Origin of the sequence: Maridesulfovibrio ferrireducens (genome assembly GCF_016342405.1) — a bacterium.
Lineage (GTDB): Bacteria > Desulfobacterota > Desulfovibrionia > Desulfovibrionales > Desulfovibrionaceae > Maridesulfovibrio > Maridesulfovibrio ferrireducens_A.
In genome coordinates this window covers 115,344-173,014 of the sequence record NZ_JAEINN010000006.1, presented here as the reverse complement: position 1 = coordinate 173,014, position 57,671 = coordinate 115,344, and the positions used below count along the sequence as shown (strand labels likewise).

At 43.2% G+C, this 57,671-nt stretch carries 59 protein-coding genes (1 of these 59 only partly in view); 23 read left to right on the top strand and 36 right to left on the bottom strand.

The features are described from left to right. Positions 1-130: 130 nt before the first annotated feature. Complete coding sequence (locus JEY82_RS08630; protein WP_092157871.1) at positions 131-763, bottom strand: peroxiredoxin; 633 nt, start codon at positions 761-763, stop codon at positions 131-133. 250 nt (positions 764-1,013) lie between these two features. Between JEY82_RS08630 and JEY82_RS08625 the strand changes: the two genes are divergently transcribed. Further along, positions 1,014-3,899: an insulinase family protein gene (locus tag JEY82_RS08625; protein WP_304084961.1), complete on the top strand. Its 2,886-nt coding sequence runs from the start codon at positions 1,014-1,016 to the stop codon at positions 3,897-3,899. 75 nt (positions 3,900-3,974) lie between these two features. Here JEY82_RS08625 and JEY82_RS08620 read toward each other — a convergent pair whose 3' ends face one another. Genes JEY82_RS08620 through JEY82_RS08610 form a run of 3 tightly spaced genes read right to left on the bottom strand, consistent with a single transcriptional unit; the run spans position 3,975 to position 7,648 of the window. After that, complete coding sequence (locus JEY82_RS08620; protein WP_304084958.1) at positions 3,975-4,607, bottom strand: LysE family translocator; 633 nt, start codon at positions 4,605-4,607, stop codon at positions 3,975-3,977. Then, positions 4,604-6,451 carry an asparagine synthase (glutamine-hydrolyzing) gene (asnB, locus tag JEY82_RS08615; RefSeq protein WP_304084955.1) on the bottom strand — a complete coding sequence of 616 codons (1,848 nt, stop codon included), beginning with the start codon at positions 6,449-6,451 and terminating at the stop codon, positions 4,604-4,606. The genes JEY82_RS08620 and asnB overlap by 4 nt, the downstream gene beginning before the upstream one ends. Positions 6,452-6,502: 51 nt before the next feature. Continuing rightward, positions 6,503-7,648: a glycosyltransferase gene (locus JEY82_RS08610; protein ID WP_304084952.1), complete on the bottom strand. Its 1,146-nt coding sequence runs from the start codon at positions 7,646-7,648 to the stop codon at positions 6,503-6,505. 359 nt (positions 7,649-8,007) lie between these two features. Here JEY82_RS08610 and JEY82_RS08605 point away from each other — a divergent pair, with 359 nt between their 5' ends. The 3 genes from JEY82_RS08605 (at position 8,008) to JEY82_RS08595 (ending at position 10,228) form a co-directional block, all read left to right on the top strand. Then, a complete protein-coding gene (locus JEY82_RS08605; RefSeq protein WP_304084949.1) occupies positions 8,008-8,223 on the top strand; it encodes a flagellar biosynthesis anti-sigma factor FlgM in 216 nt (71 codons plus the stop codon). Positions 8,224-8,375: 152 nt separating this feature from the next. Next, complete coding sequence (locus JEY82_RS08600; protein WP_304084947.1) at positions 8,376-9,242, top strand: ChbG/HpnK family deacetylase; 867 nt, start codon at positions 8,376-8,378, stop codon at positions 9,240-9,242. Then, entirely contained in the window at positions 9,242-10,228 is a 987-nt protein-coding gene (locus JEY82_RS08595; protein ID WP_304084944.1) for a glycosyltransferase family 2 protein, read from the top strand. Before JEY82_RS08600 ends, JEY82_RS08595 begins: the two co-directional genes overlap by 1 nt. A 152-nt stretch (positions 10,229-10,380) precedes the next feature. On the opposite strand, the gene JEY82_RS08590 is transcribed toward JEY82_RS08595, so the two are convergent. From JEY82_RS08590 to JEY82_RS08580, 3 genes are read right to left on the bottom strand one after another with little or no spacing between them, the layout of a single operon-like run. Further along, positions 10,381-11,121, bottom strand: a complete 741-nt coding sequence (locus JEY82_RS08590; RefSeq protein WP_304084941.1) for an OmpA family protein — start codon at positions 11,119-11,121, stop codon at positions 10,381-10,383. Positions 11,122-11,138: 17 nt separating this feature from the next. After that, positions 11,139-11,915, bottom strand: coding sequence for a motility protein A (locus JEY82_RS08585; RefSeq protein ID WP_304084938.1), 777 nt, complete (start codon positions 11,913-11,915; stop codon positions 11,139-11,141). After that, the gene (locus tag JEY82_RS08580; RefSeq protein WP_304084935.1) at positions 11,912-13,078 is read right to left on the bottom strand and encodes a cyclic nucleotide-binding domain-containing protein; all 1,167 of its coding nucleotides are present in this window, start codon (positions 13,076-13,078) and stop codon (positions 11,912-11,914) included. Before JEY82_RS08580 ends, JEY82_RS08585 begins: the two co-directional genes overlap by 4 nt. Positions 13,079-13,263: 185 nt before the next feature. On the opposite strand from JEY82_RS08580, the gene chrA reads away from it, so the two are divergent. From chrA to JEY82_RS08530, 10 genes are all read left to right on the top strand, one after another. Continuing rightward, complete coding sequence (chrA, locus tag JEY82_RS08575) at positions 13,264-14,439, top strand: chromate efflux transporter (RefSeq protein ID WP_369681156.1); 1,176 nt, start codon at positions 13,264-13,266, stop codon at positions 14,437-14,439. 21 nt (positions 14,440-14,460) lie between these two features. Beyond that, entirely contained in the window at positions 14,461-15,846 is a 1,386-nt protein-coding gene (gene cls, locus JEY82_RS08570; RefSeq protein WP_304084933.1) for a cardiolipin synthase, read from the top strand. Between the two features lie 126 nt (positions 15,847-15,972). After that, positions 15,973-16,893 (top strand): zinc dependent phospholipase C family protein, encoded by a 921-nt coding sequence (locus JEY82_RS08565; protein WP_304084930.1) that lies wholly within the window; start codon positions 15,973-15,975, stop codon positions 16,891-16,893. 660 nt (positions 16,894-17,553) lie between these two features. Further along, positions 17,554-17,808, top strand: coding sequence for a hypothetical protein (locus JEY82_RS08560; protein ID WP_304084927.1), 255 nt, complete (start codon positions 17,554-17,556; stop codon positions 17,806-17,808). A gap of 158 nt (positions 17,809-17,966) precedes the next feature. Continuing rightward, complete coding sequence (sppA, locus tag JEY82_RS08555) at positions 17,967-18,932, top strand: signal peptide peptidase SppA (protein WP_304084925.1); 966 nt, start codon at positions 17,967-17,969, stop codon at positions 18,930-18,932. Between the two features lie 121 nt (positions 18,933-19,053). Continuing rightward, positions 19,054-19,401, top strand: a complete 348-nt coding sequence (locus JEY82_RS08550) for a hypothetical protein (protein ID WP_304084922.1) — start codon at positions 19,054-19,056, stop codon at positions 19,399-19,401. A 77-nt stretch (positions 19,402-19,478) separates the two neighbouring features. After that, the gene (locus JEY82_RS08545; protein ID WP_304084918.1) at positions 19,479-20,585 is read left to right on the top strand and encodes an amidohydrolase family protein; all 1,107 of its coding nucleotides are present in this window, start codon (positions 19,479-19,481) and stop codon (positions 20,583-20,585) included. A gap of 61 nt (positions 20,586-20,646) precedes the next feature. Then, entirely contained in the window at positions 20,647-21,570 is a 924-nt protein-coding gene (locus tag JEY82_RS08540; RefSeq protein WP_304084916.1) for an aspartate carbamoyltransferase catalytic subunit, read from the top strand. A gap of 15 nt (positions 21,571-21,585) precedes the next feature. After that, positions 21,586-22,854 carry a dihydroorotase gene (locus JEY82_RS08535; protein ID WP_304084912.1) on the top strand — a complete coding sequence of 423 codons (1,269 nt, stop codon included), beginning with the start codon at positions 21,586-21,588 and terminating at the stop codon, positions 22,852-22,854. 80 nt (positions 22,855-22,934) lie between these two features. Next, complete coding sequence (locus tag JEY82_RS08530) at positions 22,935-24,269, top strand: HD domain-containing protein (protein WP_304084910.1); 1,335 nt, start codon at positions 22,935-22,937, stop codon at positions 24,267-24,269. Positions 24,270-24,643: 374 nt separating this feature from the next. Here JEY82_RS08530 and JEY82_RS08525 read toward each other — a convergent pair whose 3' ends face one another. The 11 genes from JEY82_RS08525 to JEY82_RS08475 form a co-directional block, all read right to left on the bottom strand. Then, positions 24,644-25,984, bottom strand: coding sequence for an ATP-dependent 6-phosphofructokinase (locus JEY82_RS08525; protein WP_304084907.1), 1,341 nt, complete (start codon positions 25,982-25,984; stop codon positions 24,644-24,646). A 48-nt stretch (positions 25,985-26,032) separates the two neighbouring features. Next, a complete protein-coding gene (locus JEY82_RS08520) occupies positions 26,033-27,418 on the bottom strand; it encodes a WD40 repeat domain-containing protein (RefSeq protein WP_304084904.1) in 1,386 nt (461 codons plus the stop codon). Then, positions 27,415-27,813: a DnaJ family domain-containing protein gene (locus JEY82_RS08515; RefSeq protein ID WP_304084901.1), complete on the bottom strand. Its 399-nt coding sequence runs from the start codon at positions 27,811-27,813 to the stop codon at positions 27,415-27,417. Before JEY82_RS08515 ends, JEY82_RS08520 begins: the two co-directional genes overlap by 4 nt. Before the next feature lie 14 nt (positions 27,814-27,827). After that, positions 27,828-28,442, bottom strand: a complete 615-nt coding sequence (locus JEY82_RS08510) for a hypothetical protein (protein WP_304084900.1) — start codon at positions 28,440-28,442, stop codon at positions 27,828-27,830. Further along, the gene (locus JEY82_RS08505; protein ID WP_304084898.1) at positions 28,439-29,398 is read right to left on the bottom strand and encodes an MlaD family protein; all 960 of its coding nucleotides are present in this window, start codon (positions 29,396-29,398) and stop codon (positions 28,439-28,441) included. The genes JEY82_RS08510 and JEY82_RS08505 overlap by 4 nt, the downstream gene beginning before the upstream one ends. A gap of 16 nt (positions 29,399-29,414) precedes the next feature. Continuing rightward, positions 29,415-30,218: an ABC transporter ATP-binding protein gene (locus JEY82_RS08500; RefSeq protein WP_304084895.1), complete on the bottom strand. Its 804-nt coding sequence runs from the start codon at positions 30,216-30,218 to the stop codon at positions 29,415-29,417. Between the two features lie 6 nt (positions 30,219-30,224). Next, on the bottom strand, positions 30,225-30,974 hold the full coding sequence (locus JEY82_RS08495; RefSeq protein WP_304084894.1) for an ABC transporter permease: 750 nt from the start codon (positions 30,972-30,974) through the stop codon (positions 30,225-30,227). 52 nt (positions 30,975-31,026) lie between these two features. Beyond that, the gene (locus JEY82_RS08490; protein ID WP_304084892.1) at positions 31,027-31,335 is read right to left on the bottom strand and encodes an STAS domain-containing protein; all 309 of its coding nucleotides are present in this window, start codon (positions 31,333-31,335) and stop codon (positions 31,027-31,029) included. 27 nt (positions 31,336-31,362) lie between these two features. After that, the gene (locus tag JEY82_RS08485; protein ID WP_304084890.1) at positions 31,363-32,628 is read right to left on the bottom strand and encodes a GAF domain-containing SpoIIE family protein phosphatase; all 1,266 of its coding nucleotides are present in this window, start codon (positions 32,626-32,628) and stop codon (positions 31,363-31,365) included. A gap of 117 nt (positions 32,629-32,745) precedes the next feature. After that, positions 32,746-33,753 carry a D-glycero-beta-D-manno-heptose-7-phosphate kinase gene (gene rfaE1, locus JEY82_RS08480; protein ID WP_304084889.1) on the bottom strand — a complete coding sequence of 336 codons (1,008 nt, stop codon included), beginning with the start codon at positions 33,751-33,753 and terminating at the stop codon, positions 32,746-32,748. A 45-nt stretch (positions 33,754-33,798) separates the two neighbouring features. Continuing rightward, positions 33,799-34,713: a ParB/RepB/Spo0J family partition protein gene (locus tag JEY82_RS08475; protein ID WP_304084887.1), complete on the bottom strand. Its 915-nt coding sequence runs from the start codon at positions 34,711-34,713 to the stop codon at positions 33,799-33,801. Between the two features lie 134 nt (positions 34,714-34,847). Here JEY82_RS08475 and JEY82_RS08470 point away from each other — a divergent pair, with 134 nt between their 5' ends. After that, complete coding sequence (locus JEY82_RS08470; protein ID WP_304084884.1) at positions 34,848-35,288, top strand: hypothetical protein; 441 nt, start codon at positions 34,848-34,850, stop codon at positions 35,286-35,288. Positions 35,289-35,352: 64 nt separating this feature from the next. Here JEY82_RS08470 and JEY82_RS08465 read toward each other — a convergent pair whose 3' ends face one another. From JEY82_RS08465 to JEY82_RS08430, 8 genes are all read right to left on the bottom strand, one after another. Then, positions 35,353-36,132, bottom strand: coding sequence for a ParA family protein (locus JEY82_RS08465; protein ID WP_304084882.1), 780 nt, complete (start codon positions 36,130-36,132; stop codon positions 35,353-35,355). A gap of 293 nt (positions 36,133-36,425) precedes the next feature. Then, on the bottom strand, positions 36,426-37,433 hold the full coding sequence (locus tag JEY82_RS08460) for an NAD-dependent epimerase (protein WP_304084879.1): 1,008 nt from the start codon (positions 37,431-37,433) through the stop codon (positions 36,426-36,428). Further along, on the bottom strand, positions 37,430-38,218 hold the full coding sequence (locus tag JEY82_RS08455; protein ID WP_304084876.1) for a slipin family protein: 789 nt from the start codon (positions 38,216-38,218) through the stop codon (positions 37,430-37,432). The genes JEY82_RS08460 and JEY82_RS08455 overlap by 4 nt, the downstream gene beginning before the upstream one ends. Positions 38,219-38,245: 27 nt before the next feature. Continuing rightward, entirely contained in the window at positions 38,246-39,559 is a 1,314-nt protein-coding gene (locus JEY82_RS08450; protein ID WP_304084873.1) for a nodulation protein NfeD, read from the bottom strand. A gap of 98 nt (positions 39,560-39,657) precedes the next feature. Then, positions 39,658-40,431: a hypothetical protein gene (locus JEY82_RS08445; protein WP_304084870.1), complete on the bottom strand. Its 774-nt coding sequence runs from the start codon at positions 40,429-40,431 to the stop codon at positions 39,658-39,660. Further along, a complete protein-coding gene (gene coaBC, locus JEY82_RS08440) occupies positions 40,407-41,618 on the bottom strand; it encodes a bifunctional phosphopantothenoylcysteine decarboxylase/phosphopantothenate--cysteine ligase CoaBC (RefSeq protein WP_304084868.1) in 1,212 nt (403 codons plus the stop codon). The genes JEY82_RS08445 and coaBC overlap by 25 nt, the downstream gene beginning before the upstream one ends. After that, entirely contained in the window at positions 41,618-42,109 is a 492-nt protein-coding gene (locus tag JEY82_RS08435; RefSeq protein ID WP_304084866.1) for a hypothetical protein, read from the bottom strand. Before JEY82_RS08435 ends, coaBC begins: the two co-directional genes overlap by 1 nt. A 172-nt stretch (positions 42,110-42,281) precedes the next feature. Beyond that, on the bottom strand, positions 42,282-42,959 hold the full coding sequence (locus tag JEY82_RS08430) for a hypothetical protein (protein ID WP_304084864.1): 678 nt from the start codon (positions 42,957-42,959) through the stop codon (positions 42,282-42,284). 145 nt (positions 42,960-43,104) lie between these two features. Here JEY82_RS08430 and queA point away from each other — a divergent pair, with 145 nt between their 5' ends. The 7 genes from queA to JEY82_RS08395 all read left to right on the top strand — a co-directional run bounded on the left by queA (position 43,105) and on the right by JEY82_RS08395 (position 48,885). Then, positions 43,105-44,190 (top strand): tRNA preQ1(34) S-adenosylmethionine ribosyltransferase-isomerase QueA, encoded by a 1,086-nt coding sequence (queA, locus tag JEY82_RS08425; protein WP_304084863.1) that lies wholly within the window; start codon positions 43,105-43,107, stop codon positions 44,188-44,190. Between the two features lie 166 nt (positions 44,191-44,356). After that, positions 44,357-44,590 carry a 4Fe-4S binding protein gene (locus tag JEY82_RS08420; protein ID WP_092157948.1) on the top strand — a complete coding sequence of 78 codons (234 nt, stop codon included), beginning with the start codon at positions 44,357-44,359 and terminating at the stop codon, positions 44,588-44,590. Between the two features lies 1 nt (position 44,591). After that, complete coding sequence (locus JEY82_RS08415; RefSeq protein WP_304084861.1) at positions 44,592-45,659, top strand: 3-methyl-2-oxobutanoate dehydrogenase subunit VorB; 1,068 nt, start codon at positions 44,592-44,594, stop codon at positions 45,657-45,659. Positions 45,660-45,661: 2 nt separating this feature from the next. Next, positions 45,662-46,426, top strand: a complete 765-nt coding sequence (locus JEY82_RS08410) for a thiamine pyrophosphate-dependent enzyme (RefSeq protein ID WP_304084858.1) — start codon at positions 45,662-45,664, stop codon at positions 46,424-46,426. 4 nt (positions 46,427-46,430) lie between these two features. Beyond that, complete coding sequence (locus tag JEY82_RS08405) at positions 46,431-46,976, top strand: 2-oxoacid:acceptor oxidoreductase family protein (RefSeq protein WP_304084855.1); 546 nt, start codon at positions 46,431-46,433, stop codon at positions 46,974-46,976. 98 nt (positions 46,977-47,074) lie between these two features. Beyond that, complete coding sequence (gene aroE, locus JEY82_RS08400; RefSeq protein WP_304084852.1) at positions 47,075-47,893, top strand: shikimate dehydrogenase; 819 nt, start codon at positions 47,075-47,077, stop codon at positions 47,891-47,893. Between the two features lie 35 nt (positions 47,894-47,928). Continuing rightward, positions 47,929-48,885: a sensor domain-containing diguanylate cyclase gene (locus JEY82_RS08395; RefSeq protein ID WP_304084851.1), complete on the top strand. Its 957-nt coding sequence runs from the start codon at positions 47,929-47,931 to the stop codon at positions 48,883-48,885. 83 nt (positions 48,886-48,968) lie between these two features. Here the strand turns inward: JEY82_RS08395 and JEY82_RS08390 are convergent, their stop codons facing one another. After that, positions 48,969-50,585, bottom strand: a complete 1,617-nt coding sequence (locus JEY82_RS08390) for a LysM peptidoglycan-binding domain-containing protein (protein ID WP_304084849.1) — start codon at positions 50,583-50,585, stop codon at positions 48,969-48,971. A 452-nt stretch (positions 50,586-51,037) separates the two neighbouring features. Between JEY82_RS08390 and rlmB the strand changes: the two genes are divergently transcribed. Then, complete coding sequence (rlmB, locus tag JEY82_RS08385) at positions 51,038-51,793, top strand: 23S rRNA (guanosine(2251)-2'-O)-methyltransferase RlmB (protein ID WP_304084847.1); 756 nt, start codon at positions 51,038-51,040, stop codon at positions 51,791-51,793. Positions 51,794-51,878: 85 nt separating this feature from the next. Here the strand turns inward: rlmB and fliQ are convergent, their stop codons facing one another. The 9 genes from fliQ to JEY82_RS08340 all read right to left on the bottom strand — a co-directional run. After that, positions 51,879-52,148 (bottom strand): flagellar biosynthesis protein FliQ, encoded by a 270-nt coding sequence (gene fliQ / locus JEY82_RS08380; protein WP_092157964.1) that lies wholly within the window; start codon positions 52,146-52,148, stop codon positions 51,879-51,881. A gap of 72 nt (positions 52,149-52,220) precedes the next feature. After that, a complete protein-coding gene (gene fliP, locus JEY82_RS08375; RefSeq protein ID WP_304085067.1) occupies positions 52,221-53,006 on the bottom strand; it encodes a flagellar type III secretion system pore protein FliP in 786 nt (261 codons plus the stop codon). Beyond that, entirely contained in the window at positions 52,948-53,316 is a 369-nt protein-coding gene (gene fliO / locus JEY82_RS08370; RefSeq protein ID WP_244512179.1) for a flagellar biosynthetic protein FliO, read from the bottom strand. Before fliO ends, fliP begins: the two co-directional genes overlap by 59 nt. Then, a complete protein-coding gene (fliN, locus tag JEY82_RS08365) occupies positions 53,309-53,986 on the bottom strand; it encodes a flagellar motor switch protein FliN (RefSeq protein WP_304084841.1) in 678 nt (225 codons plus the stop codon). Before fliN ends, fliO begins: the two co-directional genes overlap by 8 nt. 98 nt (positions 53,987-54,084) lie before the next feature. Beyond that, positions 54,085-54,585 carry a flagellar basal body-associated protein FliL gene (fliL, locus tag JEY82_RS08360; RefSeq protein ID WP_092157970.1) on the bottom strand — a complete coding sequence of 167 codons (501 nt, stop codon included), beginning with the start codon at positions 54,583-54,585 and terminating at the stop codon, positions 54,085-54,087. 34 nt (positions 54,586-54,619) lie between these two features. After that, on the bottom strand, positions 54,620-55,351 hold the full coding sequence (locus JEY82_RS08355; RefSeq protein WP_304084837.1) for an OmpA family protein: 732 nt from the start codon (positions 55,349-55,351) through the stop codon (positions 54,620-54,622). A 14-nt stretch (positions 55,352-55,365) separates the two neighbouring features. Continuing rightward, positions 55,366-56,205: a flagellar motor protein MotB gene (locus JEY82_RS08350; protein WP_304084835.1), complete on the bottom strand. Its 840-nt coding sequence runs from the start codon at positions 56,203-56,205 to the stop codon at positions 55,366-55,368. Positions 56,206-56,269: 64 nt separating this feature from the next. Further along, a complete protein-coding gene (locus JEY82_RS08345; protein WP_304084832.1) occupies positions 56,270-57,031 on the bottom strand; it encodes a motility protein A in 762 nt (253 codons plus the stop codon). Positions 57,032-57,066: 35 nt separating this feature from the next. After that, positions 57,067-57,671 carry the 3' portion of a YggS family pyridoxal phosphate-dependent enzyme gene (locus JEY82_RS08340; RefSeq protein WP_304084829.1) on the bottom strand. Its footprint extends 97 nt past the window's final position, so only the last 605 of its 702 coding nucleotides appear in the window; its start codon lies beyond the right edge, outside the window — the gene reads right to left on this strand; its stop codon occupies positions 57,067-57,069.

Genomic DNA, 57,671 nt, shown 5'->3' with positions numbered 1-57,671 from the left:
GGTGCGTTTAAAGATGAGCCAGCATTATACATATAAACAGAGAGCGGATTCCGGTCAAACCTTATCGGTAACCGGAACCCGCTTAAATCTGGCTATAATTAAGTAACGCTTTTAAGGAGAATCTTAATTCTTAATCATTCAGCTGTTCGTAAACTTTACCCACCAACTTCTCGGAAGGAGTCAGTGTCTTTGCTCCGGGAGTCCACTTCGCAGGGCAGGCTTCTGCAGGATGATCTTTTAGATACACGTTTGCTTCAACCTTACGTAAGAGCTCATCAGCATTACGCCCGACATTGTAAAAATTGACTTCAGATGAAACCAGAATACCGTCAGGATTGATGATGAATGTTCCGCGCAGAGCCATACCTGTTGCAGGATCATAGACACCGAAGAAATCAGCCACTTCACCGGTAGGGTCTGCTGCCATTTTGAACTTAACATCTTGCAGCAATCTTTCGTCAGTCTTCCATGCGAGGTGTACAAACTTTGTGTCTGTAGAAACAGAAATAACTTCGCATCCCAATTTTTCAAGATCTGCATGCTTGGAAGCTAGATCGGCCAGCTCTGTGGGGCATACAAATGTAAAATCCGCAGGGTAGAAGAAAAGAACCGTCCACTTACCTGCTTTCTGAATTTCTTCAAAATCCACTTCGCAGAAACCGCAATCACAAGGATCGAAAGCTTCCATTACAAAAGTTTCAACTCTTTCACCGATTATTGCTTCCGGAATAAAATCACCTGAATACTCGTTTTCACAACTCATGTTTTATCTCCGTTTGGTTTTAAGTTTTAAACCAATATCAAATTTGTTTATTAACATATTTCTTTCATTGCTTGCAAAGAAGATTATAAAATAGTTCCTCAACAGTCAACGATAATCATAATCTTTCGCATTAACGCTATAAATACCTGATTAAACCTATTTAATAATAGTTAATAAGGTTACTTGAGCTATTGCTTTCAATATTTTTTTTATGTAATTTCATTCAATCAAAAAACATGGAGCATACTAAATGACCAAAGTTTATGGATTCAAAGAAATATCACGCGAAACTCTTCCCGAGCTGAACGGTGATGCAGTTATATATGAACATGAAAAAACAGGCGGCAGAGTTCTTTCTGTCATCAATGCGGACGAAAACAAAACATTCGGAATAAGCTTCCGCACGCCTCCGGCAGACAGCACTGGTCTTCCTCATATTCTTGAACACTCTGTTCTGTGTGGATCACGCAAATACCCTGTTAAGGAACCTTTCGTAGAGCTGCTCAAAAGCTCTCTGCAAACATTCCTCAACGCAATGACCTATCCGGACAAAACCGTATACCCTGTTGCAAGCCCGAACGAACAGGATTTCCGCAATCTGGTCGGTGTTTACCTTGATGCTGTTTTCTTCCCCAATCTTACCCCGAACACTTTGATGCAAGAAGGCTGGCATTACGTTCCCGAGGAAGACGGCAAACTCAGTTATAAGGGTGTTGTATTCAATGAAATGAAAGGAGCTTATTCCTCCCCTGACAGCCTGCTCTATGAACACGCTCAGCATTCATTGTTCCCCGACACCACCTACGGACTTGATTCCGGCGGTAACCCTGAAGTTATCCCGGATTTAACTTTTGAAGATTTCATGAACTTCCATAAGAAATATTATCACCCTTCCAACTCGTATGCCTTTTTCTATGGCGATGACGATCCCGAACATCGTTTGAAAATGCTCGATGAATACTTCAATCAGTTTGATAAAATTGATCCAGAATCTGAAATCGGAATTCAGGCTCCTTTTACGACTCCAGTTGTTATTGAAGATAAATATGATGCGTCTGATGACGGCAATCAAAAAGCAATGTTTGTTGTAAACTTCGGACTCGGACATGAACGGAACGCCCGGATTGACCTTGAGCTCGAAGTTCTTGAACTGGTTCTTATCGGTCTTCCTTCTTCACCTTTACGGAAAGCACTCACTGATTCCGAATTAGGAGAAGATATTGCCGGAGTCGGACTTGAAAATGAACTTCGTCAACTCTACTTTTCAACAGGGTTGAAAGGCATTGAAACTGAAGACGCACCAAAAGTTGAAGAGCTGATCTTTTCCACCTTCAAAGGTCTCGCTGCAAATGGAATTAATGCCGAAGATCTCGAAGCCGCTATAAATACTATTGAATTTGATCTACGCGAAAATAATACAGGTTCCTACCCTCGCGGACTGTCGGTAATGACCACAGCCATGACTTCATGGCTTTATGACGGAGATCCGCTGGAGCACATCCGTTATGAAAAACCTATTGCTGATCTTAAGAAAAGATTAGCCGACGGCGAAAAAGTATTTGAACCGCTCATCCAAAAGTTGTTTATCGACAACAATTACCGCTCCACTGTCCTGCTGACCCCCGACACAAAGGTTGGAGCGGAAAGAGAAAAGCGTGAAGAAGTTAAGCTTGAAAAAGCCCGCAGTGCCATGAGCGACGCTGAATTCAAAGCCATCGTAAAAAAAGCCGATGAATTACAAAAAGAACAGGAAGCCCCTGATTCTCCCGAAGCTCTGGACACCATTCCACGTCTTAAAGTTGCGGATCTTCCTCTTGAAGGTATTGAAATCGTTTGCGAGAAAAAAGGTGAACTGCTTTTCCACGATCTCGACACCAACGGCATTCTTTATCTGGATTTAGCTTTTAATTTCTCAGGACTGCCAGACAGATTACTTCCTTATCTCTCTGTTTTCGGACGCATTTTACTGCAAACAGGAACCAAATCCACTGACTTTGTAACCATGAACAGACGCATGGCTGCCAAAACAGGGGGAATTTCACCATCTTCCATTGTTGCGACCAAACACGGCACAACCGATACATTTTCCCGCTTTGTTCTGCGCAGTAAAGCAACCGCAGACAGAACCGGCGACCTGATTGAAATCATCAGCGAACTCCTGCTCGAAGCTAACCTTGATAACCGCGACCGGGTTCGTCAGATCGTCCTTGAATCAAAAGCCCGCATGGAACAGCAGCTTATTCCGTCCGGTCATATGATCGCAGCTCTCCGTATGAAAGCCAGATTCAGCGAAGCAGGATTCATCAACGAACTGATGAACGGTGTTTCCAATCTGCAATTCTTAAGAAAACTTGCCGAACGTGTGGAAAATGATTTCGCCTCAGTCGTTGCTGACCTTGAAGAAATTCGCGCAACCATACTTAATCAGGCAAACCTGCTTTCAAACGTTACGCTCGATGGAAAAACATACAACACAATCAGTTCCGCTCTCGGCGACCTCTCTTCCGCCCTTCCGGCTGGAAGCAATTCCACAACGAAACGCAACCCTCTCTCATTTGAAAAAATGGAAGGGCTGTGCATCCCTGCTCAGGTCAACTACGTTGCCAAGGGAGCTAATGTTTATGACTACGGATACCAATATTCAGGTTCCGCTCAGGTCGTCAGCAGATACTTACGTACAGGATATCTATGGGATAAAGTCCGCGTGCAGGGCGGAGCTTACGGCTCCTTCTCCATGTTTGACCGCACAGCCGGAAGTCTCAGCTTTGTTTCCTACCGTGACCCTAATTTAAAACGAACTCTCGACACTTACGACGGAGTTGCCGACTATCTTAGAAAAATTGAAATAAACAACGATGAGCTTGAAAAAACGATCCTCGGCGGAATCGGTGATATTGACAGCTACATGCTGCCCGACGCCAAAGGTTACACCTCAATGGTTCGTCACTTGAGCGGAGAAGACGCTGCCTTCAGACAGGAATTGAGAGAACAGGTTCTAGCTTCCAGTGAAAACGACTTCCGTCTATTTGCAGAAGCAGCACAATCGGTTGCTGATCATGGTGATGTTGTGGTTCTCGGCAGCAGAAAAGCTATGGAAGAGTCAGGCCTTGATCTAAAATTGGTCGATATCCTATAGTAAATTAAGAAATATAAAAAACGGTAGCAGCCTTTATTGTATAAGGGTTGCTACCGTTTTTTGTTGCTACAATTTCTAATTTATTAAATTCAAAAATCTTAATCCGTCCCGCAACAGGAACAATGCAAAAGCGAAAAGTGCCAAACCAAGCACCCGCATAATAATTAAGTAAGTACGACTGGACAACAACTCTCTGAAACGTCCTGCAAGATATGCCACCGTAATTTTTGCCCCGATAAGACATACAAAGAACCCTGATAAAAATAAAACCGGAGCGAGCATTCCGGAATCTGAGGCTAAAAGAGTTGACGGAGCGCCTACCGTTGCCCAGAAAATATAAACATGAGGATTCATGTAATTAGTAAGAAGCCCTTTCTTGAATGAACCGGGTTTAATATTCATTTCAGGTAGAATAATGGCACGAGTCTTAAAACAGTCATAGCCGAAAAGAGCCACAACAATTGCTCCGGCTATGGAAATGATGCCCATCACCGAAGGGTGCGTTTTTATCCACGACATAGCCAACAAAGACATGCACAAAATAGGGCCATCAGTAAGAAGCGGTGTAAAAGCTACTTTTGCCCCCTCTTTAGGACCGTGAGAGAATGTCTGGGTCAAAACGAGGGTAAGCAAGGGGCCGGGAGTTAATCCCGCACCAAGCCCAAGCGCGGCCCCTGCGACCATATATCCAATTGCATCGGGATTCATCTTTTTACCTCAGTCCAAGCGCAAAGAACCGACAACAGCCAAATTCTGTGCCCATTTTTTCTAATCTGCTCAGGTGATCCTTCCGCCATTTTCTTTACGAAATCTCTGTTCAAGTAATTCCACAAAGGGTGATTGGGGTTAGCTGTTGCCGCAGAGACTTTCTGCTTGAAAACAGTCTCCGCCCAATTACTTACAGGGACTGAAAAACCTGTTTTAGGTCGATAAATAATTTCACGCGGAAGGTATTTAGCCGCCAGTTTCTTGAGCAGATACTTTGTTTCGCCATTTTTTATCTTGAATTCAGGAGGCAAAGTTGCAGCAAATTCAAATAGCTTGTGGTCCATTAAAGGAGAGCGGGTTTCAAGAGAATTGCGCATCCCGGCAATATCCATTTTAGCCATCAAATCGCCCACAAAATAATGGCGGTAATCAATACTCTGCAACCTACACATCAACGGACCTGTCAGCGGAAGTTCCGAAATGAGTTTTTTCTCGTACTCAGACCTTATATCAAGCACCTCTTTAAAAACTTCCGGTCTGTAAAGAGCCTTGCGATACTGCGAAGAAAAGAAATGGTTGAATCTTACCACTTTGATATACGGAGACAAGCTTGAACCCAATCTATCCGCAAACTTAAGAATGCCGGGAGAATTAAAAAGCCTGTTTGCAGTCGTATCTAAATCGCACCCGACCTTATATCCGAATGAAGCGAACGGAGTCATAAGTTGTCGCATAGCTTTAGGGCTGTATTTGCCATAGCCACCCATCAGTTCGTCACCGCCGTCACCGTTAAGCGCAACCTTAACTTCAGAAGCGGCATGAGCGCATACAAAGAGACTCGGCAGAGCTGAATTATCACCGTATGGTTCACCGTAAGCGTTTACCATATCGGCAAATAACGATCCGGCTGTTTTTTCATCAAGCGAAGCCGGTTTGTGAATTGAATTACAGGCCTGCGCGGCCTTTGCGGCATGCTCAAGTTCGCTCTTACCGTAATCGAATCCAACGGAAAAAGTCTTAAGACGCTTACCAGATTCTTTTGCCGCCACAGCCGCAACTAAGCTTGAGTCCACACCGCCGCTGAGCAGTACTCCAACTTCAACGTCAGAACGCATTCGGAGCTTCACAGACTCGCGAACCTGCTCTTCTAAACTTTCAAAAGCTTCATCTTCAGTGATGCTGTAATCAGGATCAAATTTTATGGACCAATATCGCTGAATTGTCAGTTGACCGTCTTTATATTTAGCAAAATGGGCAGGCGGCAACTTTTCACAATTTTTATAAATAGTAAAAGGGTGCGGTATGAACTGGTAAGCCAGAAATAAATCCATAGCCCGAGGATCAATCTCAGGCTTTTGAGGTAGTAAACCAACCAGCGCATCCAGCTCGGAAGCAAAACTTAAAGAGCCGTTACCGCAACTGAACACAAGCGGCTTTTTACCCAGCCTGTCACGAACTAAAAATAGCTCTTTTTCTCGTCTGTCCCAAATTGCAAAGGCAAACATACCTCTAAAATGCCTTATACAATCAGGCCCCATAAGCTCCCATAGTTCCAGAAGCACTTCGGTATCCGAGGTTGTGCGAAAATCAAAATCCGGAAGAAATTCTTTCTTAATTTCCTTGTAATTGTAGATTTCACCATTAAACACAATCACAAAACGGGAGCTGCGACTGACCATTGGCTGAGAAGCTCGCTGATCAAGATCAATAATTGAAAGCCGGGTATGTCCTAGACGGCAACAATCACCATCTTCCCATACACCCTGCCCGTCCGGGCCTCGATGATGGAGAGATGAAAGATCAAATTTAACCGACGAGTTAATTGCTCCGAGAATTCCGCACATTACTATTCACCAGTCTCACATATTACAATTTTTCTACACCGAACACGGCTATTATTTGGAAGGAGCCTGATCAAATTCGCTGAAATCAGCATGATCATTCTTCCCGTTTTTGATGAGAGCCTTATAAAATTTAAGCAACCTTTCCAGATAACATGTCATTGAATAAGCAGGCGATATCTCTACAGCTTTGGCCGAAAGCTTATCATAAAGATCTTTGTCGTTAATCAGGGACAGTATCAACTCTGCAATATGATCAGGTTCTCTGCGACACACTAGTGACGCTTCGGACGCTATCTCAATTGAAGGGACAAATCTTGATATCACCGCCGGAACACCGCAAAAAAGAGCTTCAATATGGGTAATCGGCAATCCCTCATAATCAGACGGCATGACCAAAATGTCAGTTGAACGCATAAACCTCGGCACATCACTGCGGTATCCGGGGAAAATAACTGAATCCTTGAGGCTCAAAGATTCTACCATTCTTTCAAGTTTATCTTTTTCCGGGCCGTCACCGAGTAGAACCAAAGAGGTGTCAGGGCTTTCTTTAGCTACAATTGCAAAAGCTTTTATTAGCAAATCAAAATTTTTCTGAGGAACAAATCGTCCCACACCTGAAATTATTATATCTTTTGCGCCATACTCTTTTTTTAAATCAATACCATCAACCTGTAATTTTTCAGGATCAGCAGAATTATAAAAAACTAATGAAGGCTTGCCGCAAACATTGTGATCAAGGCTTACACACTCTTTTTCCACCTGACCTGAAACCGATAAAAACGCATCAGTAAAGCGGCAAAGAAATTTATTTGCAAAACGGCGAAACGATTTCTTTTGACGATGAATATTTCTAATGTGCGTAATAACCGGAACACCTAACCCGATAGCGGCCAGTCTGCCAAAGTAGTCCCCTGAAAAATGAAGAGTATGAATAACATCCGGGTTTTCAACTTTTAAAATTTTTCTAAGCTTGAAGGCCGTGCTTACTTTAAATGTTTTCAACCCTTTTTTGGAATCGCAGACATCAATGACCCTGATTCCCTTCTCCTTATATTCAGGAGCCTTAATCCCTGTTCCGGAAACGTTGATCACAACAGCTTCAACATCTGCCCTGTTTTTCAATCTAAGGGTCAAATCAAGAAGCCAGTTTTCAACTCCTCCGAAAGGAAGTCCACCTATAACGTACGCTATTTTCATTACTCGAAGCTCCACTCTGACTACAAGGGGCAGTATACCGCCTTATAACAATTATTATCTTTCAAAATCTGTTTTGCGGACGCCACATTAGATTAAATCAAGTTTCACGGCAACTTCGCTCACCCCCTGTCCTCTTTATAACTACTTACTAAAAAGATAAATATTTTCAAGTAGATATATTGTTTAATATATTTATTAAGATAATTCTATTTTGTGGGTAAATAACTCTATGGATCGTCCGATAGAGTGAGTACCAAGCGTTAAGAGTACTATAACAACATCCTAAAATTTAATAAAATGGACATGTAAAAAGCAGTTATTTAGACCTATTAATAATTATGAAGCCCTACGGAGTGGACATGCCTTTCGATGGAAAAAACAAAAAAAACATACCTATTTCATACGAACTTACGGCTAAAAAAGACGACTCAGCTATATCCCAAGAAGATCTGCTTGAACGCAAAAGAATGGTCCAAAAACTCAAAGAAAAGATTCGAGCAGGAACCTACAAGCCGACAATAGGCGAGATTGCTGTTCACCTTGTAAGATGTAACCTCAGAGCTGACTGCTTTTAATTTTCTTACCGACATTTACACCAACTGATTATTATTGCTCCTTTGAAAGAAGCATATAACTTTTATAACAACTAATCGCCCCTTTTGTTACGCAAAGCTTTACCTTCGTCTCACATAGATTTAGACTACCGCCTTCTGAAACCGGAGGTATAATGTTTGTTGTAATCAATGTGGACGATCTGGGATTGCATCCCGCAGTACGCAGAGCAGTGGATCAGTTAGCCCGAGCTGGAGTCGTGACGTCTTCAACTCTGCTTGCCAACGGGCCGGATCTTTCTGAATCCGTACTACTTCAAGATACCCATCCTTCGCTTGGACTGGGTGCGCATCTAAATTTATTACGCGGTAAACCCATTTCCAACCCCGATCATATACCGTCTCTTGTTGATGACGACGGCCTTATGTTCGGCAGCTACACATCTCTTCTCCTACGATACCTGACCGGCCAAATTAAACTTGCAGAAGTTGAAGCTGAATGGTCGGCTCAAATCGAATACCTTCTGGATCATAATGTGCGGCTTACCCACTTTGACAGTGAAAAACATATCCACGCATGGCCCGGCCTGTTCGGACTTGCCGGAAAACTCGCCCGGAAATACAATGTGGGCTGGATTCGCAATCCATTAGAAAAAACACCTATCAGCCGCTTAGATAAGGGAATGCTGAGAACACGCTTTCTGCAAACTTGCCTTCTCGGAAGCCAATCCTTTGAAACTCCGCGCACAGCTTACGGTGTCTGGGGTATTGCTGACCAGAAGGATAAATTGGACCCGATACTTTTTGAAAAGTATATTGATACATATAAACCAAATGTTGTTGAAATTGTATGCCATCCGGGTAACCCCGAAGCCGGAGACGGGCCTCTACCTTCTGACTTCGGCCCCATGCGCGTAGAAGCTCAATGGAAAGAAGAATTTAACTCGCTATCTCAAAAGGGATGGCTCAAAATATTTGAAAAAATCGGAGCAACGCCCGTAAATTACGGTCAACTTGATCCCCGAACCGGAGTACTTAAATAATGCAGGATAATGTAAAACAAGAAATTGAAATCAGTATTGTAACCCCCATGCACAATGAAGAAGGCTGCGTAAGAGAATTCCACAGCAGAATATCCGCAGCCCTGAAAGGCATGAATACTACATATGAAATTTTACTGATCAACGACGGGTCCACCGACTGCACCGAAGATATCATTCGTGAATTGTCCTTAAATGATCCCAATCTCAAAGGAATCATGCTTGCCCGTAACAGAGGACAATGTACCGCAATCTACGCCGGTATTCAGGAAAGCAGAGGTCAATACGTTGTAATAATGGACGGTGATCTTCAGCATAAACCTGAAGAAATCCCTTCTCTTATCCACGAGATACGCAAAGGATACGACCTTGTTTCCGGTTGCCGCACCAATCGCGGTGAGTCCATGATCAAACGTAAACTGCCCAGCAAAATTGCCAACTATCTCATGCGGACCACCAGCGGCTGTCAGGTTCAGGACATGGGCGGTCTTTCCTGCCTTAAAGGTAAGCTTGCACGCTCCATGACCCTGCGTGAGGGACAGCACAGACTTATTCCCGCCCTCGTTTACTCAATGGGTGGGTCTGTATCCGAAGTACCAATTTCAGCACCTCCCCGTTTTGCCGGAAAAAGCCATTACGGCATCGGACGCTCAATAGATGTTCTCTTCGACATCGTAATGTTATGGTTCCAATCCTCTTTCAAACAAAGGCCTATTTACCTTTTCGGACGCATAAGTTTGCTTATGTTCATGGTCGCATCACTCATCATGGTCTGGCTGTTGTACGGAAAAGTCTTTTTCGGCGAACACATGGGAACACGCCCTCCATTCATGGGCGCAATTCTCCTATATCTCAGCTCACTCGGTTTCATGTCCACAGGGTTCATTCTTGAATCCTTGGCAAATACATATGAAGCGGTAATGGGCACTAAAACTTACCAGATCCGCGAAACTATCTCGCAGGGAATTGCAGAAAAACCTAAAAATTAGGTTAACAACGTTCTGCCATGTTAGGCCTCCGGCGGCCAAAGGGGCGTCCCCTTTGGAGTCCCCTTCTGGGGGGGAATTACTATTAAAAACAAAAGGCTGAGCTTTCCTATTTGGGAAAACTCAGCCTTTCTTCTTTGAAATATCATTTAAGGCTATTTTGCAGCCCCTACCTTTGGAGGATAAATCAAGAGAACAACCCGCCGGTTACGCTTTTGATTGTCAGGAATGGGTTTCCCTTTCACGTCGATGTTAGGCCACATCGGACTAGTATCAGCCATTCCTAAAACTTTGATTCTGTTCTTATTAAAACCGTTTGCAAGCAAATATCTGGCTACAGCACTTGCTCTGGCGGAAGAGAGTTCCCAGTTAGAGGGGAACTGCTTGGAAAACATCGGAATATTATCTGAATGACCTTCCACAACCACATCATACGGAGATTTAGCAAGGGCCGGAGCTATTCGTGCCAGCACACTTTTAGCGCGACCTGTTAGATCAGCCTTGCCCAACCCGAAAAAGACATCACCTTTAAGAACTATTGCTACAGAATCCGCCCTGAGTTTAATTTTTAGAGCATCGGCCTCTCTACCTACAAGCCGGGCCATTTCAAGCTGCATTTGAAATAGATTTCTTTGCTCATTGCTTATTGTTCGCCTGACAACAGGAGCGCCTTCTTCCGTCTTAACTTCAACTATTCCCTTGGGCGGAACCTTCACGCCCATCGCTGTTGCAAGAGAGTCTGAAACATTCTCATATTTACTTTCATCAATGTCAGCGATGGCAATGAGCATTACAAAAAAGCATAGCAAAAGCATCATCATATCAGCCAGCGTCAAAGCCCAGCCGAGATCTTCTTTCTTCTTATTTTTTCTATTCAATATAAAATCGTCAGACATTAATCTTACCGCCGCCTTTACTTGGAAGCCTTGACTGTCGCCCATTTACGCGGAGGCAGATACCCCTTAAGCTTATCCATAACAATTGCTGACGGAGTCTTATCTTTAATAAAAAGGATACCGTCACGGATTACGCGCATAAGAAGTGTAATTTCATCAATCCGGTTTTCAACCTTAATCGCGATAGGCATGAAAAGCATATTTGCGAATAAAGCACCATAAAGAGTCGTGGTAAGAGCTGTAGCCATTGCAGGACCGATGGAACCTATATTCGTGCCCATTCCCTGCATCATAGCGATAAGACCGATAAGAGTTCCGATAATCCCGAATGCCGGGGAAAGAATCGCCATTGTTCTATAAATACCGGCAGCGCCGTGTTCCTGTTCATGATACTGCTGAATGCGGTTATCAAGGATCTCTTTGATCTCCTCTTTAGAATAACCATCCACAAGCATCTGCAACCCTTCCCGCAGGAACTCATTTTCAATGTTTTTAAGACTTCCTTCCAGATTCTCTTCACCTTTAGCTGCGACCTGCTTGGAAAGATTCACAATAACATTAATATAGTTTTCAAGTGGCAGTTCATCAGCTCCCATAGCCATCATGAACACCTTTAAAACACGCATAACTTCGCGCAGAGGATAGCAGATAAAAGTAGCGGCAATGGTTCCGCCGCCTACAATCGCAATACCCGGAATATTGATAAAGACTCCGACAGAATCCGTAGAGGTGTAAGTAGCCACAGCCAGAATGGCCATACCGAAAAGGATACCTATTATGGTTGCAATATTCACGACTTACTGCCCCCTTTTATTTCCCTCACCAGTTCAAAAAGCTCAGTAACGGTGTCTTCTGCTTCAGCCTCATCCACCGATCCCCGAACTTCATCCTGAACAATCCTGGCTATTTTTCTAGCGAGATTCAATAAAATTTTCTTGCGGGCATCATCTTCTGCAATACTCATGAGTACCCCTAATTTATGGTACCCCAAGCGATTGAAAACTTCTTTAAGAGTGCTGTTGTCCACAAAGACAATATCTTCAATATCTTCCAGATCTTCAAGGCTCTTTTTCTTTTTCTTGACCTTACTGAAATACCCGGGTTCTTTTTGGGAGGCCCATTCACTTACCTTGCAACGGTCAAACAGGAACATGGTTTCTGGAAAATCTTCATTCGCGATCTTCTTATAAAGAACCTTTGGATCACTATTAAGCATCTCAGCTATTTCATATATATCAACTATTTGCAGTTCTGAGGTGGACGTATACGCCGTTTTTTGCAATTCTTTGAAAAGATTATTGGTAATTTCAGGAAAATTCAGAGGATCGACAATCTGAATAAATCTGTCAGGAAAAGCTCTTCCTGTCCGAATATCACTGATTTCAACAATTCTGAGGCTTTTAAGCTTGTTAATTACAGTATCTATTTCACCTTGAGAAACCAGAATGATGCCACGAATTGTTTTACAAAGCTTATTATACTCAAGCCCCATATCATGGTTGCGTTCTTTCTTGGCTTGATCGCGAGGCATATTTAAATGATTCTGGTAGGAAAGGTTCATAATTCTACAAATACTTGTAAAATTACTCCGATGGCCCTTGGCTGAAATCATATCACCTGTACGCGCGAGACGTTTTACGAACAAACGAATCATGTACTGGACTGTTTTAGGGCACTGATCGAGAAGTTTCAGAATTATCTGATCGGTAAGAATAACGAGATCGCAATATTCAGCGGCTTCGGCATTTGCGGTGCGGGATCCTTTTGCAATTATCCCCATTTCCCCAAAAATTTCACCTTCGCCCAATCTCGCAAGAATTATCTTTTCGTTGTTAAGGACCTTGTAAATATTTACCGCGCCCTTTTTGATCATATAGGCAACGGAGCTTTCCTGTCCTTCCTTAAAAATTTCCTGACCTTTGAAAAAGGACTTAATATTCGGACTGCTGGCCCCCATGGATAACTCCCAAAGTAACGCTCCGGCACGGGAGCTAAATAAAAGATTTTAACCACGTCTATTCAGTAAATATTCATCAACTTTATTTGACAAACAAGTCTATTCTGCCACAATAAGATTCATGGTTTCTAGCTATATATATCGCAGTTTGGTATAAAGAACAATATGATAACAATTTCCGTTCTATAAAGAGAGACAATCCTATTTCTAAAGCATCGTTTACCTCAATCTTCATCACTTTTCTTAAACTTGGACTGACCGCTTTCGGCGGACCTGCCATGATCCCTTACATCCGAAAAGAAGTTGTGGACAACAAAAAATGGGTATCAGAAGAAGACTTTTCAGCCGGAACTGCTCTGGCTCAACTGGTGCCCGGAGCGACCGCAATGCAAGTTACAGCATGGGCAGGCCTGAACACGCGTGGGATTTCAGGCTCTTTCGTCGCATATCTGGGATTCGGGCTTCCTGCTTTCGTTATGATTTGCGCCCTGTCCGCAGCGTACATATCTCTTGATCACATCCCTGCCGTCGAATCAATGTTCGCCGGGTTGAAAGCCGTTGTTACAGCCCTTATTGCTCACGCTGCCATTAATTTTTCAATACGTTATCTGAGCAGAAATTCTGCAAAAGTTATGGCCCTTACGGTCGGATGCTGGCTCGCTTTCAGGGGTAACCCCATCACAATTCTGGTCATTATGTGCACCCTGTCAGCCCTTTTTTTTACTGATATCACTGGGCAACCTTCAAAAAAACATTCGCAAATCAAGTCCGGTTTAAAAGGCCCGCTGTTTTTAACTGCCGGCTTTCTTCTCTTTTTAGCTGTTCTCTTTCTCACAGAGAATAAATTCTTCCCGCTTGCTTTTACTATGGCCAAAGTCGACCTTTTTGCTTTCGGGGGCGGGTACGTATCCCTTCCGATAATGCTCCATGAGGTTGTAAACAACTATCACTGGATGACTCAATCCGTATTTATGGACGGCATTGCACTAGGCCAGATTACTCCCGGGCCTGTAGTTATGACCTCAGCCTTTATCGGCTATATGCTCGACGGAGTTCTCGGAGCAGCTGTCGCCACAATTTCTGTTTTTGCGCCATCATTCATCATGATCAATCTGGTTGCACCGTTTTATGACAGATTACGTTCTTCAGCTCTCCTGCAAAGAGCTTTATACGGCAGTTTAATCTCACTGGTCGGGCTTATGGCGGCTATGGCGGGACAATTTCTCCTGACTGTAAAACCTCAAGCCGGAGATATAGTTATACTCGTTACCGCTTTTGTATTATTAAGACGTGGAACAAACATCATTCTCGTCGTGCCTTGCTGTGCACTCTTGTCACTTCTTTTCGGAACGATCTTATAAATTAAAGGAGCTACAGACATTATGGAATGGAATTTACTTTTCGGGCATTTTGCGATCGTTTGCGGTTTTTTGCTTGCCGCAATTCTTGTAATGTCCATTCTGCGTAAACAAAGAACCTCATCCGCAGCATTTGCGTGGCTGATGGTTATCTTTTTCGCTCCTTATATAGGTGTTCCGCTCTACCTTGCTTTGGGTGGACGCAAACTTAAACGAGATGCTCGCACCAAAGAAAACATTCATCTAGTCGGACAGGAAACCCTCCCTCTGGAAAAGGCTGATCCCATTGATGCTCTTCTGCGCGAATATGATATTCCCGGGGCAACCTGCGGTAATAAAGTCCGTCTTTGTCAGGATGGAGTTGAAACTTACAACGAACTGGTTAATCTGATCGACACAGCTGAGCACCAAATCCTGATCACAACTTTCATTCTTTCCCGCGATGAAATCGGAAAAGCAATTGTAGACAAACTGGCAAAAAAAGCAGCAAGCGGCGTTACAGTACGACTGCTGCTCGATGATATAGGGTCACTCTTCACCTCCAGAAAATTTCTGGCTCCCATACTTCAAAACGGCGGTAAGGTAGCCTATTTCATGCCTGTTTTACGAGCCCCTTTTCATGGACGAACCAATCTGCGAAATCACCGCAAAATAGCCATTGCCGATCAGAAACTTGTTCTCGCCGGCGGAACAAATATCGCCAAAGAATATATCGGTCCCACTCCTTTTAAAGACCGCTGGACAGATCTTTCCTTTGTCCTGAAAGGCCCTGCGGTGCGCCATTATTTAGAGGTCTTCCAATCTGACTGGGAATTTGCCGCACATGAAACAGTTAATATCATTCCGCCCTGCCTGAAAGGTTCCGCCATCAGCGGAGAAGGTGTTGTGCAGGTGGTGCCATCGGGGCCGGATGTTCCTAAAGACCCTGTTCATGATGCTCTGCTCACTGCGGCTTATACTGCTGAAAAAAGACTCTGGATTGTAACTCCGTACTATGTGCCTGACGAGGCTCTTGCTCAGGCGCTTAGACTTGCTGCTCAACGCGGTGTTGATTTAAGGGTGCTGGTCCCGGCTAAATCCAATCATAAACTTGCCGACCTTGCCCGTGGCACACATCTGCGAGAATTAGCAGAATGCGGTGGAAAAGTTATCAAATATCCGCACATGGTACACGCTAAAGTTATTGTAGTTGATGACAGACTCGCCGTTGTAGGTTCAGCAAACATGGACATGCGCAGTCTATTTCTGAACTATGAAATAGTAATGTTCTCATATTCCAAAGCAGAAATTAAACCTGTTCATGACTGGGTTGAAGGGCTTATGAATGAAGGAAGGCAGGGAGTTCAGCAGGTTGGCCCAATACGTGACACAGCTGAAGGCATAGCCAGGTTGATAGCTCCGCTTCTATAAGAGCCTTCATTGCCCTTATAACTTGACCGCACATCAACGCGGCATTATTCTTTACAATTAGGTCCTCTTTATAATTTAAACGGACCGCAATGCTTAAAAAAAAGAACAACTATAATCGTAAAGAATATGAAAAAAACAGTTCTGATTTTATTTATTACTTCACTGGCTATTCTGGGTTTTGCCGCAACCTCTTTTGCATGGGGACCGGGAATTCACATGGCGATAGGTAATGCTGTAATTGCCCGCCCGGAACTTCTTCCTGCCGGGATTGCAAGACTGCTTCTCGCAAATGCACCCATCTTTTTATATGGATGTTTGAGTGCTGATATATTTATCGGCAAGGGAAGCAAGGCCAAAAAGAAACACAGCCACAACTGGCAGACGGGATTCGCACTGTTTGACGCGGCCAAAGATCCACACCTTAAAGCATACGCCCTAGGCTACCTGTCACACCTTGCGGCAGATATTGTTGCTCACAACTACTATGTTCCCAACCTTATGAAGCAGGCTCCATCCAGCGGAAAATTGAGCCATGTTTATATTGAAATGCTCGCAGACGATCAGGCAAACTGGTCAGTGCAACAAGCGGCGAGGCTGTTCAAGCACTCCAATCAGGATGCAGACCTGAATCTTCGTGAATATATGGATTCTAAAAAATTAAGCTTTTTTCTTAAAAAAAGAGTCTTCCGCCAAACCATAGGATTACTGGAATATAAATCCATTAATGCCTCTCTTAATTTTTCAAAAAAAGTCATTCCAGCGTATCAGGCTGAATACCTTCAATCCATACTGGACTATTCATATAGACTGGTTGTGAACATGCTTAACGATCCTCATAATGCCACCGCACTGAAATTTGACCCCATCGGCAGTGACCATCTGGCTCTTGCCAAGGCTGATAATAACTGGCGCCATTCCCTTAAACGGACGCTCCCTTTCATACCCAGATTTGAGGTGGATGATATTATTACCGAACTTCCGAAATGCGAAGGGACTGAGTGCCTGCTTAAGACTTCTCATTTGAAACATTTGCGGCTGCATGGGTGAGCGCCTCTGTCTAGAATAAAATTCTAACTTTAAATCAATTACCATTCTATAATTCTTTATTTTGTCTAATTTTGCAAACTTTATTCTCCAAGCAACGCTTTATTTTTTATTCTCTTTTTTCAAAGAAGGACTTCTGCATAAATACTGCAACTTTTATATTTTCAATTTAACTCACACAAATAATACATTAGATATACATCAACACTGCATTACCACTATTTACACTGCTATCAAACAACATTAAGAAGACGTGATTGGCTGATCACTCAAAGCTTTCATCTTCGTGCACGGCTGATGACAAAAATGTCATCTTTTCCTCGTAAATAATAATAAATATCATTATTTCAGAACATTAAGACATATATTCTTTTGTCAATATTGTTAAACCGTACATATGAAAAACATAACAAAAGAGACTTAGCTCTATGCAATGATTACTAAATCAATCCTTCATAAAAATGAAAATTAAGTCGTAAACCAGTTTTAAGCCTACTATTAATTCCAGACATTTCGTTATGTTAACAACAAAACAAATTGCTGAACAATATTTACTATACTTTTGATGCTGATACATTGATTACTGTTGACTTGCATTAAGACCGGACATAGGTGGGAATTGTGAACGACACAAAACCAACCAGTTTTTTTGAGGATATAAATATGTACACATTAAGAACTATCAAAGCATGGGCTGCTAAGCGCCACGCTCTTAGCGGAAGTAATGTTAACCACAGCCTACACGCTGTTCTTACCCTCGCAACTTTCGGACTTTGGCTTCCAGCTTGGACAATCTTATGTATCCGTAGCGGACAGCAGTCCCGTGCAAAAATGAGAGGGAATCTTGTTAATCTTCGCGACATCGAAAGACTTAACATATCTCCAGAGTACAGACGTCAACTAGCACGCATGTCTTAGCACCTTGCTAATTTAAATATACTGAACCCGTCACATCAGGCCCCTTAAAAATCACTTTTCAAGGGGCCTTACTCATTTCTGCTTTCTTTAAAACATACATCCTTTGCTTAAACACTCCTGTTCTGCTATTTTTAAACAAAAAAACGGAGTGCTCCCAAATGAAAAAAATATTACTTTTGATACTGCTGACTACAACTCTGATTTGTGGTTGCCAGCCCAAAATGAGCTTGTTTCCTGATGGCACTGATCCACTACTGGAAAAGACCATTCAAGGCGAAGCTTCCGATAAAGTTCTAGTAATCTCAATCGACGGAACAATATCTGATCGGCCTAAAAGAGGACTTTTCGCTGCAAGGCCCAGTCTGGTGCAGGAAGTTTCCTCGCGCCTGAAACTCGCAGAAAAAGACGATGACATCAAAGCTGTGGTGCTCAAAATCAATTCTCCGGGAGGCTCGGTCACAGCGAGCGATGTCTTATATAATGAGCTCATGCTGTTTAAGAAAAAAACCGGTGCAAAAATAGTTGTATCAATGATGGATGTAGCAGCTTCCGGCGGATACTATGTCAGCCTTCCTGCCGATGAGATCATGGCACACCCGACAACTTTGACGGGGTCAATCGGAGTTATTTTCATCCGCCCCAAATTTGATGGACTAATGGATAAGATCGGCGTTTCTGTTGAGGTCTCCAAATCAGGCCGCAATAAAGATATGGGATTCCCTTTTAAACCGGACACCCCAGAGCAGAAAGAAATTATAAATAAAATTATCACCAATTACGCGAACAGATTTAAGACTCTTGTTCAAAATCATCGCTCTGTATCAAAAACAAATATGGAACAAGTATTCACGGCACAGATTTTCAGTGCTGACGGCGCGAAAAAAGTCGGCCTTGTAGACAGCATAGGCTATGTTCCCGATGCGGTAGCAAAAGCCTGCGAACTTGCCGGAATTCCACAAAATGCGAAGGTGATAACTTACAAACGTAAAACATACCCTAATGACACTTTGTACAATTCAGCATCATCTCAAGCAGTTGCTCCTGCTCTTATAAATATAGATGCCGGACATCTTCTGCCACCTAAAGCCGGCTTTCATTATCTATGGTATCCAGCCGCAGAATAGCGGGTTAATATCGGTTAAAAAAGCGAGGAACCACTACTGACATCCTTTGCTTTAATCATAAAAAGATGTATGAACTTCCAGCTTGTCGCGCAATGCGGCGAAGACTCTCAGGAGGTCCTCAGTGAACAGAACTAAGACCATACTTGCAGTACTTGCTCTCGTATCTTTTGCTTTACTCGCAGGATGTACTCAAGAAACTCAAAATAAAATCGGCAGATCTATTCAGAACTGGACCGGCGTTAACGGAGTTCTTGAAGTTTATTCCGGCGGAAAGCTCGTCAGAAAATTTGTAAAAATTGACAAACTCTCCACCGCAACCGGAACCAACGAAAAATATGAGCGCCCTTACCGTTTCGGCTACGGAGTCCTTGATGCCAACTTCAACGGCATAAAAGATCCTGACGAAAAGAAAGTCTATTTCGAATTCAGTGACTACTCCACTAATTATGTCTTTTATGAAAAACCATAAGTAAACATAGCCGGGCCTCATGGCCCGGCATTTTTTTGCCCATGAACAAATGTATAAGAGCGGCTAGAGCCGTCACAATGAAATCCGGAGAAAGTCTTATCCACGACTTTGCTCTGATCCACAACGAAACCGAAATTCTGGAAACGGGAACATGGCCTTCTATTAAAAACCATTTTTCCGGCGACGTAACAGACCTCGGAGATGTGACTATTGTTCCCGGCCTTATCAATGCACACGTTCACCTTGAGCTTTCTCATCTCGAGGGAAAAACTGTTCAAGGCCAAGGGTTCATGTCTTGGATTACATCACTCCTGAAAAACCCTACTTACGAGATTGAAACAGATGCCATCAATAAGACTTTGTCCGGCATGCTTGAAAGTGGAACAGTTTTTTGTGCGGATATCTCTACCTACAACTGTTCAAAAATGTCTGATCTGATGAACGAATCCGGGATTGGTTTTTACAGTTTCTGCGAAGCTATAGGCCAGAAAATTCCAAAAGCAGGAGCATCTTTTTTTCCTGACAAGATTTATCCGCTGGGCAGAACGGCCGGAGCAGGACACGCTCCCCACTCAACTTGTGGAGAGCTTTTAATCGCGGTAAAAAAAGCTGATTCTGCGGCAAAACGCCCCTTCTCAATTCATTTGGCAGAAAATGAAGAAGAAGACGAAATCGTCGGGCAGGGAACCGGACCTTTCGCCGAAATGCTCAGGAAAGCCGGGATGCTGTCTGATTGCGGAAGCAAAGGACTGTCCCCTGTAGAATACGTTCATTCACTTGGAATACTTGATGAATCAACCCTTGCGATTCATTGCGTCAAGGTTTCTGAAAGTGATATAAAAATTTTAGCAGACACCGGAACCAACGTCTGCCTGTGTCCACGCAGCAATGAATTCATCGGTGAAGGACGTGCTCCGTGGGAAAAGATCATTAATTCAGGTATTAACACATGTTTGGGCACTGACAGTATTGCATCCAACCACGATCTTAATATGTGGAATGAACTGGAATATCTTTTAAAAGAGATCAATATAAAGCTTACATCACAACAAGCTTTATCAATGGTCACTAAAAACGGTGCCAAATCATTAATGATAGAAGATTTATACGGATCTCTCGAAGTTGGCAAAAGGCCGGTCTTTGCGACCGTCCCCGCCCATCTTGAGAATCTTTTATTTCAATAACTCCGTTATATACGGCAAACCACTAATCCCGTCTCGAAAGAGGCGCAAACAGAGGACAGCTATGGAGTGGCGACACAAAGACCTGCTGGATATTTCACAACTCTCGAAAGAGGACGTGTGGCACATTTTCGAAACTGCTACATACTTTCAAGAAATTAATTCCCGTCCGGTAAAAAAAGTACCGACATTAAAAGGCCATAGCGTGGTCCTTTTTTTTGCCGAACCAAGTACCAGAACTAAAACTTCTTTTGATATGGCAGGAAAAAGACTTTCCTGCGATACGTTCTCCCTTGCCAAAAGCTCAAGCAGCTTAACCAAAGGCGAAACACTTAAAGATACGGCTCTGACTCTGGAGGCCATGAACATTGACGGGATTGTTATCCGTCACTGGGCAAGCGGGGCAGCGGCTTTCCTTGCCGAAAGACTTGATTGCAGCGTGATCAATGCCGGAGACGGCAGACACGCCCACCCCACTCAGGCCCTGCTGGACGGCTTTACGCTCTATCAGGAATGGGGCGCGCTGGAAGGTAAAACCGTGCTCATCCTGGGAGATATCGCGCATAGCAGAGTTGCTAGATCAAATGTCATTATGCTCACCATGATGGGAGCTAAAGTAAGATTTTGCGCTCCTAGAACTCTTCTTCCACCAAACATCAAAAGCTGGCCGGTAGAAGTCTTTTCAGATGTAAACGAGGCTTCTAAAGGCGTTGATGCTATCATGTGTCTGCGACTGCAGCTTGAAAGACAGCAAGCCGGACTTCTTCCTGATGTGCGGGAATACTCACGCTATTTCGGACTCGGGCCAAAACAAGTGGAACTAGCCTCACCAAATGTAAAGATACTGCACCCCGGACCGATGAACCGCGGCGTTGAAATAGACTCAGCACTGGCCGACTCAGCTTCGAGCCTTGTGCTTGATCAGGTTGCAAGCGGTGTGGCTGTGCGTATGGCTCTTCTTTATCTCTATCTCACTCGCAAGAAATAATAAGGAGAATTGACTATGACCAATCCTGAACTGGTTATCCGCAAAGCGGTATGGAAAGGTGAAGAGGTCGATCTCCTCGTAGCAGACGGAAAAATACTCGATATAATCCCTTCATCAGACGCTATGTACGAAGGAGCCGAGGTTGTCGCTGCCAGAGGATACCTGCTCATGCCGAGCCTTACGGATGTTCACACACATCTGAGAGAACCCGGTTTTGAATATAAAGAAGATATCGCTTCGGGCCTCAAGGCCGCAGTACACGGCGGTTTTTCCAACATCATGTGCATGGCTAACACCAGCCCGGTAAATGATAATGCCGTGATCACAGCCGAAATGTTGAACAAAGCTCACGCGGCATTTCCGAACGGTCCACGTCTTTTTCCTGTCGGCGCACTGACTAAAGGACTTGAAGCCAAAGAGCTTTCATCCATGCACGACCTTGCCGATGCTGGATGCGTTGCTTTTTCAAATGACGGAGTACCCGTAAAGAATACCGAACTTTTCCGCAGAGCTTTAGAATATGCTTCCGACACCGGAAAGCCAGTAATCGATCACTGCGAAGATCCATATCTTGAACTGGGTGCCGGAATGAACGAGGGGGCAGTATCAAGCCTTCTCGGCCTTGCCGGACAGCCCGATGTGGCGGAAGCGGCGCAGGTTGCCCGCGATCTTCTTTTGGCGGAATATCTCGATATTCATATACATCTGGCTCACATTTCCTGCCGGAAATCGATTGACCTTATCGCATGGGCAAAGAAACGCGGAGTTAAGGTTACAGCTGAAACCTGCCCTCACTACCTTCTGCTCACCGAAGAGGCTGTGGAAGGATATGGAACGGATACAAAGGTAAATCCCCCGCTACGTACAGCAGACGACGTAGAAGCTCTCCTACAGGCCATCCGTGAAGGCATAATCGACATGTTTGCAACCGATCATGCTCCCCATGCGGCACATGAAAAGGAAGTTGAATTCATGGTCGCCCCTTGCGGAATCTCAGGACTTGATTCAGCCTTGTCCCTGACATGGGAACTTGTTGCTTCCGGCAAAATAACATTCGATGACTTTATACGAATGTGGACCACCGCTCCTTGCGAAACTTTCGGCCTGCCGCTGAACAGTTTTAAGAAAGGTGATGTTGCCGATTTCTTCCTATTTGCCCCGGACGAAGAATGGACTCTTTCCCCTGAAACAATGCACTCTAAAGGCAAAAACACACCTTTCCTAGGCCAAACCCTGAAAGGACGGGTGATAAGTCATTTCCTTGGCGGCAAAAAAATAGTATGACACCATGAAAAGGCAGAGGGAAACTCTGCAACCTAGGTAAACGATTAAAGATTTAATATATTTCGCCTTAAGGAGACACTATGAGCGAACCCTTTAAAGACGCGGTTGGAATTTGTAAAACCATTATGCGCAATGGCTATGACGCCTACATTATCAGCGAAAGGCTTCAAAAGCTTACCATTGACGATAAAGGTAAAGAAATAGCCCTCGATATTTCCACCGAACTTGATTTCAAAGGTCTAATCAAACTTTTTCCAAATGTTCAGGTCGCAGGAAAAGATGAAATAACAGCGATTCTGACAGAGGGAGAAACCACCTTCAATTTCTACATGTCGGATACCAGTAACTCTTCACATCCCGAAGAGTGCGTTTCCCGCATGACACCGAGACTGCTTAAGGCTCTGGAAAAGAAGAATGAAATTCCAATGTCTTCCGCCTGTCCTTACATCCCTAAAGCAAAAGATTCTTATGAAGGGTTTGCTGAGCTCAGCACCGGGCAAGTTTGTTTTCTCGGAATCCCTGACCAGACTCTAAAAAAAGATTACCTCATGGGAATTAGAGCGCTGCGTTTTGCTGCCAACTATAATCTTCCCATTGAAAACAATACCAAAGCATCCATCATCAGAGCATGCAAACGCATTCTCGACTATGTTCCCATCCCTGAAATTATGGATGAATGGCGCAAAGTCGAAGCAGAAAATATGTACACCTTTATTTCTCTGCTATTCGAAACAATGCTTCTGCACGGACTGATCCCTGAAATTGCTGCTCTCTCTCGCTTCACACAGATCAAAAACAGCAAAACAGGTGAAACTGAAACCGTATTCAATCACACACTTGATGTAATGCGCCTCTACCCTGAAGAACTTCCGTATGACTGGTTTGGCGTGGCAGCATGCCTTTTCCACGATGTCGGTAAAGTTTACACTGCGGAAGAAGTGGACGGCGAATGGCAGTTCCTACAGCATCACCGCGTTGGCGCTAAGGTTACCAGAAAGATTCTTACCCGCCTCAACTTCCCTCAGGAAGATGTAGACCTTATCTGCGACATGGTCCGCAATCACATGCGTTTCCATTTCATGCTGACTGATAAGGGTATCAGAAAATTCAAGGCAATTGACGAATACCCTCGTCTTATCGAAATGGTTCGTGCTGACATCAAAGCTCGCGGATCACAGTACAAAGAATTCAACCACAATATAAAAATGCTTGAACGTGCTGATATTCCAGAAGAAGCTCTTGATCCTTTCCTTAACGGAAATGAAATCATGCAGCACACCGGCCTTAACCCCGGTCCAGTTGTAGGTATCATCCGCGAATCTCTGCTCACAGCGCAGATTTCCGGAGATGTTTGCACAATGGAAGAAGCTATCGAATATGTAAAACATCAGGCAAACAAAGAAAAACTTCTTTAACAGCTGATAGAAATAGCTAGTTTAAAAGCCCGTGCCTAAATTTAGGCACGGGCTTTTTGGCGTTCTATGAAAAAGTTAATGTTTACGGTTATTGCCTTAATGATCCAATTACTTTTATTGATCGGACGGAAAACCGTTGGAAATAATTAAAAATATGAATTATAAAAATTATACACAAACACATTCACGCCCATTTCAGATCATATTTATTTCAACGGCATAAAGTATTCTTAAAATTATACTTGACTAATTATTTAAACTCTCATAAAGATAAAACAAGATTAAGTATCCATGTTCAATCCATGGTTATTTAAGCGCAAAAAAAATCCCGCTAAGCTTAGAGCTCAGCGGGATTTTTTTATCTTTAATCTCAACTAAAACTGACAAATATCTTTTTCCATATCGTTACGCAGATGCCCCTGCCCTGTGGACTCAAGCACAGCTCTCCAATAATCAGACTTAACATTCAATTTCTTTCTTTTCAGTGTGACAAGATCAAGTGGCAAATGGACATACCTAGCCTGCAACCTGCTTACCACCATATCGGTTTTTCCTGCCATTGCCGCATGTACGGCATGCTGCCCGAGGAAACCGCAATAAACGCAGTCATTCGCATTGGCTGGAACTGAACGGATGATATAACTTGGATCGATAAATTTTAAGGTTATATCCTTTCCAACTTCTTTGAAATGCTCCTTCACCTTGCGGATGAGCAAGGTACACACATCACAAAGAATAGGATTGCCGGAAGCGTCCTTTTCTCCTGTATATTCACATTGTTCCTGCCCTGCTCCCTCGGCACACACAATTACGGCATGCTGTCTTTCATCAAGCCTTTTCTCAAGTGATCTTAATAATCCGTATTCACCGTCAAACTCAAAGGCATGCTCGGGAACCAGCACAAAATTTACATCTTTAAGAGCAAGTGTCGCCTGCGCCGCAATAAAGCCTGACTCACGTCCCATCAGCTTTACTAAGCCAATGCCATTGACGACGCCTAAAGACTCAACATGAGCCGACTGAATGGCTTCTGTGGCCTTATCTACAGCAGTATCGAAACCAAAAGATTTTGTGACGAAACCGATATCGTTATCAATGGTTTTTGGAATACCGATTATAGCGATTCGAACATTGCGCTTATTGATCTCTTTTACAATCTTCTGAGCGGCGCGCATCGTTCCGTCTCCGCCAATCATGAAAAGAACACTGATATTCATGCGTTCAAGGGCATCCACTATCTCTTCCGGGTCCTGCGGTCCGCGAGAAGAACCGAGCATGGTTCCGCCGAATTGATGAATATTTGCTACTTTATCCGCTGTAAGTTCAACTACATCGTGTCCGTATTTGGGGATAAAACCCTGCAAACCGAATTTAATACCCAGTACGGAAGAGACTTTGTAAAGATAATGAGCTTCGAGAACAATTGACCGAATAACATCATTCAATCCCGGACAAAGACCACCGCATGTAACAACAGCACACTTAGTTTTTGAAGGATCAAAATAAGTGAACGCACGTGGACCGGCTTTTTCAAACTCCTGATAGACAGTACTGTCATCAGTCAGTCCCATATCTTCTTCAGCTAAATTAACAAGAGTTCTATCGTTATCATCAATGAAATAGCACCTCTTCAAAGGAGAAGGTATTTTAGCTTTTCCAAGAACAGCTATGTCGGTATTTAGTAATTCTTTCTTTTCGGTCGAGTTTTTTGCCACTTTTAAACTCCTCCGGACTAACTGTCCGGCCTCCAGTAAGAGGTGAGGTTACCGTATTTCGCCCTGAATCAGGGGGGTCCAAATTGCGGGCTGATCTGCCAGAATACTTTCTCTGACTGGCAGCTCCATAGGATGAGGAATTCTATCAGCTACATCCCCTGCCTGCTGCCACCATAAATAAAAGCCCTTTCCTTCAATATGTCGGCAATAAAGCTTTTGAGCTCCTTTTTGACACACAAGATCATATAAACGAAACAAACCTTTACCGGCTTTATAAACTCCGTTTTTAGGAGATATAAATTTCCAGTCAGATGTCTTTATTTCTGAAAACTCTTTTCCGTCTAAGGCGCTATAGTAACGAGTTTTAGAGTCAAGGTCACGAACTCTGAACAATTTTTCCTTTGCAGAATAAGAAACAATAAACATGGGCCTTCCGAAATGCTCAGCAACTTTCCAACGATCTACGCCGGTAGAGTAAACAAGTGATCCGTCTTTTTCGTAAATCCAGGAAGAATATTCCTTCAACGCCTCTGATTTTTTAACCAAATCACGCTTGCGAAGATCCCAGTAGACTTCTTTACCGTCATCACGGCGCAGACAGACAACATATCCTGACATCCTCACCGAAGCAAAAGGTCCCCCGGTAACTTCATCAGAATTAATACGGGACAAATTCTTCATGCCCCACGTAACAATTTTACCTGAAGCTTCAACAGCAACTAAAATCCCCTGCCCCGGTGTATATCCAAGGAAAAGAGGAGTTCCTTCCAGCACTGACATTTCTTTTAAAGGGCCGTTTGAAGGGCCGCTCAAAAGTGTATTAAAACTATCTATCAATCCCAGCCAGTCGCCTGTGCGTGAAATGGCCATCATTTTAACAGGGCCATGCTCAACGGGAATATCGCCCGGTATTCTGGAACAGGTTTTTAAATCGTAAATAAAAAGATTATTCCCTTTGCTATCCGTCGCGGCTAAAACAGGGCTTCCTGGCGCATATGCTACAAGCGCTGCACCTTTTCCAGAAGGCAGTCTCAATTTCTTGCAGGGGTAACTGCTCCAAAGCCGAATAGAACCGTCATAAAGAGCTGCGGCAAGGCCTTCCTCCGTACCGGAATAAGAAGAGACTCCTCCGGCAATAATAGGAATAGCTTTTTCCCTTGTAACTGAAATATAAATTTTGTCCTCAAGTCCATCAAACGGAGGGGCATACAATTTTCCTGTGCTGACATATTTCTTACCCAGCAACTCGGAAACATACTTTTTCAAGGATTTAGCTGTTCCCTTACGCAACTGCGGAGGAACATCTATATAGGTTTGCCCGACTCTCTCTTTAGAACTTGCAGAGCTTTGTGCGTCGGATGAAACCGGAGCACTTATCAATATCATAACAAATAAAAAAATAATAATCTGAACCTGTGAAAATCTGAGGATCATCCCTTTTTTTCCTTGAATTTATTGCTGCTCAGAGTCATCCGTTCGACAATACTCTGGTAATATGTATCTTCAGTGTCGATTGAAATTTTCTGCCCGCGCATTTTTTTTATTTTCCCGAAAAGAACATTTACTTTCTGCATCTGGCAATAGCGCTCCTTTTCTTCCTCCATGCTTTCAAGCAGGTCAAGAGCTGAATAAATATCCTTTCGTAGCTGCATTTCCGGCGGAAGATAGCCGGCATTTTTCAAAGCTTTATATGCCATTCGCAACTCAGATGGAATCATTGAATCATCTTCAAGTTTCAAAGGCTTTCCGCTACATGGAAGATTTTTAAACTCTCCCTTTCTCTCTGACTCTTTAATCTTAGCCTCGGCAATAGCCTGAATAAAAAACATTACAAGCCGCTCTCCTAAGGGTTGGCTTCTTCACTATACCCGTCAATCCATATCGCCGTCTGAGCCAGAATAGACTCTAAAGCTGTTCCGGCGGCGTTCGCAATGGCTCGCCCTGTCAAACTTTTAACCGGAACCGAGGCCTCTATCAGCTTCCTTGCAAGCAACCGCTTGCCTGAGCCGTCCCATAAAGAATACCGGACTGCGCCCTTAAAAATATTTCCTTCACTGCGCTGCACTTCAAAAGACATAACTACACCTGAAAGGATCAATGCTCGTTCAACACCGGGTCGATACGGAGCAACTACTTCGTAATTCTTCATACAGCTAAGAGCCGGGCCAGTTTTAATATCAAGTATTTCAGCAGGTGTTCCTTCCCAGCTCCATCTGTAATCGGGAGTCAGCACCGGACCATTTGCAAGAATCACCGTTTCGCGGTCTAGAGCAGGAAGGCTCGTAAACCTCTTCACTGCCACAGCCGGCAGATCAGGTCTCACTTCTTCGCAAACTGTTTTAAGCTCAGCGTTTGAACCGACCCGTAAATAAGAACTCTCCACAGATTTTCCGCCAATACAACCGGCAGCAAATAGAACAACAACCAGTAAGGATATGCTTAAAATATTTTTTATCATTTTCCGGCTCCTTCAGGAGGATTGAGAACCTGCCACGGACGTTCCCGAAGAGATCTGGCCAACCTGTTCATTTCTCGGGAAAGTCTGTTTACATTTAAAAGAATAATTTCAATTTCTTCCTGATCATATTCTAGATTTTTGCGAAGATCTGATGTCAATCCGTCAACACCCTCGGCCACTCTCGTGACTTCACCGTTCACGCTCTGCAAAGTGTTTTTCATATCTCCTTCCAGAGATTGAAGGACTTTTTCGACCTTTTGCAAAGTGTCGGCAATTTCAACTGTTATATCCCCAAGATTTTTAGTTCCCGATTTTATTCCTGTGGAAGCAGTTCGAGAAAGCTTAACCCACTCTTTTTGGAATGAAACTAACGTAGCGTTAGTTTGCGCAAGCACATCAGGAGCAATTTTTAAACTTTTTTCAAGGTTAGCCCTATTCTCGCCGGAAAAAAGAGCCTGGAGGCCTTCTGCGGCTTTTTCCAGCTTTGGAGCAACGGCAGCAACGGCTTTGCCTATTTCAGCAGCAACATCATTCATACTTAAGGTCACTGCAACTGGAATAATTGCTCCGGGCACAAGTTTAGAACCCGGCTCATTTTCAAGCTCCAAAAGAATATAATTATCACCCACAAGTCCTTTCTGAGTGATTGTTGCAACAGTGCCTTCATAAAGTGCAAAATCCCTGTCCACATTAATGACCACAGAAATACGGCCCGGATTCTGCTCATCAATTTCTATGGTTCCAACCTTGCCGACACTAAGACCCGCATATTTTACAGGTCTTCCGGAAGTAAGATCTTTCACATTACGGAATGAAATATTGTAAGTAGAATAATCAGCGAAGAAATCATGACCGCCTAGAAAAACAATAAATAACCCCAACACAGTTAACCCGCCTAATGCGGCTAAACTTGCTTTAATAATATCGGTCTTTGAACTGCGCGGATTGAGTACCATTTTTATCCCCCAAAAATCATAATCTACTTCTAAACTTTACTGATCTTGCCATTGAATTATCTATTACAGTCGGCCGTCTTTCCAGAAAATCTATCAGATACTCATCGTCAGAATCTCTAAGGCCATCCAGATCACCCTGATATAAACATCTACCCTGATGCAGCACCACAACATGGTCCGCAATATTAAACAAGCTGTCGAGATCATGCGTAACAACTACAGTCGTTACATTAAATGTCTCTTTAAGTTTCAAAATTAATTGATCAAGATCTGCCGCGGTGATCGGATCAAGTCCCGATGAAGGCTCATCACACAACAGAGTTGTCGGATCCATGACCATTGCTCGAGCAAGTCCCGCTCTTTTTCTCATTCCGCCGGAAAGCTGGTTGGGGAAATAATGAGTAAACTCACCGAGACCAACCATTCTAAGCTTCATGTTCACAACTTCCTCAATAATTACATCCGGAAGCTCCGTATGTTCCTGCAAAGGCAAAGCCACATTTTCACCCAGAGTGAGCGACCCGAGCATTGCCCCGTCCTGAAAAAGGACTCCCATGCGAGTTCGGATAAGTCTTAACTCATCTTCATCTTTCAATTTGGTGAGGTTTGTTTCACCAAGGAAAATTTCGCCTGAAACTGGAACATTCAAACCTAAAATATGTCTCAGTAATGTCGACTTGCCACATCCCGAACCGCCAAGAATTACGCTGATCTTACCTGCCGGAAGTACGGCATTAAGATTCGCCATCAGCACTTTTCCCGGATACCCGAGGCTGAGTTCTTTTAAAGTTATGTCTTGTGCAAGTCTTGATACTTTCATGATCACTTAACGAAAAAGAAAATTCAGTGTTGTAAAAAACAGGTCTAACAAAATAATCATAAATATTGATATAACTACAGAATTTGTGGTTTTACGACCTACATCAACGGCTCCTTCCCGAGCAAGAAATCCCTGCCAGCACCCGATCACTGTAATCGCAACGGCAAAACCTCCGCTTTTGACCAATCCGGCAAAGACATCACGTAAATTCAGAAATTCCACTGTGTTATTGAAATATGTAACTTCGTTTATCCCGAGAGCAACAGATGAGAAAATGCCACCTGAAACAATTCCTACAAAATCAGCCCAGACTGTAAGACAAGGTACCATGATGAGCATGGCTATCAATTTGGGAACGACAAGAAAACGAACAGGTTCGATACCCATTACTTCAAGAGCATCGATCTCTTCAGATATCTGCATAGTGGCAATTTCGGCAGTAAAAGCGGCACCGGAACGACCGGTGATAATAATAGCTGTGAGCAACGGACCTAACTCGTTGATGATCGTAAGCCCGACAAGACTGGCAACATAGCTGACAGCCCCGACTTTTTCCAATTGCTGTGCAGCCTGCAAAGCCAGAATAACACCTGTACAGCCGGCAATAACACTGACGATAGGTATTGAGTCGGCCCCGACGCTGGCGAGATCTTTATAAAGTTTTTTACGATAGAAAGATTTTTTAGGACCAGTTTTCAGGCGCAGGCATCCCAAAAGTCGGGAAATCATCCATGCCAGAACCTGCAATCCTTTCATAACCTTTGACTCCGTTTGAAAATATCAACTTTTCATGAAGCAAACGCCTTAATTATTCCATACCGAATAATGATTTAACCTGAGTAAGATGCAAAAGTTTATCAACCTGTTCCGTAACGGAAATGATCACAACGGTTCGATCTTTTTGTGTCAGCATTCTTCGCAGCTCAATCAAAGAAGCAAGGCCGGAGCTGTCAAGATATTCCAACTCAGAAAGATCAACCCGCACCTCTCCCGATGAGATTTCAATAAATTTGTGCAGCTCTTCACGAAGAGCCGGAGTTCCTGTAAAATCAATTTCACCACTGATTTTAATCAGAGCTTCTTCGGCACTAACGTCTAGTTTCCAACCAAAACTCATAAACATCTCCTTAATAAAAACGGACCATCAAGATTTATATATTTCAATAACGGTTGTATCATCATTCGGCGGAGTTTTTCCTCTCCATCTGGAAACAGCTTTAAGTAAAGATTTACCTAAAGGAGGTTTTACCGCGATTTTCAAGGCTTCCGCCAGACGCTCTGTTCCGAAAAAATCTTTGTCTTTATTCCGGGCTTCATCAACCCCGTCTGTGACGACTATCAAGGACTGTCCTTCTTCAAGATAAATCTCAGCTAAACCGAACTCCCCGTCATCCAGAATTCCGACAGGAAGCCCATGAGGTCTGTCCATTTCTTTTACTTCACCGTCTGCAACAAGCAACGGAGCTGGATGACCGGCAACGCAATAACTACATTTACCCGTTTCAGGATAGAAACGAGCAAGCACCATTGTAGCAAAAACTTCGCCGCCCATAAATTCAAAAGCAGCTTTATTAATCTCTTCCATCATTCCATTCGGAGACAGCTCTTTTACAGCCGCAGCCCTGATTCGAGTCCACAACGCAGACATAATCAAAGCAGCAGGAAGACCCTTCCCAGAAACATCCGCAACATAAACATACCAGCTTCCATCCGAATTAGGTATAAAATCATATAAATCGCCACCGACGAACTGCGCCGGAACGGAATTTCCCCAAATATGATTGCCACCGCTCAGTTCAGGTGTTTTAGGATTAAATTGTTTCTGAATTCGGGAAGCAGCTTCAAGTTGTGTTTCAAACTTCTGTTGATCAAGCCTCTGAATCATCAGCTCAGAGCGTACCAGAGCAACTCCGGCCAAATGTCCGAAACTCTCAAGAAGCTCTTGATCTTCGATATTAAAACAATCTTTGGCACTTGAATTTAAAACCTGAACAACTCCCTGAAGTTCACCTTTATGAATTATGGGCACACATAAAATACAGCGGGTTTCAAAACCTGTTTTTTTGTCCGCTTCACGAGAAAAACGAGAATCATTTTGAGCATCTACGACATTTAAAGACTCCTTGTGCAAAGCCACCCACCCGGCAATACCTTTACCAAGAGGCAACTCAATACGAGTTTTTAAAATATTCATACTCATTTCGCTCAGCACATCATTCATAGCCAAAGCAAATTCAAGAACATTTTTCTCTTTATTATAGAGCATAATAGAAGAGGCTTCAGCTCCGGTGACATCTTGTGCCAACCTTAAAAGTTGAGGCAACAAATCGACCAACGATTCTATGCTCGCCAACACTTCGTTTGCTTGAATCAATTTTTTTAATCTACCGGCTTGGCTACTCAACACCATCTCCCCATTTACTTTCGACTAAGTACAATACCCGATCCGTCAAAATTTAGCTCTTCGGCTTCATGTAAGCTTTTACTCTATACTATTTCAACATAATTTAAAATTACTTATAAGCTATTAGCTCCAAGTTGTAATTTTCGGCTTAGACCAGTTGCGTACAGCTTCTGCAAGCTCCTCAACTGTAGCAGTCGCCGCTCCGACCTGTCCGACAACGATGCCGGCAGCATAGTTTGCAAGCACGGCGGAGGTAAGCGGATCAAGCCCAGCAGCAAGTCCCAAACCCAAAGTTGCGATAACGGTATCCCCTGCCCCGGTTACGTCAAAAACTTTTTGCGCAAAAGTCGGAACATGCTTAACAACGTCACGGGATTCAAAAAGAGCCATACCGTCACCACCGAGAGTGATAAGCAGATGAGTTGGATCAAGGCGATCAAACAGCTTTCTGCCAGCTTCAAGGACATCATCTTTGCTCTTGATCACCATACCTGCGCCTTCACCTGCTTCTTTAGCATTTGGTGTAAGCAGGTTGACGCCTTTATAATGATCATAGTTAACGGTCTTGGGGTCAACCAGAACATGCGGATTATGATCTTTCACTTTAAGCAAAGCCCAGAACCTGTCAAAGAACTTCTGAGACAAGGTTCCCTTCCCATAATCAGATAAAATAACCACACTGTATTCACAAATCTCATTATCTAGAAAAGAGAACAGCTGATCCATATGATAAACAGAAAACTCATCTGTTTTCTCTCTATCAACTCTTACCATCTGCTGATTATGAGCCATTACACGGGTTTTCTTTGTGGTAGGACGATCCTCAGATTCGAGCAAACTACATGAAATGCCTGAATCAAGGCAAAGTTTGTTGAAAACATGCCCTTCTGCATCCGCTCCGATGAAACCGGTCAAGTGAGGATCACCGCCCAGCGCGACTATATTTCGAGCCACGTTTCCAGCTCCGCCCAGAAGATACTTTTCCTCAGTAACCTGAACAACAGGAACCGGAGCTTCAGGCGAGATGCGGTCCACGGAACCAATCACGTAATGATCAAGCATCACGTCACCTACAATCAACACCTTCTGCCCTTTCAGTTTGGGCAATACGCTTAAAATTTTTTTATCCATATCTTTAAAATATCCTTATATATCCTAATCTGACTTCAAGCGGAGTTACACTTCAAGCAGTGCCAGTATTTTTTCAAGCTCTGCTTCTGACGAATATTTAATCGTCAGATTCCCTTTATCTAAAGATCCGCTGAATGACACTTTTATTCCCAAAGAATCTTCCAGACGAGCTTTTACATTTGCCAGTTCTGCGTCAATTTGTTTTGGCTCTTTCTTTGTGCGGCTGGCTGATTTAGCGACGACAGGTACTTCACCTTTCGGCAGAGATCCATGTTCTTTAAAAAACGCAACAGAACTCTCAGCCTGTCTGACAGATAAGCCATCCGAAAGAACCATTTTAAATAATTCTGAACGAGCATCATCATCTGCAACTGCTATCAGAGCACGTCCATGCCCTGCTGAAATATCACCCTTTCCAATAGCACTCTGAATCGGTTCGGCAAGAGTCAATAGCCTCATAGAATTTGAAAGAGTTGATCGGCTTTTACCAACCTGCCCCGCAAGCTGTTCCTGACTTAGCCCAAACCTCGTGATCAGCTCTTGAAACCCCTTGGCTTCTTCAATTGGATTTAAATCTTCACGCTGTAGATTTTCAATCAAAGCAATCGCCATACTTTCAAGATCTGTCATTTCTTTTACAAGCACAGGAATTTCAGTCAAACCCGCCAGCTTAGAAGCTCTTAAACGGCGTTCTCCGGCTACCAGTTCAAATGAACCCCTGCGCCCTGCAATCGAACGAACCAGAACAGGCTGTAATACACCTTTTGCTTTTATTGATTCAGCAAGATCCTTTAAAGCCTCGGGAGCAAACTCCTTGCGCGGCTGATTGGGATTTGCAATAATTTTATCTATATCTATCTGCCGGGCATCTACCGATGTAGCGTTGCTCTGTGCATCAAGTTTTGCTCCACCAAGTAGTGCGTCGAGTCCTCGTCCGAGTCCTCCGGTTGCGCCTGCCATGGTTTTCTCCTTCTTTTTTATGAATTTACGCCTTTCGAAGGGAAAATTCGATATATTATTTCCTTTGACTTGATCGAAAGCGTGATTAAAGTAGCATTTAACAATGTTACATTAAAATAAACGTCGGAGGCGACATGTCTAATCACGATGATAATCTTACAGAACTTTTCGATAAAAAAGGCAACCTCATCGGAGCCCTGATCCCAGCTGAATTATGGACCAAAGTTAAGCCGCATATAACAAAATTGCTCCCAAAATCTGAACCCGAAGAACGTCCGGAACCCATGAATGCTTGGGTACAGCTCAAACAATACTGGGATTTCCCTTACCCGATTGACACCAATGTAAGCTGCGATATTTGCAACAACTCCACCGAAAACTGGGAAATTGACGAACCTCGCAAGTTTAGACTTGTTTCAGCCAACCTTGGGGGATTAGTATCCTTTAAATGTTCAAAGTGTCAGGGACGTATCACTAAAAGACATTTCAAAGATGAAGTAAAGACTCAGTGTACTCCGTTTGTCGAAGAAAAAGACAACAACTTCGAAGCCAAGTACAAGTACACAAATAAATAATAATTTTAAAAATCTTCACGTATTTAAACAATTAGGCCGACAAATGTCGGCCTTTTTATTTTTCTTAATCTACTTCCATAGCTGCATGTCTTTTAACAACTTCCTGCGCGAGACTTATATAAGCCTTTGCTCCATTCGATTTTGCATCATATGATATTGCAGGCTTGCCGAAACTCGGAGCCTCAGACAAACGAACATTTCTCGGAATAATTGTTTCAAACAAACTGTCTGGAAAAGCCTTTCTAACTTCGTTCTTAACCTGTCTGGCAAGCCTGTTGCGGCGATCATACATGGTCAACACAACACCCAACACCGTCATTTCAGGATTTAATCTTTTCTTAACCAATTCGAAAGTCATCAAAAGTTGAGCCACGCCTTCAAGGGCATAGTATTCGGTCTGCAAGGGAACCAAAAGTTCTCTGGCGGCGCAAAGTGCGTTCACCGTAAGCAGCCCAAGCGAAGGAGGACAGTCGAATATTATATATTCGTATTCATCCTCAACTCTATCGATCAACTCCCGCAAATAATATTCACGCCCCATTTTATCAATCAACTCTATCTCAGCACCAACTAAGTCCTGACTCGCAGGCATCAAGGAAAGAAACGGAATGTCAGTTTGAAAAACTGCCTCTTTTACCCGCTCCGGCTGAAATAAGACAGAATATACATTTTCTCTTGAGTCGCCGGGATAAAAGCCCAGCCCGCTTGAACAGTTTCCCTGCGGATCACAATCCACAAGCAAAACTTTTTTTTCCATTACAGCTAATGAAGCTGCCAAATTGATTGATGTCGTTGTCTTACCAACTCCACCCTTCTGATTCGCTACAACAATTCTTTTTGCCACTGGAAACCACCTTGTTCATGAGATTCCAATTTTCATGTTTCACGTGAAACATCACGTCAAAAACTGATATGAAAACATTTATAGGAAATTAGACTGAAATTTTGTTTAAATCAAGAAATCAAAAACAAAAAAGAGACTGATAATCTAAACAATCACCAGATTATTAAGCTTAACCCTTTTTAAAAAAAGTATTTTTTTGAAATAATAGTAAAAAAAATTATCTGATCATCATAACAAAAAAAAGGCCGCTGTGAACAGCGGCCTTAAAAAGCTTAAAAATGAAGACAAAAACTCTAAACTTTGTAGTACTCTTTATACCAAGCAACAAATTTTGCAATGCCTTCTTCAATTGTGGTGCAAGGTTTAAAGCCTACATCTTTAACAAGATCATCAACATTAGCATATGTGCAAGGTACATCTCCAGCCTGCAAAGGCATCATGATTTTCTCGGCTTTCTTGCCAAGGCAGTCTTCAAGCACTTCGATATAACGCATCAACTCAGTTGGCTGATTGTTACCAATGTTATAGATTCTGAAAGGAGCCGGGCTTGTACAAGGATCAGGAGCATCCCCGGACCAGTCAGGATTCGGCTGAGCAGTGTTCTTAAGAACTCTCACAACGCCTTCAACTATGTCATCAATGAAAGTAAAATCACGAAGCATTTTCCCGTGATTAAAGACATTGATAGGCTCATTGTTCACTATTGCCTTAGTAAAGAGGAACAAAGCCATGTCAGGTCTGCCCCAAGGTCCGTATACAGTAAAAAATCTAAGCCCTGTTGTAGGGATATTAAAAAGATGACTATATGAATGAGCCATCAATTCGTTAGATTTTTTAGTTGCAGCATACATGGAAATCGGATGATCAACATTGTCATGAGTACTGAAAGGCATGCTTGTATTAAGACCGTAAACAGAACTTGAGGATGCATAAGCAAGATGCTTAACTCCGTTATGTCTACACCCTTCAAGGATATTCATAAAACCGACAACATTTGAATCAATATAAGCCTGAGGGTTTTCGAGCGAATAACGAACACCGGCCTGAGCAGCAAGGTTAACAACATGTGTAAACTGATGCTCGGCAAAAAGTTTAGCCATGGCTTCTCTGTCAGCCATATCAATATAAGCAAATATGAATTTTTCATGATCTTCAATCTGTTTCAAACGATTCTTTTTGACCTGAACATCATAGTAATCATTTAAAATATCAAGGCCAATGACTTCGTGTCCTTCAGATAAAAGGCGCTTAGAAAGGTGGAAGCCGATAAATCCGGCTGCTCCGGTTACAAGAACTTTCATTCTTCGCTACTCTCTTGGATTTTTTTTTCAATTAACTCCCCACTGCCGGCACCAGGTGCCAACATCCTCATCAAATCAAGGGGGAGTGGGATTATAGTAGAAGCCTTACCCTCAGCAGACATTTCTCGAAGAGTCTGTAAATATCTGAGTTGCAAAGCTTCAGGGTGAGCTGAAATAATTTTAGCTGCCTGCGAAAGCTTTTCCGCAGCCTGAAATTCACCCAATGCATTAATAACCTTAGCTCTGCGTTCACGCTCGGCCTCAGCCTGCTTGGCCATCGCTCTCTGCATTTCCTGCGGAAGATCGACATACTTAAGCTCAACGGTACTGACTTTAATTCCCCAAGGATCAGTATGAATATCCAGGATCTCCTGAATTTCATTATTTACTTTTTCTCTTTGAGAAAGGATATCGTCAAGCTCGACTCCCCCACATACGCTACGCAAGGTGGTTTGGGCAAGCTGAGAAGTGGCGAACATAAAATCCTCTATTTCAAGAATAGCTTTGATAGGATCGATCACTCTAAAATAAATTACAGCATTAACCTTAACACTGACATTATCTCTAGTAATTACATCCTGACTGGGCACATCAAGAGTCATAATTCTAAGTGAGACTCTTACCATTTTATCCACGATAGGAATCAGAATGATCAACCCGGGCCCCTTGGAGTTTATGACTCTACCAAGCCTGAAAATAACGCCCCGCTCATACTCATTTAAAACTTTAAGAGCTGTTACCAGAAAAAAAATAAGAAAAAGAATCACAGGAATCATATAAGTCATGACAGTCCTCCATTTTAAAAGTTAAAACTAAGACATACTCGTCACTGTTAAAGTTAATCCCTCAGCATTAATAACTTTTATTTTTGAACCAAGCTCTAGCACAGACTCATCATCATAAACCGCATTCCAGATTTCACCACGAACACGAACTTTCAGTTTTGTATCCTGAACGTTAATGACTTCACCCTCAAGCCCGATCATCCCCTGCACACCCAAATCGGATTTACGGGAATGAGCTTTTGCAACAAGATAAACAACACTACCTACAAAGACCGCAAAGGATAAAACCGTACCTATAATTGTCCCAAGTGGTAGCTGTTGAACCTCGCCTCCTCTGAAAAGCACAAGAGAACCTACAAAAAGGCTGATAATAGCTGCAACGCTGAGTAACCCGTAACTGACAATAAAAACTTCGAGGATAAAAAACACTCCGCCAAGAAGCATTAAAAGCAGACCTGTAGCGTTTGTGGGAAGGATAGACATGGCATAAAGAGCTGTTACAAGACAAAAACCACCGACAACTCCCGGGAAAATGGCTCCGGGGCTAACCAGCTCAAAAAAGAGACCGACAATACCGGCTATCAACAGAAAATAAGCAACCTGCGGATTTAGAAGCCACGAAAGAACAGAATAACTCAGTCCAGCTTCATAATTTACAAGAGAATAACCATTCTTGGAAAATTTCACTTCCTCCCCATTCAAGAGAAGACCCTTAGCTCCAAGCTGCTCAAGAAAATCATCAGGTGAAACAGCTATAAAATCAACAACATTCAGTGTGACTGCTTCCTGAGCATCAATACTAACTCCTTTAGTAACAGAATCGGAGTACCAGTTGATATTCCTAGCTCTTTTACGAGCAACTCCTTTGATCAGGCTGGCTAAGTCACTTGTAACCTTCTTGCTCATAGTATCAGGAAGATCATCACCGGACGATGAAACGGGTGAAGCGGCCCCGACGGTTGTACCGGGGGCCATGGCTGACACATTAGCAGCCGCAACCATAAAAACTCCGGCAGACGCGGCATGTGAGCCTTCAGGGCCAACCCATATGCAAATTGGAACTGGCGGATTCATCATGATCTTGACGATGTCCCGCATCGAGGTTGTAAGTCCGCCCGGCGTATCTAATCGCAACAAAATCAAATCATGTTCATCATCAACCGCCAGCTTAGCCATATTCTCAATCAGGCTGACCTGAGCAGGACTTATGGCTCCTTCTAACTGGCCGTATAGGATTTTTAACCCTTCTCCGGCATAAGCTGAGCCTGACATGAAGATGATAATCACAAGAGTGATAATCATACATGAGTAAAGTTGTCTTAGATGTTTGAAAAATAACATATGCGTTCTCCCTGCCTATTGCTTTTGTAATCCATCATGCCAAATCAGCGCTGATAAATAAACAAAACAAATTAAAAAAGGCAGGTTCCCGCTTATATTTAAAAAAGAGGAAGACGTAAAAGAGGAATAGAAAGAAGCTGCTGCTCTTCAGGTGGAAGTACTTTGAGGAGATCCGGGTCTTGTAACACTATGACCTGCACGCCGTTAACATAAGCGGAAGAAGCATTTTCGGGAGCCTCGGGTGCGATAACTGAAAGACCCTTTATACCAAAACAAGCTACGAATTTTACACCGTAGGACTCGACTCCTTTCCAGAAAATATCCGGCCTGTTTTCAAGAGCATTTCCGTTCCAAGTTGTACACGGCCAAAACGAAATAGCTCCTTTAGGAAGCCCCATGTACCCGATAAGAGATTGGAAAAGCTTACGCCTTGCAGGATCTGCATCACCTGAAAGATCCTTCCCAAGTTGCGGGTAGGTCCAAAAAATCTGCAATCGCGGAGTTATGCGCGATGCAATCAAGCTCCATGGATCAGGCCATGAGCCGGCATCAGGGTGTTTTATTGGCTGTATACTCTGCTTAACAGGCGGAGGCGGAATGCGAGAAGGCTTCAAAGGCGGCGTTGACTGCTTAAAATGAGTTGGCATAGGCGCGGCGGCTGCCTTGCTGACAGGAGACGATTGCGGAGCTCTATTCACATTTGATTGCGAAGAATTAGGAGAAGCTTGCACTGCGCTTATAGTTTTCTGCTTAGCAGCAAGCTCAAGCTGCTCAAGCTCGGGCAAAGCGTCTTTAAATATAAAACGCAGGCCGTTTTGATACCACGGCCTGACGCTTTCGAGCACATTTAATTCTGCAGAAGGAGATCCCATATTCGCCACGCTATTTCTGTTTTTGGAAGATTAGGCCATTCTTCGGCCCGGCCAGACTTGTCTAAGACATAAACAGAATTTGTGAAAGACTCAAATCCCGCTCCCGGCATATTTATGAGGTTGGCAATTATCATGTCCAAATTTTTAGCCTTAAGCTTTCCGGCAGCAGCCTTTTCAATGTCAGAAGTTTCAGCAGCAAAACCGATAAGTTCCTGATCATCACGCTTCGTAGCTCCAAGAGTCTTTAATATATCAGAGTTGGATTCAAAATTAACGCTGAGCGAATCCTGACCAGCTTTTTTAAATTTGCTTTCACCATGAGGAACAGGCCTAAAATCTGCTACTGCGGCAGTAAGGCAACCAGTTGTACACTCGGGCCATACGTCAGTGGCGGCTTCGAACATCTGACGCGCACTGTCGACCTTGATTACGTTAACATCGGCAGGAAACCACCAGTTAACCGGACCGGAGACAACAGTAACTTTAGCTCCCCTGAGCCATGCCGCCATCGCGATACAAGCGCCCATCAACCCCGAGGAAGGATTAGACCAAAAACGGACCGCATCCCATTTTTCACGTGTAGGCCCCAGAGTAATCAGTACATGTTTACCACTCATATCATCGGGTGAAACAGCCCTGAGAGAATGCACGAAGATTGATTCCAGAGTAGCAAGCCGCCCGCTTCCGTGATCACCGCAAGCAACATCGCCGCAATCAGGACCTATAAACTCAACTCCGCGCTTAGCAAGCAAAGCACAATTGTCGCGAGTCGCAGAAGCATTCCACATGGCCGGATTCATAGCCGGAGCAACAAGCTTCGGTCCGGGAAAAGCAAGAACCTGACAGGAAAGCATATCATCCGCCAAACCGTAAGCCATGCGGGCAAGGGTGGAGGCTGTGGCAGGAGCGACAACTAAGGCATCAGCAGCCTGACCGGGTTCAAGATGTCCGAAAATCTCATCTCCGGCTGGAAACATCGAATCCCAAACTTTAAAAGCACCAAGGGCCTCAAAACTGAGGCCCTTAATAAATTCCTGTGCACCTGAAGTTAAGGTGGCGCTGACTTCTATCCCGGCCTTGCGATACATTCGCAAAAGATCCAAAGACTTATAGGCTGCAACGCTTCCGCAAACCCCGAGGTGAATCCGTTTTCCTAGAAAACAGTCAAAATTAAGATGTTCATTCATTATTTTATATTCTGCTCGTGAACCCCGCCACTATCGCGAAGAGATTCAGCTTTAAGTTCTACAGCATAAATTTCAACTTCGGTGTTGTATGAACCGTCAGTGATACGAATCATGCAACTTTTGTAAGGCTTCTTAAAGACAATGGTGGACATGCTGGAAATTATAGAGCTTTCTTTTGTCCAGTTGTCTTTTGCCATCTGATTCACGAAAAAATCGATCAGTGATTGATTTTCAACACGGCCTTTCATTACGATCATGCCGGTTTTGAATTCTTTATTTTCATATATAAAGGTTCTTTCAGGCACACGGCTGAGTTCGTTTGGAACGGCTATATCATCAAATTCGGTATAAGGTACAAATTCTTCATAGCTTTCAGTTGCACCGACTGCCGCAACAGCGGGTTCTTCCGGGCTAGTTTTTTTCCCGCTGACACAACCTAAAAGCTGCATAACCAACATTGAAACAACTAATAATCTGATAACATTACGCATATTTGTTCCTCCGGTATTAAAAACCAAATTAAGTTGTAATAATTACACTCAAATAGAGAGCTTTAAAAGATGCCAATCAAGGAAATTAAGCTTTATATAAGTCATAAGCAGAATATCTTCTAGACTTTTTCTACAGACTCAAAGATGAAAAATCAATTGCCATCAACCGGATCTAAGGTTTAAGACGTTTGATTTTATCCAGGAAATAATTTTCCATCTCTCTACGATCACGGCGAAGCCTGACAAGTTCAGCTTCCATAACTTCAATTTTATTTCGCAAGTTACTGTTTTCTTGAGACAATTCAGAAGTGACTTCTTCTAATTCAACATCCTTCTGCTCAAGAGCGCACGTTCTTTCGTCGTATCCCTCAGTAATTGAACTGATGTCAAGCTGAGGAAGAGCCTTGATTTTTTTCTGACTGCGAGCAAGAAGAACAAAAGCTTTTTTGAGCTTATAAATATCTTCACGCTGTTCATCAATGATGGACTTCTGATTAGCAACCATTTCAAGTGATTTTGTCATGTTCGCCATCATGTCAGCAAAAGCTCCGCTCAGCTCTGCCTGAATATTCATAGAAGGCTGAGAGGCGACGGACCTTTCGGTTGAGCTGATCTCGATTGTACGAGGGAATTCAGAACGAAGTATTTCCTCTATCTCGGTGGTCACCATACCATCATTATAAAGGGAAACAATACGTTTAAAAATTTCAACGGCAGATTCCGGGTATTTTGTTACCCTGCCCATTTTTCTGCAAGAAAGGTACTCCTTAAACAGCGAGGCGTAACGCCTGGCGGTAGGAGCAGGAATCATAGTAATCTTGGATATTTCCGCGACTGATAACCATTTCATAGTATAATCCGTAAGTTCGTGATCAACGTGAGAATGAAACAACCTAATTGAACAGCAATCAAGCATTAAACGAAGTCCTAAAAGAGTCTATCTGCTTGTTGGAAAGATTCTTACCAGATTATCATCAATAAAGAAAACTGAAAAAATGAAGACAATCCCAAAAGATTTAAATTTAGAAAGCTACAACTTTGAATTACCGGAAGAACGCATTGCACAGTGCCCTGCCGAAAAAAGACACGATTCAAAACTGATGGTTCTGGACAGAACTTCAGGTGAAACTGAAATCAAATCATTCACCGACGTTCCTGACCTTTTACCTGAAGGAGCGCTTCTGGTTGCAAATAACTCAAAAGTTATACCTGCCAGAATTTTCGGTAAAAAGCCTTCGGGCGGAAGAGTTGAATTTTTACTCCTCTCCCCGGTTCCCTTAATTGTGCCAACTGCAACCCCGCAAGGTTATAAAGCTGTTGTCAAAGGATTACTGCGTTCCTCAAAACCGACAAAAATCGGCAGCGAAGTTAAATTCGACTGTGACATGAAACTTACGGTTTTAGGCAAAGGCCAATTCGGGCTGTCTGATGTTGAGCTTGAATGGCAGGGAAGCTTAAAAGAAATTTTTGAAACCTGCGGCAAAATTCCCCTTCCACCATATATCAGGCGCGTTGCTAATGAAACTGATAATGAAAGATATCAGACTCTCTACGCCTGTGATGATAAAGCCGGATCGGTGGCAGCGCCGACAGCCGGACTTCATTTTTCAAAAGAAATTGAAGAAAGACTGCGCGAGAAAAATATCGAGCGGGTCGAAGTCACTTTATATGTAGGGTACGGAACTTTCAGCCCGGTCAGAACTACCGACATTCGCGATCATGAAATGCACAGCGAATATATTGAAATTCCGGAAGAAACAGCCCGCGCAATCCAAAAAGCTAAAGACGAAGGACGGGCTGTTATTGCCGTAGGGACAACTTCGGCCCGAACGCTTGAAGGAGCTTTTCAACAAACCGGAAAGATATGCGCATTCAAGGGTGAAACTAATATTTTCATCTATCCCGGCTATGAATTTAAGGTTGTAGACCGCATGTTGACTAATTTTCATTTGCCAGAATCATCACTTGTAATTATGATTTCCGCTCTGGCTGGTAGGAATCACGTTTTGAATGGATATCAAAAAGCCATAGAAAACGAATTCAGATTCTTTTCTTATGGTGATTCAATGTACATCAGATAATTTAAACCACGTACAATCCCAAAATTTGCACCTAACAGTAAATCGTTATACGCTACTTATGAAATAGTCGGCCTCTAATGCAGACTGTTCTAAAATTATTAATGACCGTAATGGTCCTTGGCCCGTTTAATTACGGGCTTTTCTGTCACGGTAACAGGAGTTTAGGATGTCCCGAGTTGAATTTTTGGAAGAACGGTGCAAGGGTTGCCTGCTCTGCACAGTTGTCTGTCCAAAGGAAATTATAAGGCAATCCGACCGTTTCAATCAGCACGGCTACAAAGTGGCCGAAGTTCCGGCTGAAGACATGGATAAATGCACAGGCTGTACGTCTTGCGCACTTATATGTCCGGACGTGGCTATCCGCGTCTACAGGACCCCGAAAGCCAAAGGAGCAGAATAAGATGGCTAATAACGGCGAAAAACTTTTTATCAAAGGCAATGAGGCTATTGCACGCGGCGCGATCGCAGCCGGCCTCAAATGCTACTTCGGCTACCCCATCACACCGCAGAATGACATCCCTGAATATATGTCAGCAGCACTTCCCGCAGTCGGCGGTGAATTTGTGCAGGCGGAAAGTGAAATTGCGGCGGCAAATATGCTCATCGGAGCGGCTGCATGCGGTGTTAGAAGCATGAGCTCATCATCAAGCCCCGGCATATCACTAAAACAGGAAGCAATATCTTACCTCGCAGGAAGTCAGCTGCCTACAGTCATTGTCAACATGAACCGCGGTGGACCGGGTCTTGGCGACATCGGACCTAGTCAGGGCGACTATTTTCAGTCTGTAAAAGGCGGCGGTCACGGTGACTACAGATTACTAGTCCTCGCTCCCGGCACATGTCAGGAAGCATATGACCTGACAATCAAGGCGTTTGACCTTGCTTTTAAATATCGCAACCCCGTCATGATTCTCGGTGATGCCATTCTCGGACAAATGAAAGAGCCTGTCATCACATGGACTCCAGACGAAAAAGACGAAAAAGAAGGCCACGACTGGCGCATGTGCGGAGCCAAAGGCCGCGAAGGCCGTATACTTAAATCCCTGTTCCTCAGTGAAGGCTCTTTAGCTGCTCACAATCAGATGTTGCAGGACAAGTATACAGACATGGCTTCATACACTCAGCAGGAAGAATATCAGATTGATGATGCTGAACTTGTTGTCGTAGCCTACGGATCTATCGGCAGAATTGTAAAAAGCACAATCAAAAAACTCAGGAACGAAGGACACAAAGTCGGCCTTTTCAGACCGATCACACTCTACCCGTTCCCTTCCGGCGATCTCAAAAAACTTGCTGAGCAAGGTAAGAAGTTCCTTACAATAGAACATAACCTTGGACAGATGGTTGAAGATGTCCGTCTTTCAATCCGCACAATCACGGATTCAGACTTCTTCGGCTTCCTACCGGGCAACCTCCCCACTCCCGATGACTTCGAAGGACCGATCCTTAAAAGTCTTGGAGGTAAATAGATATGAGCGAACAAGAAATTATAGCATTCGACAGAGCTGATGCTCTTGTAGATGTGCCGACTCACTACTGTCCGGGCTGCCAGCACGGTGTAGTTCAAAGACTAGCTGGAGAACTGCTCAGCGAAATGGACCTTACCGAGAACACACTTCTCGTAACTTCCATCGGCTGTTCTGTTTTTCTCTACAACTACCTTCACGTCGACAGCGTGGAAGCTCCTCACGGTCGCGCTCCTGCTGTTGCAACAGGTGTAAAAAGAGCACGTGCCGACAAGTTCGTTCTTTCCTACCAGGGAGACGGCGACCTTGCATCAATCGGTATGGCTGAAATTATGCACTGTGCAAACCGTGGTGAAAACATCTCCATCATCTTCGTAAACAACACTGTTTACGGAATGACAGGTGGCCAGATGGCCCCGACCACAATGATTGGGCAAAAGACCACAACCTCACCTGCCGGACGTAATGCTGCAAAAGAAGGCATGCCTATCCGTATGGCTGAAATTATCAGCCAGCTCGGCGGAACCGCTTTCTCAGCTCGTGTGGCTGTGAACAATGTTAAAAATATCCGCAAAGCTAAAAAAGCTATGAAAAAAGCTTTTGAAGTTCAGCAGAAAGAACTCGGATTCGGATTCATTGAGCTTTTGGCAACCTGCCCGACCAACTGGAGAATGACCCCGATCAAGGCGAATGAAAGAATCGAAGAAGAGTTGATTCCTTACTTCCCTCTGGGTGTGTTTAAAGATTTAACAGTGGAAGCGGAGGACTAGCCAGATGAGCAAGTATCTTGACAGCATTATTGCCGGATTCGGCGGACAGGGCGTCATGCTTATCGGCAACCTGCTAGCCTATGCGGGCATGAATGCCGGACTCAATGTAACCTACATCCCAGTATACGGCCCTGAAATGCGCGGCGGAACGGCCAACTGTACAGTTGTTCTTTCCGAAGAAGAAATTGGATCCCCAATCATCCGCAGCCCGCACGGCCTGATTATGATGAACCGTCCTTCACTGGAAAAATTCCAGCCGGTTCTGATGGACGGCGGAGTTCAGATAGTCAATTCCTCTCTTATAGATAAAGAGCTGGTTGATACTGACCGCATCAAATCATACCTTGTTCCTGCCAACGATATCGCCGACAAAATCGGCAATACCCGCATGGCAAACATGGTAGCTCTGGGCGCTTTCATCAAAGCAACAGGAATTATGGACATTAAGGCTGTTATCGACAGTTTGCCAAACGTAATTTCCGCTCACTACACTCACCTTATCCCCAAAAATGCCGAAGCTCTGCAAGCAGGCGCTGACGCTATTGCTTAACCAAAAGATTCAAAAGAATCAGTAATGGCTATCAAGGCCCGGATAGAAAGGCTTTATGCCCTTCTATCCGGGCCTTTTTTTAATCGTAGGAGCCAAAAATGAACGTTTTCAGACCAGAAAAACTTTTCGGGATAATCGGGTTTCCACTAGGACACTCGATGAGTCCTCTTCTGCATAATTGGGGATTTTCGCAAAAAAACATTAAAGCCGCATACATGGCTTGGCCCACTACGCCGGAGAAACTCGGTGACTTCATGACAGCTCTTAAAACTCTGCCGATTTCAGGTGCAAGCGTGACCATTCCCCACAAGATGTCTGTAATGAACTACATTGACAAACTTACTCCCCGCGCAAAGTCAGTTGGCGCTGTGAACACTCTCTACTGGAAACAGAATAAACTGATTGGTGACAATACGGATACAGCTGGTTGTTCAGAACCCTTACGCCCTCATTGTGATCATGTGGAAAGAGCTTTGCTCATTGGCGCAGGAGGGGCGGCTCGCGCGGCAATTGTAGGACTTAAGAGTCTTAAAATTAAAAAGATCTTCATTACAAACAGAACAAAATCAAAAGCCGATGCTCTGGCTGATGAATTTGAAATATCATGTGTCGATTGGGACGAAAGAGGCAATGAACATTATGATCTGGTCATAAATTCAACATCACTCGGCATGTCTGGAGACAAGCAGCAGATCAACCCCATGATCATGGATCATATTGACGAAAAAACAATTGTCTATGATCTGGTCTACAACCCGCTTGAAACCATTTTCCTTAGAGACGCGAAAGCAAAAGGCAGTAAAACTATCAGCGGAATTGAAATGTTTTTACATCAAGGCCTAGCTCAGTTTAAATTATGGACAAATCATGATTTAGATGAATTAGAAGCTCGTAAGCTTTTACTTAAGCACCTGTAAAGAATCAGTGAACACTGCTCCAGAGGAGGATAAATATGGAACACATAGATGCCGATTTGTTAATTCAAGAATGGCAAGATGTTGTCGATTTATTAGCAGCTATTATCAACGTTCCTGCGGGCTTAATCATGAAACTTGATAAGGGTAAGCTTGAAGTTTTCGTATCAAGCAAAACACCAGACAATCCATATAAAGTAGGCGAAAATGAAGTAATGGAAAACTCTGGCTTATATTGTGAAACCGTCATCAAAAGTAATAAAAAACTAAAAGTGACCAATGCTCTTACAGATGACAAGTGGAAAAACAATCCCGATGTAAAGCTGAACATGATTTCTTACCTAGGATTTCCCATACGATACCCAGACGGAAACCCCTTTGGAACTATTTGCATTCTTGATTCAAAAGAAAACAACTACAGTGACAACCATGAAAAATTAATTGAGAAACTTAGAGATCTGATCGAAAGAGAATTAACTATTATCGATAACAACTACCAATTAAAAAGGATTTCTGAGATTGATGCACTAACTCAAATAGACAACAGATACTCTTTTCTTACAAAAGCCGAAATAGAGATAAACAGATCAAAACGCTATAACCATCACTTATCATTTATTTTCTTTGATTTAGATTGGTTTAAAAAAATAAATGATAAATATGGACATCAAGTTGGGGACACTGTTTTGAAAGAATTTTCAAAAAAAGTTAACTCACAATTAAGAACAACCGATCTTTTCGGCAGATATGGTGGAGAAGAGTTCATCGTTGCGTTGCCTGAAACAGATTTAACTTCTGCGAAGCTGTTAGCAAACAGAATTCGTGAACGTATTCAAAAAATGAATATTGTCTGCGGAAGTAGAAATATTTCTATCACAGTGAGTGCAGGAGTTAGTGAACTGACCGATGATGACCGTGATATAGACTCCGTCATAAATAGAGCCGACAAAGCTCTTTATGAAGCAAAGCAGTCTGGAAGAAATAAGGTCTGTTAATACCTTTAAATAATCTCAAACTCAAAAAGAAAGCCCGTTGCAATAACTGCAACGGGCTTTCTTTATAAACAAATTATTAAAGCCTACTGAACGTAAACTTTAATTCTGTCACCGGGGCGAATAATACTCTTGGAATTAAGGCGGTTCCACTTCATGAGCGACGAAACCTTAACACCGAAGCGACGAGCGATTCCGTAAAGATTATCACCGCGTCTAACCTTATACTTAACTAGTTGGTTATTAACAGTTCCGGCTTTAACCTTAGAAGATCTGGAACTCTTAGCTGAGTTGTCAGGAATATAAAGCTTCTGTCCGATTTTAAGTCTGGATGAACGAAGTCCGTTTGAGCGTTTAAGTGTGTTGACACTTACCTGATAGCGGCTTGCGATATCCCAGAGAGTATCCCCTTTGCGCACTCTGTAGTTTGCCCTGCTTTGAGCTGTGCGGCGTGTTTTTGTAACCTGTCTTGTATAGAGAGAAGCTGTCGATCCTTTACCCGGAATCATAATGAACTGACCGGGTTTAATCAGATTTGACTTGCGATTATTAACACTTTTTAAAACCGAGACAGGCACTCTGTTGTTATGAGCAATGCGATGCCAGGAGTCGCCTTTTTTAATCTTGTAACGTTTGTAACCGGCAAAAGGTCTTGAGCGTGGGCTTTCAAGATAACTGGATGCTTTAACCATCACCTGCAAAGGAAGATAAGCATTGATGGCTGCATCAGGAGGGCTGACTTGTCTGCGGAAATGCGGGTTATATGTGTGGAAATCATTCCATTTCATATCACAGGCTTTAGCCAGAGCAAGTAAATCCGTTCCACCGGGAACTTTAACTGTTTCTACTTTAATGCCATTATTCCAATTAATTTTCTCAAACCCGAGCGGTTCAAGATTTTTAAAGATCTTGGAAATAGCGATAAATTTAGGGACGTAATTTTTAGTTTCTGCTCTCAGTCTATATTTTCTACTAAGCTTATGATTCTTTTTGGTGAGATCAAAAAAGTCTTCAGCACCGGTCTTTTTCAAAGCCCGGCCAATCTTTCCTTCACCCGCATTATATGCGGCGAGTGCAAGATACCAGTCTCCGAACATCTCATGAAGGATATTCAAATACTTTGCAGCAGCTAAAGTGGATTTATAAGGATCTCTGCGTTCATCAACCCACCAGTCGACCCGTAAGCCGAAGTGACGACCGGTATAAGGCATAAACTGCCACATACCTGCTGCTCCGACTCTTGAATAAGCCATTGTATTATAGCCGCTTTCCGCGAAAGGAAGCATGGCTAAATCTTCAGGGATATTGTTCTTAGAAAGGACTTCACGGATATAAGGTAAGAAGGGTTCAGACCGCTTAAGCCAGTTAGTAAAAGTCTTACGAGCTTTATGGGTAAAATATCCGAAATACTGCTGAACTTCTTTTGTATCATGAACATCAAGATTAAAATTGATGCCTGAACTGCTGGCAAGAAGAGCTTTCTGCTCTTCCGGTGTCAATTCTTCAGTTTCGGCTGGAGTTGACTCAAGTTCAGGGTCAAGAGTTTCTACTTCGGAATCTTTATATTCAGACTCGGCAGCGCTATTCTCAGAAACATTAATTTCAGAATCTGATTCAGGAGTTACCGTCTTTTGTGCACAACCGGCAAAAAGAATAAAAATAGCCAACAGCGCAACTAAACGAAATAATTTCGGGCTATTCACTGTCTGCTCCAACCTTGCGTTATATGTATTGTTTTTTTTCATAAATTATCTAGAAAAACTATAGATTCTAATTGTTTAATTAGGAAAAAAAGTCTCAAGGACCTAAAAATAATGATTTTTTACAGAAATTAATGATGATTATCAAACAATAGTAGAGCTATCCTAAAGTTTGAAGGTTTGCAATAGCAAAATAAAAGGACTAGATTGCCGGAAACGGCTCAACGACAGGGTTTTAAGGTCTTTTGAAACCGTTTCAGGTACATACCTGAACAAAGGAAATAGAAACGATTTTTCTCTAAATATTAAATCTTATTTTTTTGCCAATTAATACGGGCGAATAAGGTAAACACAATTTTTTTGTTCATTTACCTTGATTAATCGGGTTAAAATCAGCGAGAAAGCTCGCAAGAGAAAGTGCTATAAATAATATTTTTCAATATAAGGTATTTTTAATGAAAAACAGATCTCAAGAAGATGAGAACACCATCATTGTAGGACGCAAACCCGTCCAGGAGCTTCTTTTAAACGATCCTAAGAGCATTGATATGCTTTACGTGCAAAAAGGCCGTCAGGACAAAAATTTCGAACGAACCATTGAAAGATGTAAAAAATTCGGCATTAAATATAAAATTGCAGACAAAGAAGAATTAGCTCGTATTTTTACGGGAAATCACCAAGGGATGATTGCGAAAGTGGCCGCGCTTTCATTTATCGATTTCGATGAACTGTTAGCAAACCTCGCTGATGCTCCTCTTCCCCTTTTAGTGGTACTCGATCAGGTTCAAGATCCCGGAAATGTCGGAACGCTCGCCAGAACACTATATTCACTCGGTGGAGCAGGAATAGTTGTGGCTCGCCACGGCGCCGCATTCCTCGGACCGGGAGCTGTTAAAGCTAGTGCCGGAGCGTTGACCAAGTTACCTATAGCCCGTGTCTCCAATATATCTCAGGCTCTGGATAAAGCTCTTGATATGGGTATAAATGTTTACGGAGCCGGACTGGCTGACGACTCCAATCCCGTATATGACGTAAAACTCATGGGACCGGCCATACTGGTTCTAGGAAATGAGGAAAAAGGAATCAGGCTGGGAGTTGAAAAACGCTGTCAGGAACTGATTCACATCCCGTTCAAACGTGAATTCGATTCTCTGAACGTCGCTCAAGCCGGCGCCATCCTCATCAGCGAATTTTCCAGAACTCTGGGCTGATCAAACCGGCTCTACTCAAATTAATTAAAAAGCCCTTGAAGACTAACTGCTTCAAGGGCTTTTTTGCGAAAAATTTTTATAATAATTATCGTATATAATTAGGCAGATTCAAAAAAATATTACGGGTAAAATCGATCATTTTATCCATAATCCACGGGAATGCTATCAAAAGAGCAATAAACATTGATACAATTTTCGGAACAAAAGTAAGAGTCATTTCCTGAATCTGAGTAGCGGCCTGAATTACACTGACAAAAATACCTACGACCAAACCGACGCCAAGCATTGGCAATGCCAGCGTAAGAGCCAATTCAATTGACTGTCTTGCGAATCCGATAACGAATTCAGGGGTCATAAATATCTCCGTGTATTGACAAATCCACTTTTAAGAAAAACTCTGACGGCTTAAGACAAACCAGTCCCTTCGTCACTGAAATGTATTAACAAGAGACCCTGTCAGCAAAGACCAGCCGTCTACCATAATAAACAAAAGAATCTTAAACGGCAGCGAAACCATCGCAGGCGGCAACATCATCATACCCATTGCCAGCAGGATACTTGCGATAACCATATCAAGAATCAAGAATGGAACATAGATCAAAAATCCGATGGTAAACCCTGTCTTAAGCTCACTGATTGTGTAAGCAGCAACCAAGAGCATAGTATTAACATCTTCTTTTGTTTCAGGTCGGGCTTCACCTGTGATGGAATAAAAAATCGAAAGATCTTTTTCGCGAGTATGCTTGAAAAGAAATTTCCGCACAGGAATCTGCGCTTTATCCAACGCCTCTTTAAAACCGATTTCTTCGTTCAAATAAGGCTGTAACGCTGTGTTATTTATAGCTTTACCGGTAGGCATCATGATTACCACAGTCATAAAAATGGCAAGACTGGCTAGAATCTGGTTAGGCGGCATCTGCTGTGTGCCCATTGCCTGCCTTAAAAAGTGGAAAACAATAATAATTCTAGTAAACGAAGTCATGGTCAAAAGTATGGATGGAGCCATACCTAGAACGGTCAGCAAGAATAGAATTTCAAGCAGACGCGAAACCTGTTCAGGCTCATCCTGCCCGGCAGCAAGATTCAGCGTCAAAGTAGGAATGGTCTGATCCTGAGCAAATACAACCGCAGGCAGAACCAGCAATAATATTGCGCTAAGAGTCAGAAGAGCCGGTATTTTCTTTTTTAAGAAATCCGGCAAAATCTTTTTCATCCTTTCCATGAACTTCTTCCCTTGCTTGAAGCAGAGTAATTTTATCCTGAGTAACACCAAGCACAAGATCCTGACCGCGATACTTAATAACTGTAATATTCTGACGCGGTCCGAGCGGGAGACGTTCTACAATCTGCAACTCTTTGTTCCGCACACCGGAAAAGGATACGCCAAGATTAAGACGCCGCATAAAATAAAAAACCAAAAGAAGCATTCCCAGAATAAAAAAAAGTGCTCCCGACATTTTAAGCACGGAGCTGACCCCTGCATCAGGGACAGACATAGCAAGCGGCACAGAAGCGTTAAGCAAGGTGTTTAACCCGCTCAATAGGACTGATAATATCGGTAAGTCTGATACCGAATTTCTCGTTAATTACAACAGCTTCCCCTCTGGCAACCAACTTTCCGTTCACATAAATTTCAAGCGGCTCACCTGCAAGCTTGGTAAGCTCCACTACAGAACCTGCTCCAAGCTGTAAAAGCTCATTAATAAGCATTTTAGTGCGACCAAGTTCAGCTGAAACATCAAGAGGAATATCGAGAATAAAATCAAGGTCACGTCTTGAACCGTCATGACGTGGATTTTTTGCTTCGCTTGTAAAATCATTAAAATCTGCGTCTCTGGTTTGAGTACGAAGAAATTCCTGTTCCTTTTCTTTCCGGATATCATCTCCGGTATCCTCAGCCAATGCGGAAGCCCACTCATCAGCAAGAGCGTCGTCACTTCCCCCCCCCGCATCTCCGGCTCCGGCATCATCGCCCTGTTCACCAAGAGCTGCCGCCCATTCATCGGCAAGAGCATCATCGCTGCCGGCATCGTCACCCTGCTCAGAAAGAGCAGAAGCCCATTCATCAGCAAGAGCGTCATCATTGCCGTCACCGGGGTCTGATCCCAAAGCATCACCGCTATCCGTATCTTCGGTTAGCGCGTCCGCCCACTCCTGTGCGAGTTTATCCTGATCAAGATCATCAGACATCATTCCCGTAAACCTCCGGCTTTATCATTTATTGCCTGCCGAATAATCTGTATTAAACGCCAAGAACTCGACAGAGCAATACAGCAATTGCAAAAAGCGTGCTACTGAATAACCATATCTGTAAAATATACCTGCGAAACCTTAGCTCCACCCATAATCTGGTTAAGCCGGTCTACAATTTCTTTCTTTAGGAGAATCTTGTTCTCCATGCTGGATAAATCCTGAAATGTTTTACTGGAAAGAAGCAGAATAAGCGTATCCTTAACCATCGGCTCTTTCTTATTAAGCTCCGCAACAGCTTCTTCGCTAATGACTTCTACATCAATACCCAGTTTCAAATATCTTCGTCCAAGCGGGTCAGCAAGGTTTACAACAAAGGTCGGCAAAGTAACGGTGAAACCGTCACCTGGCAAAGGAGCCGCATTAGGATCAACTGCTTCTTCAGTTTTTGAAACTTCAGCCGCATCTTCCGGCGCTCCTGCAAAAAACTTCTGATAGGCGAAAAATCCGCCGCCGCCGAGAACTGCAAGAAGCAGAACAAGAATAATCCACTTCAGCATGCTGCCTTTTTTCTTCGCTTCCTGTCCATTTTCTTCGGCCATGATATTCAGCCCTCTCCAGTGTTACTTTACTAAATTACGAATACCCGCCCAAATGGGGAGTTGTTTTAATCAAAATTTCTACTCGTCTGTTCTGGCCCCTGCTTTCCGGAGTTGTATTACTATACATCGGATAGGTAGGACCATAGGCTGACATAGTAAGCCTGTGGTTAGAAATACCCTGTTCAACAAAATAAGTAAGCACGGCTATTGCCCGCTGTCCCGAAAGTTTAAAATTGGAAGGACTCATTCCCCCCACATCATCAGTGTAGCCAGAAATATTGATATCCGCCGCCCCTAGATAATCAAGAACAGGAATCAGTTGGTAAAGCAGAACTTTTGCATTGTCATCAAGTTCATACTTGCCCAGCGGGAACAGTAGCTTGTCTGTAAGTACAAGGGCAACCCCTTCCGGCTTTGCAAGAACTTTCAGGTTCTCTTCAAGTGTCGCCTTGTCCATATCCGGGGGAAGAATCTCATCGGGAAACAACAAGTCCTTAATTCTGTTTTGCTTTTCGAGAACTTCCCAGGGACGCTCAAGCATTTCACTGACCAAAGCCACTTTGGCTGTAACCCGTCCTGATCCTCTTTTTGAGAGAAAACCGAGCTCCGCCGGAGTAATCGTAACCCTTGTAATAAAACTCTGATCCATGGATGCCATACTGAGCAAGAGCACAAAAAATGTCAAAAGAAGCGTAACAAGATCAGAAAATGTGACCAGCCAGGCTCCACCCGGATCAGGAAATTTTTTCTGTTTTTTTTTAGCCATAATTTAAATAACCGCTACTGCTTGCTCTGTTTTGGCTTCGCAGAATCCTTTATCGGAAAAACGAAACCGTCATAATCAAAACTGCCATCGCGCTTTTCTACTTTTTTAGGCTGATATTCTTTAAGTTCCCGCTCAACAGAAGGATTTCTTGTATCCAGCACGATATCAACTCTGCGATTTTTAAGCCGCCCCTCCGGAGTAGCATTGGGATAGCGGGGATTAAACTTTCCAAAAGCTTCTATTTTAAGCATCTCTGGATTCATGCCGCTCTGAACAAGATGAGTGTAAACAGAAAGCACCCTGTCCAATGAAATTTTCCATGAAATATCAGGAAGAAGATCCTTATCTTCCACCCTGTAATCATCACCGAGTTCATCCCGTAAAATAGATGTATGCCCGGCAAGCATAATAGGATTGGTAACACGTTTTAAAACCGGAATAGCTGTATCCAGTATCTTCCGGCCTTCAAGTGAAAGTTCGGAACTGTCCGGCATAAATAAAACATCCGCACCGATAGAAATAATCTGAACAAATCTATTAGACTCAAAGCGCAAATCATCTTCTGTAAATTCCCAGAGCATCGGTTTTACGGGCTCAAGGTCATTCTTAACCTCAAGCGGACCGACTTCAATAGTTCTGCGCGTATCTGTCGTGGAAAGAACGTCATACCCTTTAGTTCCAAAACCGAAAGTCCCGATAATTGATCCGAGAACAACCAACTTTCTACGTTCATCAACCACCGACATACTAACCAGAAGCACAAAAAAAGTGAGCATCAATGTCATGAGATCACTGAATGTAATAAGCCAGAGCGGCTGCCCCTCAGGAGGTATCTGTTTTTTCTCTCTACCCATTCGCCCCCCGATCAAATCCCTGAAAACATATTATAAACCGGATTTGAAAAAATACACTTCGAACCTAATCTACAATTCTACGAATTTTAGGAGGCAGGAAGCTATTGAGCTTTTCTTCAATAATCTTGGGATTCTCACCTTTTGAAATAGAAATGATACCTTCCATTACCATTTCACGCAGAAGAACTTCTTCCTTACTGCGGGTTTTAAGCTTACCGGACATCGGAGTGAACACAAGGTTGGCCAGAATCGCTCCGTAAAGCGTAGTAAGCAGCGCAACAGCCATCGCAGGTCCGATTGAACTAGGATCACTCATGGTCTGGAGCATCTGTACCAAGCCGATAACAGTTCCGATCATTCCCATTGCAGGGGCAAAATCAGCGAAGACTTTCAAAATTTCAGCACCTGTTTCGTGCCTGTTTTCAAGGTACTGAATTTCCGTTTCAAGAATTTCCTGAATTACTTGAGGCTCAAGACCATCAACGGTCAGCTGCAATCCTTTACGCAGAAAGTCATCTTCAATGCTTTTAAGTGCAGGTTCAAGAGAAAGGATTCCTTCGCGGCGGGCGCGATTGGCAAAATCCATAAACTTAGCAATGATATCAGAAGGAGATTCAAGGCTTGAGAAAAATGTTTTCTTGATAACCCCTACGACACCGATAATGTGTCCTGCAGGATAATTAACAAGAGATGCTCCTATGGTTCCTCCGATAACAATAAACACAGAAGGAACAGAAATAAAAATACCCAAAGGACTCCCGACAAGGATAGCCGCGACTACCAGTCCAAATGAAAGAACTATTCCTATTACGGTACCCAGATCCATTTAGTCCGCCTATCCCTGTGTTGTGAGCCGGAGACTTAACTCAATCTCTGACCAAAAATTCTTGTTCCGACTCTGACCATTGTAGAGCCTTCCTCAATCGCAACTCTGAAATCCCCGGTCATCCCCATGGACAACTCAGGAAGCTTGATGCCGAACAACTTTTCCATGCCCTCGGAAAGCATGCGAAGTCTTGCAAAATATGGGCGCGCTCCTTCCGGGTCTCCGAAAAATGGAGGAAGAGCCATAAAACCCGTCAACTTTAAATTATCCAAAGTAGATATTCCTTCAATTAACGAAGGGAGCTGCTCTTCGGACACTCCGCTTTTCTGCTCTTCTCCGGCGGTATTAACCTGAATCAGAATGTTTTGAACAACACCAAGTGATTGTGCTTTTTTATTCAAAAGTTCTGCCAGCTTAATTGAATCAACACTATGTATAGCGCAAAACCTTCCGGAAACATACTTCGCTTTCTTGGACTGAAGACCGCCGATGTAATGCCAGTCAATATCCAAAGAAGCCAATTCGTCCTGTTTTGCGAGAGCCTCCTGCACGTAAGACTCACCAAAACATTTATGCCCGGCTTGATACAATATTTCAATATCAGAAGCCGGATGCAACTTCGAAACGGCCATAACAGCAA

Coding starts and splice junctions, on each gene's coding strand:
- sppA (WP_304084925.1), top strand. CDS start 17,967: ATGAAAAAAATATTACTTTTGATACTGCTGACTACAACTCTGATTTGT.
- JEY82_RS08475 (WP_304084887.1), bottom strand. CDS start 34,713: ATGGCAGGCGCAACCGGAGGACTCGGACGAGGACTCGACGCACTACTT.
- JEY82_RS08355 (WP_304084837.1), bottom strand. CDS start 55,351: ATGGCTAAAAAAAAACAGAAAAAATTTCCTGATCCGGGTGGAGCCTGG.
- JEY82_RS08495 (WP_304084894.1), bottom strand. CDS start 30,974: ATGAAAGGATTGCAGGTTCTGGCATGGATGATTTCCCGACTTTTGGGA.
- JEY82_RS08430 (WP_304084864.1), bottom strand. CDS start 42,959: ATGAAATGGTTATCAGTCGCGGAAATATCCAAGATTACTATGATTCCT.
- JEY82_RS08420 (WP_092157948.1), top strand. CDS start 44,357: ATGTCCCGAGTTGAATTTTTGGAAGAACGGTGCAAGGGTTGCCTGCTC.
- JEY82_RS08410 (WP_304084858.1), top strand. CDS start 45,662: ATGAGCGAACAAGAAATTATAGCATTCGACAGAGCTGATGCTCTTGTA.
- JEY82_RS08530 (WP_304084910.1), top strand. CDS start 22,935: ATGAGCGAACCCTTTAAAGACGCGGTTGGAATTTGTAAAACCATTATG.
- fliN (WP_304084841.1), bottom strand. CDS start 53,986: ATGATGTCTGATGATCTTGATCAGGATAAACTCGCACAGGAGTGGGCG.
- JEY82_RS08435 (WP_304084866.1), bottom strand. CDS start 42,109: ATGCGTAATGTTATCAGATTATTAGTTGTTTCAATGTTGGTTATGCAG.
- JEY82_RS08445 (WP_304084870.1), bottom strand. CDS start 40,431: ATGGGATCTCCTTCTGCAGAATTAAATGTGCTCGAAAGCGTCAGGCCG.
- JEY82_RS08515 (WP_304084901.1), bottom strand. CDS start 27,813: ATGTTTTTTATTCAGGCTATTGCCGAGGCTAAGATTAAAGAGTCAGAG.
- JEY82_RS08560 (WP_304084927.1), top strand. CDS start 17,554: ATGTACACATTAAGAACTATCAAAGCATGGGCTGCTAAGCGCCACGCT.
- JEY82_RS08535 (WP_304084912.1), top strand. CDS start 21,586: ATGACCAATCCTGAACTGGTTATCCGCAAAGCGGTATGGAAAGGTGAA.
- JEY82_RS08610 (WP_304084952.1), bottom strand. CDS start 7,648: ATGAAAATAGCGTACGTTATAGGTGGACTTCCTTTCGGAGGAGTTGAA.
- JEY82_RS08595 (WP_304084944.1), top strand. CDS start 9,242: ATGCAGGATAATGTAAAACAAGAAATTGAAATCAGTATTGTAACCCCC.
- JEY82_RS08510 (WP_304084900.1), bottom strand. CDS start 28,442: ATGATAAAAAATATTTTAAGCATATCCTTACTGGTTGTTGTTCTATTT.
- fliQ (WP_092157964.1), bottom strand. CDS start 52,148: ATGACCCCTGAATTCGTTATCGGATTCGCAAGACAGTCAATTGAATTG.
- JEY82_RS08565 (WP_304084930.1), top strand. CDS start 15,973: ATGAAAAAAACAGTTCTGATTTTATTTATTACTTCACTGGCTATTCTG.
- JEY82_RS08470 (WP_304084884.1), top strand. CDS start 34,848: ATGTCTAATCACGATGATAATCTTACAGAACTTTTCGATAAAAAAGGC.
- aroE (WP_304084852.1), top strand. CDS start 47,075: ATGAACGTTTTCAGACCAGAAAAACTTTTCGGGATAATCGGGTTTCCA.
- JEY82_RS08450 (WP_304084873.1), bottom strand. CDS start 39,559: ATGTTATTTTTCAAACATCTAAGACAACTTTACTCATGTATGATTATC.
- JEY82_RS08460 (WP_304084879.1), bottom strand. CDS start 37,433: ATGAAAGTTCTTGTAACCGGAGCAGCCGGATTTATCGGCTTCCACCTT.
- rlmB (WP_304084847.1), top strand. CDS start 51,038: ATGAAAAACAGATCTCAAGAAGATGAGAACACCATCATTGTAGGACGC.
- asnB (WP_304084955.1), bottom strand. CDS start 6,451: ATGTGCGGAATTCTCGGAGCAATTAACTCGTCGGTTAAATTTGATCTT.
- JEY82_RS08590 (WP_304084941.1), bottom strand. CDS start 11,121: ATGTCTGACGATTTTATATTGAATAGAAAAAATAAGAAGAAAGAAGAT.
- queA (WP_304084863.1), top strand. CDS start 43,105: ATGAAGACAATCCCAAAAGATTTAAATTTAGAAAGCTACAACTTTGAA.
- JEY82_RS08485 (WP_304084890.1), bottom strand. CDS start 32,628: ATGGTGTTGAGTAGCCAAGCCGGTAGATTAAAAAAATTGATTCAAGCA.
- JEY82_RS08500 (WP_304084895.1), bottom strand. CDS start 30,218: ATGAAAGTATCAAGACTTGCACAAGACATAACTTTAAAAGAACTCAGC.
- fliP (WP_304085067.1), bottom strand. CDS start 53,006: ATGAAAAAGATTTTGCCGGATTTCTTAAAAAAGAAAATACCGGCTCTT.
- coaBC (WP_304084868.1), bottom strand. CDS start 41,618: ATGAATGAACATCTTAATTTTGACTGTTTTCTAGGAAAACGGATTCAC.
- cls (WP_304084933.1), top strand. CDS start 14,461: ATGGAATGGAATTTACTTTTCGGGCATTTTGCGATCGTTTGCGGTTTT.
- JEY82_RS08405 (WP_304084855.1), top strand. CDS start 46,431: ATGAGCAAGTATCTTGACAGCATTATTGCCGGATTCGGCGGACAGGGC.
- JEY82_RS08350 (WP_304084835.1), bottom strand. CDS start 56,205: ATGGGTAGAGAGAAAAAACAGATACCTCCTGAGGGGCAGCCGCTCTGG.
- JEY82_RS08625 (WP_304084961.1), top strand. CDS start 1,014: ATGACCAAAGTTTATGGATTCAAAGAAATATCACGCGAAACTCTTCCC.
- JEY82_RS08505 (WP_304084898.1), bottom strand. CDS start 29,398: ATGGTACTCAATCCGCGCAGTTCAAAGACCGATATTATTAAAGCAAGT.
- JEY82_RS08415 (WP_304084861.1), top strand. CDS start 44,592: ATGGCTAATAACGGCGAAAAACTTTTTATCAAAGGCAATGAGGCTATT.
- JEY82_RS08520 (WP_304084904.1), bottom strand. CDS start 27,418: ATGATCCTCAGATTTTCACAGGTTCAGATTATTATTTTTTTATTTGTT.
- JEY82_RS08600 (WP_304084947.1), top strand. CDS start 8,376: ATGTTTGTTGTAATCAATGTGGACGATCTGGGATTGCATCCCGCAGTA.
- rfaE1 (WP_304084889.1), bottom strand. CDS start 33,753: ATGGATAAAAAAATTTTAAGCGTATTGCCCAAACTGAAAGGGCAGAAG.
- fliL (WP_092157970.1), bottom strand. CDS start 54,585: ATGGCCGAAGAAAATGGACAGGAAGCGAAGAAAAAAGGCAGCATGCTG.
- JEY82_RS08455 (WP_304084876.1), bottom strand. CDS start 38,218: ATGACTTATATGATTCCTGTGATTCTTTTTCTTATTTTTTTTCTGGTA.
- JEY82_RS08620 (WP_304084958.1), bottom strand. CDS start 4,607: ATGAATCCCGATGCAATTGGATATATGGTCGCAGGGGCCGCGCTTGGG.
- JEY82_RS08490 (WP_304084892.1), bottom strand. CDS start 31,335: ATGAGTTTTGGTTGGAAACTAGACGTTAGTGCCGAAGAAGCTCTGATT.
- JEY82_RS08540 (WP_304084916.1), top strand. CDS start 20,647: ATGGAGTGGCGACACAAAGACCTGCTGGATATTTCACAACTCTCGAAA.
- JEY82_RS08395 (WP_304084851.1), top strand. CDS start 47,929: ATGGAACACATAGATGCCGATTTGTTAATTCAAGAATGGCAAGATGTT.
- JEY82_RS08580 (WP_304084935.1), bottom strand. CDS start 13,078: ATGGGGGCCAGCAGTCCGAATATTAAGTCCTTTTTCAAAGGTCAGGAA.
- JEY82_RS08605 (WP_304084949.1), top strand. CDS start 8,008: ATGCCTTTCGATGGAAAAAACAAAAAAAACATACCTATTTCATACGAA.
- JEY82_RS08345 (WP_304084832.1), bottom strand. CDS start 57,031: ATGGATCTGGGTACCGTAATAGGAATAGTTCTTTCATTTGGACTGGTA.
- JEY82_RS08545 (WP_304084918.1), top strand. CDS start 19,479: ATGAAATCCGGAGAAAGTCTTATCCACGACTTTGCTCTGATCCACAAC.
- JEY82_RS08630 (WP_092157871.1), bottom strand. CDS start 763: ATGAGTTGTGAAAACGAGTATTCAGGTGATTTTATTCCGGAAGCAATA.